This is a genomic window from Pseudomonas lundensis (genome assembly GCF_002269125.1).
Taxonomy (GTDB): Bacteria; Pseudomonadota; Gammaproteobacteria; order Pseudomonadales; family Pseudomonadaceae; genus Aquipseudomonas; species Aquipseudomonas lundensis_A.
Genome location: NZ_NQKI01000015.1, coordinates 1 through 57,671 on the forward strand (window position 1 = coordinate 1; position 57,671 = coordinate 57,671).

The following is a 57,671-nucleotide window of genomic DNA, read 5'->3' on the forward strand; positions in this document are numbered from 1 at the left end:
CCATCTTGGCCTCCTGGCTTTAATGGCGGTGTATTTTACAGAAAATCGTATTTCTTGGGTTTACGTACAGAGCCTAGGCTCTGTACGAAATCAGATGAAACTCATTTGAACCCATCCTGATTACCCGAAGGGTGAAGGTAGCCGTCCGGCCTATCCTTTGATGGCAATGCTGCGGGTTCATCTCATGCAGAACTGATACCGGAGGTCTGGGCCAAGGGCCAAGGCGGGTTGTTGGACGTCGTGCTATCGCCCAACTTCCCTAGCGATCGATGGGTGTATTTGTCCTATGCCCAAAGTAGCGAAGAAGAGGGCAAGGCCGGCACCGTCGTAGGGCGTGGGCGGCTGTCAGACGACCTCACCAAGCTGAGCAATTTTGAAGTCATGTTTACGCAGGCGCCCAAGCTCTCTACCGGCAACCACTTCGGCTCACGCCTGGTGTTTGACCGTGACGGATATTTGTTTATTGCGCTGGGCGAAAACAATCAGCGTCCGACAGCCCAAGACCTCGACAAGCTGCAAGGCAAAGTCGTGCGTATTTATCCGGACGGGCGTGTGCCGGATGACAATCCGTTTGTAGGCCAGGCCAATGTACGCCCGCAGATCTGGTCTTATGGGCATCGCAACCCACAGGGTGCTGCGTTAAACCCTTGGACCGGCACGTTGTGGACCCATGAGCATGGGCCAAAAGGCGGGGACGAAATCAACCTGATCGAACGCGGCAACAATTATGGCTGGCCTATGGCAACCCATGGGATTGACTACTCCTCCAAACCCATTCCGGAAGCGCAGGGCGCGGCGGTCGAAGGCATGAAAGGGCCCAATCATGTCTGGGAGCAATCCCCGGGTATAAGCGGCATGACGTTTTATGACGCCACTCGGTTCACGCCCTGGCAACACAATGTGTTCATTGGGGCATTGGCTGACCAAAACCTGATCCGCCTGCAACTGGACGGGGACAAAGTCGTGCATGAAGAGCGCCTGCTGGGCGAATTGAAGTCGCGGATTCGCGACGTGCAGCAAGGTCCGGACGGTTATCTGTATGTGCTGACCGATGAAAAAGACGGTGTGCTTTATCGCGTGGGTCTGCAGTAGCGTGCAAGCATCCGTGGGCGCCACCCCGTATGGCCGTGGCGCCCCATAAAGAGTTATTCGGCAACGGCCTGCTTGATTTGCTTGGAGGCCGACCAGATGCGATAACGCACTTCAATGTCCTTGGGCACGTACAGCACGATAGGCAGTTTGCTGTTGTAGCGCAGCATGAACCCTTCCCCCACGACCGGTACGAATTCAGCGTGCGTTTTGCCTTCAGGGCAGGCCATCAGCGTTGTCGCCGGGCCGCTGACCTTGTTAAGGCGATACATAGGGTAGCCCCAGCCTTTGAGCGTCTTCTCTTCCAGCTTGCCGCCCAGGCGTTGCTTGTTGCAGTCCACTTGCAGGGCCTTGCCGGCAATGATCTGGACTTTGTAATCGTCTTCATTTTTCTGCGTCGGCAAATGAATGACTTGTCGGCTAAAGCCCTTATCGGCTTTAGGGTAGGGAGCCACGTCTTCCAGTTTGGCGGCGTTGGCAACGCCGCTCAGCGTACTCAACGAAAACAACAGTGCCGCGCTGATGACCAGTGGTTTCATGATGTGTCCTTAAATTCAGTGCAGAAAGAAAGCCTCCGGTTGGATCACGAAAACACCGGAAAGTGCCATAGTTTTGCCATGAGCTAGGTTTTGTTGCAAACCGGGTCATCGTCACGTGCCGTAATAGAGCCTGTGATCATCAAAAACGCAGGCAATTGCGCAGGCCTGGGATAGATCGCTTCTCGCCAGTGTCGAAGTGCCAGTAAACTGCTTTTTTTCCTCCGAATCATTTATTTCCCGAGGTTTTGCATGACACTCAGTCCTCTTGCGGGCAAACCGGCGCCGGCACAGTTGCTGGTCGATATTGCGCGACTGGTGACCGCTTATTACACCGGTCAGCCCGATGCCAGCATTGCGACCCAGCGCGTCGCGTTCGGAACCTCCGGTCATCGCGGCAGCTCGTTTGAGTTAAGCTTCAATGAGTGGCATGTATTGGCCATCAGCCAGGCCATTTGCCTGTACCGTCACGCCAAGGGCATCAATGGCCCACTGTTCGTCGGCATCGACACCCACGCGCTCTCCACCCCGGCCGGGGCGAGCGCTTTGGAAGTCTTCGCTGCCAATGGTGTCGAGACCATGATTGCCGCTGCAGACGAGTACACCCCGACGCCCGCAATTTCCCACGCCATCCTTTGCTATAACCGCGGCCGTACGTCTGGCCTGGCGGATGGTGTGGTGATTACGCCTTCGCATAACCCGCCTGAAAGTGGTGGCTTCAAATACAACCCTCCCAACGGCGGACCGGCAGACACTGACGTCACCAAGTGGATTGAGGCCAAGGCCAACGAATTACTGGCCGCCAGGCTGGCGGGTGTGAAGCGCATCAGTTATGAGCAAGCCCTCAAGGCCAGTACGACGCACCGTCACGACTACCTGAACACTTATGTGGCTGACCTGAAGAACGTCATCGACATGGATACCTTGCGCGGTGCCAATCTGCGTCTGGGAGTCGATCCGCTTGGCGGCGCAGGCGTACGCTACTGGTCAGCAATCGGTGAGCATTACGGCTTGAATCTGGATGTAGTGAACACGTCCGTCGACCCGACGTTCCGCTTTATGTGCGTCGACTGGGACGGGCGGATCCGCATGGACCCGTCCTCGAGCTATGCGATGCAAGGCCTGATCGGCCTGAAAGAGCGTTTTGATGTGGCCTTTGCCTGCGACCCGGATCATGACCGTCATGGCATTGTGACCCCTTCGGGCGGCCTGTTAGCGCCGAACAATTACCTCGCCGTCTCCATCGACTACCTGTTCCGCAATCGTCCGCAATGGCGCGTCGATGCGGCCGTGGGCAAAACCGTGGTCAGCAGCGGGTTGATTGATCGGGTGGCCGCGCGTCTTGGCCGTCGTTTGTACGAAGTGCCAGTGGGCTTCAAGTGGTTTGCCGATGGCCTGTTTGACGGTTCGCTCGGCTTCGGTGGCGAAGAGAGCGCCGGGGCATCGTTCCTGCGGCGCGATGGCAGTGTGTGGTCGACAGACAAGGATGGTTTGATTCCGTCTTTATTGGCCGCAGAGATGACGGCCCGCACCGGTCGCGATCCGTCGCAGTTGTACCAGCAGATGACCGACGACCTGGGACAGCCTTTCTCAACCCGTGTAGATGCCAAGGCGACGCCTGCGCAAAAGGCGCTGCTGGGCAAGCTGTCACCGGATCAGGTCAAGTCGACTACCTTGGCGGGTGAAGCCATCACGCAAATTCTGAGCCATGCCCCCGGCAATCATCAGGCGATTGGCGGCCTGAAGGTCATGACCGAAAACGGATGGTTCGCTGCGCGCCCATCGGGCACCGAAGACATCTACAAGATCTACGCCGAGAGCTTCATCGGCGACGAGCACCTCAACCGGTTGGTTGAAGAAGCTCAAGTGTTGGTCGACGCCGCAATCGCCTGACCCCAGCTGCAAAAACGCCTGATCCCTTTACAGGACCAGGCGTTTTAAAAGGGCGGCTATCAACCCTGGGTGTTGAGTTGCACCCGTTGTTGCATTTGTTCGTTGCACGCTCGGGCTTGCTGCAGCATCGCTTCGAACGGGGCGCTCATGATCGCGTCATGGCTCAGCCAACTGTGTTTTTGCGTCACGGAGTACCGGTAACGGTATTCACCTTTATTGCGCTGGCTGCTCAGCTCCAGATCAAACCAGGGTGAATTGACCTTGCAGGTGTTGATGAGCTTGGCCACCTTGGCACCTGAAAGGGTGATGTCGTAGGTCATCGTTTCCGGATCCCCCATATACAAGTCTGCCAGTTGGCCTGTGCGTCGATAGTTCATCAGGCTGTCCCAGCGCTCGGTCATGAACGCGGGTTTATAGATCAACTGCCCGGCCATGTTCTCCAATGGGCGCAGGTTGGTCAGGCGGGCGTGAACCCTATAATGCTGCGGGACCACAAAACCGGTTTTTTCACGGGTGATGGTGCAATCACTGATCTCTTTGCCAAAGTTGTTACACAGGTTCAGGTCGGTGGCAGAGACCCCTGATTCCGTGTCGGCGTAGCTGAGCTGCATCAACATCATTTGCCCCATCTGCACCTGCGCCGTGGTGCGCGCCTGTCCTTCGTCATTGAAGTGTTCAAACTTTTTCACGTCCATGCTCACAGTAGCCGGGGCTTCGGGGATGTGTTCCTGACGCACCGTGCCTTGATCATCGATGACCAGCGCCCAGCGATCCTGAATGTCCGGCATGCTGCGCCCTGGCATGAACACCGGATTGGTCGGGTCCAGCCACCAGACGTGCCCATCGACTTCAGCACGCACGATGGCGTGGTTGGCGGAGCTGGTGCCGGGCAGCAGCAGGCTGAGCGGCGTTGTGCCCCGGCTGACCCAGGTGGTGTGCGCGTTGATGCCACTGGCTTTTAACATGGCCGTCAGCAACACCGATAAATCCTTGCAGTCGCCGTAGCCACGCACTTCGATCTCGCTCAGGCTGAATGGCACATACCCTCGGTCGGTAGCGCGCCAGTCGCCCATGTAGCGGTATTGATCGTGGATGTACTGCATCACACCGGCTACTTGCTGTGCAGGCGGCAAGCCCTTGAGCCCGGAGACGGTTTTTGCGGCACCGGCAGGCAGGCGCGCAGCGAGAATTTCGTTGTAGCGTTTGGCGAAAGGCCCGAAGTAATCCTGTAACTGGCTAGAGCTGCCGATTTCAACCCGTGGCACCTGGCGGATGTAGCCATTGCCTGCTTCGTTGATGTAATTCACAAAGCGCGGTTTCTTTTGCTCGATCACCAGCGTTTTGTGATCGGCCGAGGGTGTGAAGATGAAATCCTCCATCTGTTCGCTGCGCCAGACAATCGGCTGCTCGGCGGTGAACGTGCCTTTGAACACATCCGTGCGAACCGGGCTGGGGCCGAATGTCATCTGGTAATGGAAGTGCTCCATCAGCGGTTTGGCCGTGGTGTGTTCACGCACGGTGTAGGTGAGCTGGGTGCCGACGCGCAGGTTTGGAAACGCAATGGACGTTTGTTTGGCCCGCAAAAAGCCCTGATCCGGGTTGGGTGCCATACGCGTGTCGATTTGCGATTCAGCCAATGGCTGCGGTGTGCCACCGGGCTGGGTGGAGTGGGCGTCGATGATGTCCAGCCGGTCCGTTTCGGGGAAGCTGAAGTCAATGCGCGATAGCATCTCTCGCCCATTGTTGGTCAGGATGGTGTAACGGTAAGTGGTGGTGCAGTCGCTGCTGGTGTCTTTGTTGAAGTGGCAGGTGCGTTGTGTTTCGCCGGCCAGCGCCGCATCTGACGCTGGTTGCAATGCCGCGAAAGAGGGCAGGCTGACAATCCCCAATGTTGCGCAAATCAACGATTTGCTGAAAGTAAAGCGGTGCATGAGCGCCTCAGGTCATTCCTTTAAAGCAGCACCTGCGACGTTTTAATGATTGTTGATTAGCGGTGTAGGGTTCTGCGCGAGTGGCGGATGATAATCGATCTCAACTGTAATTTCTACATTGTAGGACAATTAATGCAGCGGAGAGGCCCGAGCTAGAGCCTTCTCCAATTATCAGGCGGCAGGAAGCGGCTGGCACACATCGACCCACTGCGCGTTGACCAGCGCTGCCAGGCGCGTGGGGCATAGCTTTACCGCGGTGTGCGTGGCGCCCGCGGCAGGCATGACTTCGGTAAAGCTTTGCAGGGAAATGTCGCAGTAAACGGGCAGGTCAGTCGCCAGCCCGAAAGGGCAGACACCGCCGACTGGATGACTGGTGAGTGCCACCACGGTTTCGGCGTCCAGCATTTTGGCTTTGCTGCCCAAGGCGTCTTTGATCTTTTTGTTATCGATCCGCGCGTCACCTCGAGCTACCAGTAATACGTTGCGCTCGCCAACGCGAAAGGCCAGGGTTTTGGCGATTTGACCGGGTTCGACCCCATGGGCTTCGGCGGCCAGTGCAACCGTCGCCGTGCTGGTGGCCAATTCGATGATGTGCAGGTCGGGGGCGTTGGCGTTAAAGAACGCACGTACAGATTCAAGGCTCATTAGGCTTCGCTCGTGGGGGCAAAAGCCTGAATCTAGTGAAGCCGCAAGCGCACTGTCAATGCGCCTTGCGGCGGTATCGCGTTTAGATGTCCAGGCAGATTTTGCCGAAATGCTGGTTGGTTTCCTGGTATTTGAAGGCTTCAACAATATCGGTCAGCGGGAAGTGACGATCGATGACCGGACGCATGCCGTTGGCATTGATGGCGCGGATCATGTCTTGTTGCTGACTGCGGCTGCCGACCAGCACGCCCTGCAGGCGAACTTGCTTGACCAGTGCAGGTACGAAGTCCATGGCGCCGCTGACGCCGCTCAAAATGCCAATGATCGAGATGTGCCCGGCGACGCGCACGGCAATCATCGATTGCTCAAGGGTCGCGGGGCCACCCACTTCGATGATGTGATCGACGCCACGGCCCCCGGTCAGTGCGCGGGCGGTCTCGCCCCAACGGGTGTCTTTGCGGTAGTTGATGACGTGGTCGGCCCCCAGCGCTTTCAGACGCTCCAGCTTTTCATCGCTGGAGGAGGTGGCAATGACGGTTGCACCGGCCATTTTCGCGAATTGCAGAGCAAAAATTGAAACCCCTCCCGTGCCTTGTACCAGCACGGTGTCGCCGGGTTTGAGCGAGTCATCGGCCATCAGCGCACGCCAGGCTGTCAGGCCCGCGGTGGTCAGGGTCGAGGCTTCAGCGTGGCTGTAACCGGTCGGGGCCAGTGTGAAAGCGGTCGCTTTGGCCGTCACGTGCTCGCGGGCGTAGCCGTCAATGCCATCCCCCGGAACGGTGACAAACCCTTCCACCAACGGAGTGCCATCAATCCACTCGGGGAAGAAAGTGCTGACGACTGAATCCCCGACCTTGAATTCGGTTACGTCCGGGCCTACCGCGATCACTTCTCCCGCACCATCGGCCATCGGGATGCGCTTTTCAGACGGCCCCCACATGCCGCTAACCACAGCGAAATCGTGATAGTTCAGGGAGTTGGCATGCAGTCGCACGGTAATTTCGCCGCCCGCTGGCGCGCGCACTTCGCTGCTGCCGACAACCACGTTGTCATAGCCACCACCGGGTTGGACGAAAATGGTTTTAGTGCTCATGGAAGTTCCTCATATTTTTACATTACGCAAAACGACGAAATGTATAGGTAAAAATTACAACTCGATTTTCAGCCTAGCCGCAAAGTCATCAATCGCCTGCTCGTTGCGCCGGTAATAGGTCCATTTGCCAATGCGCGTGGTCAAGACAAAGCCGGCACGCTGCAAAATGGCCAGATGCGCGGAAGCCGTGGAGGGTGAAAGCCCTGCCTTGTGCTGCAAGTGGGTCACGCAGACACCGATAGCAGGATCTCCGTGATCCTGTGGCGGGAAATGGGTAAGTGGGTCTTTGAGCCACTCCATCATTTGCATGCGAGTGTCATTGCCCAGCGCTTTGAGCTGTTCGAGAATCATGGGCGGCGATATTACGCCTTTTAACGAAATGTTCAACCCGCACGCCTGATATGCCGGGCGCGGCAATGGCGCGCAGGTGGGCCGGATGTTTTGCAATTCAGGGGTCAATCCTGTATTTGTTGCGCCATTGAGCCTTGGCCAAGGCTCACTTGTCTTATGAACCTGCCCCTCAGGAACCATGATGCCTAACCAGTTCCCCGCTGTTCGCCCGCGTCGTTTGCGTCGCTCCCAAACCCTTCGCGACCTGTTCCAGGAAACCGAATTCAGCCTTAATGACCTGGTGTTGCCGATTTTTGTTGAGGAAGAAATCGACGACTTCGTGCCCATTACCAGCATGCCGGGTGTCATGCGCATCCCTGAGTCGAAACTGGCGGGCGAAATCGAGCGGTACGCGCGCGCCGGTATCAAGTCAGTGATGCTGTTTGGCGTGTCGCACCATCTGGACGCCACTGGCAGCGATGCCATGCGTGAAGACGGGCTGGTGTCGCGCATGGTGCGCATCAGCAAAGACGCGGCGCCGGACATGGTGGTCATGAGCGACACCTGCTTCTGCGAATACACCTCCCACGGCCACTGCGGCGTGATGCATGACCATGGCGTGGACAACGACGCGACGTTGATCAATCTCGGCAAGCAAGCCGTGGCAGCTGCGGCTGCGGGCGCTGACTTCATCTCGCCTTCGGCCGCGATGGATGGCCAGGTGCAAGCGATTCGCAGTGCGCTGGATGGCGCGGGGTTTCTGGACACGTCGATCATGGCGTATTCCACCAAGTTCGCCTCGGCCCTGTACGGCCCGTTCCGTGAAGCAGGCGGCAGTGCATTGAAGGGCGACCGCAAGTCATACCAAATGAACCCGATGAACCGCCGCGAAGCGATTCGCGAGTCCTTGCTGGACGAACAGGAGGGCGCGGACGTCTTGATGGTCAAGCCGGCCGGGGCTTATCTGGATATCATTCGCGACATCCGTGAAGCCTCGCGTTTACCGCTGGCGGCATATCAGGTCAGCGGCGAATACGCGATGATCAAGTTTGGCGCACAGGCGGGGGCCATCGATGAGGCCCGTGTGGTGCGTGAAAGCCTGGGCTCGATCAAGCGCGCCGGTGCCGACATGATCCTCACCTACTTTGCGATGGACCTTGCCCTGCAAGGCATTTAAGTCGCCAGCGGCAAACGGCGTACCCGCGCAGTTTGCCGCCATTCACATCTTTCTTGACGTCCGTCAATAACGCTGCGGCGCTTTTTGTCATATTCCTTAGGGTTGATTTTTCCTCGCGTGCGAGCGGAAGTTGGCTATGGTCATTAGATAAAAAAGCCTGAGCGTATCCCGTCACCGTGAGGCGGGAACGACTCTGTGTCCGGCATAGCGCACGGATCTTGAGGAGATTTATGGACGTCGGCAGAAGACAGTTCGTCAAACTTTGTACGGCCGGTGTAGCCACGGCCACAGTTGCATCACTCGGGTTTGCCCCCGGTCTTGCTCAAGCAGATCCCTCCCGCCAATACAAACTGTTACGCGCCAAAGAAACCCGTAACAACTGCACCTATTGCTCGGTGGGTTGCGGGATCTTGATGTACAGCCTGGGTGACGGCGCGAAGAACGTCAAAGCCCGCATCTTCCATATCGAAGGCGACCCGGATCACCCGGTCAGCCGAGGCTCGCTGTGCCCCAAAGGCGCTGGCCTGATTGACTTCATCTACAGCGAACAGCGTCTTAAATACCCGGAATACCGCGCCCCCGGCTCCAACGAGTGGCAACGCATCAGTTGGGACGAAGCCATCACCCGTATCACCCGTTTGATGAAAGACGACCGGGACGCCAACTTTATCGAAAAGAACGCCGACGGCGTGACCGTTAACCGCTGGTTGACCACGGGCATGCTGTGCTCGTCGGCGGCCAGTAACGAAACCGGCTTCCTCGATCAACGTTTCACCCGTGCGCTGGGCATGCTCGGCATCGATTGCCAGGCGCGGCTGTGTCACGCACCTACTGTATCGGCCCTGGCGCCAACGTTGGGCCGCGGTGCGATGACCAACAACTGGGTTGATATCAAAAATGCCAACGTGGTGCTGATCATGGGCGGCAACCCCGCCGAAGCGCACCCGGTGGGTTTCAAATGGGTGGTCGAAGCCAAGATCCGTAATGGCGCCAAAGTCATCGTGGTCGATCCGCGCTTCAACCGCAGTGCTGCGGTGGCGGATCTCTACTCGCCGATCCGCGCTGGGTCTGACATTGCCTTCCTGATGGGCATGATCAACTACCTGATCACCCATGACCGCATTCACCATGAGTATGTGCGGGCCTACACCAACGCGCCGCTGATCGTGCGTGACAGCTATACCTTCGAAGAAGGCCTGTTCAGCGGTTTTGATCCGGCCAAAAAGCAATACGATCGCAGCGAATGGATGTATGAAGTCGACGAAAACGGCTTCGCCCGACGCGACGAAACCTACAGCCATCCGCGCTGTGTGTGGAACCTGCTTAAAGCCCACGTCAGCCGTTACACGCCCGACGTCGTGACTGACATTTGCGGCACGCCTAAAGAAGACTTCCTGGAAATTTGCCGCATCATCGGTGAAACCAGTGTGCCGAATCGCACCACGACCTTCCTCTATGCGCTGGGTTGGACTCACCACTCCAGTGGCGTGCAGATGATTCGCGGTGCCGGAATGATTCAATTGCTGCTCGGCAACATCGGCATGGCTGGCGGCGGCGTTAACGCCTTGCGCGGCCACTCCAATATTCAGGGTTACACCGACATTGGGCTGCTGTCGTTGCGGTTGCCGGGCTACATGAATTTGCCCAGTGACCAGCAAACCGATTTGGCCACTTACCTCAAACAAACCACACCCAAGGCCTTGTTGCCCGAACAGGTCAACTACTACCAAAACACGCCAAAATTTTTCACCAGCATGATGAAAACCTTCTGGGGTGATAACGCTACCACAGCCAACGACTGGGGGTTTGACTGGTTGCCCAAGTGGGATAAAAGTTACGACGTGTTGCGCTATCTGGAGATGATGTACGACGGGCAGGTCAATGGGTACATTGCCCAAGGCTTCAACCCGATTGCGGCCTTCCCGGACAAAAACAAGGCCAGCGCCGCGTTGTCCAAACTCAAGTACCTGGTGATCATTGACCCGCTGGTGACCGAGACCTCCAGCTTCTGGAAGAACTACGGCGACCAGAACGACGTCGATACCGCCAGCATCAAGACCGAAGTGTTCCGTTTGCCATCCTCCTGTTTTGCCGAAGAAAACGGCTCCATCGTCAACTCGGGCCGCTGGCTGCAATGGCATTGGGCAGGTGCAGCGCCGCCGAATGAAGCGTGGCATGACGGCAAAATTTTGGGCCATCTGTTCGTCAAACTTCGCCAGATGTATGAGCAAGAAGGTGGCGCTAACCCCGCGCCGCTGTTGAACATGGCGTGGAATTACCGTGACCCGCTGGACCCCACGCCCGAAGAAGTGGCGCAAGAGGCCAACGGCTTTGCACTGGAAGATCTCAAAGACGCACAGGGCAATGTCACGGTGCGTAAAGGGGAATTGCTCAGCGACTTCTCGCAATTGCGCGATGACGGCACCACCGCCAGTTTCAACTGGATATTTGCCGGCTCCTGGACCCCGCAAGGCAACCAGATGGCACGCCGCGACAACGCCGACCCATCAGGCCTGGGCAGTACGCTGGGCTGGGCCTGGGCGTGGCCGCAAAACCGTCGCATCCTCTACAACCGTGCGTCAGCCGACCCTCAAGGCAAGCCTTGGGACCCGGCGCGCAAAATCATTGAGTGGAACGGCCAGCGCTGGACCGGCATCGATGTGCCGGACTTCCCGGCCACCCTGCCGCCCGGCAGTAAGGCCAGCCCATTCATCATGCTGCCTGAAGGGGTAGGGCGTTTATACGCCATTGATACGTTGGTGGACGGTCCGTTCCCGGAACATTACGAGCCGACGGAATCACCCACAGGGCGCAACCCGCTGCACCCGAGTACGGTTTACAACCCTACGGTGCGTATTTTTCCTTACGACCAGGCGCGACTGGGGACAGCAGCAGAATTTCCGTACGTCGCCACCACGTACTCGATCACGGAACTGTTCCGCCATTGGACCAAACACTCGCGTATCAACGCCGTGTTGCAGCCGGAACAGTTCATTGAGATTGGCGAAAACCTGGCGAATAAGAAAGGCATTGTCCAGGGTGACTGGGTCAAGGTCAGCACCAAGCGCGGCTACATCAAGGCCAAAGCGGTGGTGACCAAACGCATCCGCACCCTGCAAGTGGGCGGGCAGGAGGTCGATACCATCGGCATTCCGTGCCATTGGGGATACGAAGGGGAAACCCGCAAGGGCTACCTGGCCAACACCCTGACCCCAGCCATCGGCGACGCGAATGCGCAGACGCCTGAGTACAAGGCTTTCCTTGTCAACGTGGAAAAGGCGTAAGGGAGAAAGCTCATGTCCATGCAATCCCAAGACATTATCAAGCGCTCTGCGACCAATAGCCTGACGCCCGCCCCACAGGTGCGTGACAGTGAAGTGCACGTGGCCAAACTGATCGACGTCACCATCTGCATCGGCTGCAAGGCCTGCCAGGTGGCGTGCGGTGAGTGGAACGACCTGCGAGATGAGGTTGGTCATAACGTGGGGGTTTATGACAACCCGGCGGACTTGTCGGCCGAAACCTGGACCCTGATGCGTTTCGACGAGGTGGAAGACGAAAACGGCAAGCTTGAATGGCTCATCCGCAAGGACGGCTGCATGCACTGCGCTGACCCAGGCTGCCTCAAAGCGTGTCCGGCGCCGGGGGCGATCGTGCAATATGCCAACGGCATTGTCGATTTTCGCTCGGACCACTGCATCGGGTGTGGCTATTGCATCGCAGGCTGTCCGTTCGATGTGCCGCGCATCAGCAAGAAGGACAACAAAGCCTATAAGTGCACGTTGTGCATTGACCGCGTGAGCGTGGGTCAGGAGCCGGCCTGTGTTAAGACGTGCCCGACCGGGGCCATCAACTTCGGCAGCAAAGCCGACATGAAACACTTGGCCAATGAGCGGGTGGCCGAACTCAACACCCGCGGTTTCGCACATGCCGGGGTGTATGACCCACAAGGCGTGGGCGGCACCCACGTGATGTACGTGTTGCAACATGCCGACAAACCGCAGCTTTACCACAATCTGCCAGCCGACCCTCGGATCAGCAATGTGGTGGAAGGCTGGAAAGGCTGGCTCAAGCCCGTCGCCGCAGTGGCGTTTTTTGCCACCTTGGCAGGCACGCTGTTCCACTACGTTGGCGTAGGACCGTTGACCACCGATGAGTCGGACGACGACATCGACGCTGATAAAAAAGCCCCCACGCCCACGGAACAGGAGAAGCACTCATGAACCCTAAAGACATGATTCTGCGTACCCCGTTTGCCGAGCGCATGTGCCACTGGCTGATGGTCATTTGTTTCATGTTGGTGGCGCTGTCGGGGTTGTCGTGGTTTTTCCCGTCGATGAGCTGGCTTAGCCATGTATTGGGCACTCCGCAGCTGGCGCGGATCCTGCACCCGTTCCTGGGTGTGGTGGTGTTTTTGGCCCTCATGTTCCTGTTCGTGCGATTGGTGAAGTACAACATGCCAGAACCCCAAGACCGCCTGTGGTTCGCCAACGTCAAGGATGTCCTGATGGGCCGTCACACCACGTCGTTGCAGGTGGGTAAATACAATGCAGGGCAAAAGCTGTTGTTCTGGGGAATCATGGGCCTGATCACGCTGTTGTTGATCAGTGGCATTTTGATCTGGCGTCCTTACTTTGCGCCGTTTTTCCCGATTCCAGTGATACGCGTCGGGGCGCTGATGCATTCATTGACCGGTATTTGCCTGATCCTGCTGGTTATTGGCCACGCCTATATGGGGTTTTGGGTCAAAGGCTCGATCGGCGGCATGGTCACCGGTTACGTCTCGCGCAAGTGGGCTAAAACCCACCACGATCGCTGGTTTAAACAGATTGATTCGAAGAAGGACCATCCATGAGCAGCATCAAGCTGACGCCGATTGAAACACCTACCGGTGGAATCGGCCGGATTACGCCCTTGTTGTTGCCCTCGCTCAAACAACGTTATCAGCGGCGCGCCGAACGTTTGCAGGCGCTGGCCATCGACCATCCAATGGCGGACTACCTGAACTTTGTGGCGCGCCTGGTTCAGGCGCAGCAACACGTCCTGGTACAGCATCCATTGCCTGCACAGTGGGTTGATGCGGCCACTGCGCGCATGGGGCAAGGAGGTGCACCGCTGGATTACGTCACACTGCCACGCGACGGCTATTGGCAAGAGGTGTTGTTGGCCATGCTCGATCAACTGCCTCAAGCCACTGATGCAGTTGAGGAGGTGATTGCCGGGTTACGTGATACCCAAGCCGATCAACTGGACCGTCAGGCCAGCGCACTGCTCAGTGGCCATCACAGCGAAGTCGGCAGTGGCAGAGCGCTGTTTATCTGGGCGGCGCTCTCGTTGTATTGGACGCAGCTGGCCGCGCAATTACCGGCAAGCGGGCACGCTGACTATGGTGAGCATCGCCAGTTTTGCCCGGTGTGTAATAGCGAACCATCGACCAGCGTGGTGTTGGGTGGTGCTCAAAATGGGCTTAGGTATTTGCATTGCCGCTTGTGTGAAAGCCGTTGGCACATGGTCAGAGCCAAATGCAGCAATTGCGAGCAGACTGGCAACCTCGACTATTGGTCGCTGGACAGTAAAGAAGCCAGCATCAAGGCTGAAAGCTGTCTGGATTGTCACAGTTACCTGAAGGTCTTGTACCTGGACCGGGATTCAACGCTGGAAACCTTCGCAGATGACCTGGCCTCACTGATGCTCGATGCCAAAATTGAAGAGCAAGGGTTTGCCCGCAGCGGGCTGAACCCATTTTTGTTCCCAGGCTAGGCGATGCCACTGAAGAAAACGGTGCCGGGTCGTGTGCCGGGTCGTGTGCCGGCCAGGCAGCCTGCTCAGCCACGCTGACGGCATATCGGTTGAAACCGCTGGCGGTGTCAATGCGTAAATCAGTGGTTGCGTGCAGTCAACGCCTGAGCCCAATGCGCCGGGTCATTCACCGTGGCCTGGTGCGCTTCAAGCATGCCGGGTATTTCCTGTTTGAGAAATTCGACCCAGGTTTTGACTTTAGCATCCAGAAATCGGCGTGAAGGGTAGAGCGCGTAAATGCTTTTTTCGTGCAGCCGGTAGTGCGGCAACAAGCGCACCAAGCCTTTGCGTTTGTATGAGTCCACGGCAACGTAATCGGGCAGCAAGCACACGCCGAGTCCTGCTTCAGCGGCCTGGGCCATGGCTTCTGCGACATTGACCTGAAACACCTCGCCGGGGCGTACGGATTGCTCACCCTGCTCATCACGGAATACCCAGCTATCCGTAAACATCGGATCGACCAGATGCAGGCAGCGGTGGTTGGCAAGGTCGTCAGGCGTTTGCGGAATACCATAGCGCTCGAGGTAGGAGGGCGCGGCACTGATCACGCTGGAGATAGTGCCCAGCGCTTGGCCTACCAGCTCGGAGTCGGGCAAGTGAGAAGACAGCGTGATGACCACATCATGGCCTTCTTCGAGTAAATCGGGCTGACGCTGTGAAAGGGTCAAATCCACATTGACCTCTGGATACAGTTGCGCATAACGCGCCACCAACGGCGCAAGCAGTTGGATGCCTATGCCGGTGGTTGATTGCACCCGCAAATGACCACGCGGTGTTAAGTGCGCGCCACCGGCTTCAGCATTGGCGTCTTCAACTTCGGCCAATATCAGGCGGCAACGTTCCAGGTAGCGGGTTCCGACTTCGGTCAGCGCCAGACGCCGTGTGCTGCGTTGCAGCAAGCGTGCCTGCAGCGAGGCTTCCAGTTCACTCAACAGACGCGAAGTTTGCGCCGTGGAGTAGCCTAATACCTGAGCAGCGGCCGTGAAGCTGCCGGTTTCGACCACTCGCACGAAAACCCGCATCGCCTGAAAAATATCCATCCTGATTGTTGCTCCACACGTCAGCGTGTTTTTTTGTGGCGCAGATGATTACACAGGCAGGGAAAATATGCCGCTTTGACATCACGGGGCGTTTTATCCGCGTTCCGAACCTGAGGAACGCAGGCAGGCCTCATGGATGTTTACGGCACTAAACGATTGTCCCCAATAGAAAGCGTTTGGATCCATTATTTATATAGGCTGGAAGGGCTGTATTTAGGCGCTGACTCAGAGATCGTCGTAGGAAGTTTCTTAACTTTTTGAAGTAAATTGTCTTTCGGAATGAGAACGGATCTTTGTTTATAAGAAAATTACGAGATATCACTTTGGCATCACTTGATTTTGGCGCGGTATGTGCTTGATTCTAAATGCAGGGATCTTTTTCTAGAATGGTCTGTCTGACGTAGCTTGAGAAAGGCCTAGCCGATAGGTGTTTAAACAGTCAAGCGGTGAACTTGCCAAGAAGTTCTACTCACAAGGTGCATTTTTTGAAAACTATTCAGCATCCGCTAGCAGAAACTTCGACTGACGAAATTGATCTGTTTGCTCTGATTCAATCACTCTGGCAACAAAAGAAACTGATCCTGGGCACCACCTGTGTGGTAGGCGCCCTGGCCTTGGGCTACGCCATGCTTGCTCCGCGTGAGTACCAGGCCAGCACCGTGCTCAGGCCGGCGGCGATCAATGAGTTGGATGCCCTCAACCGTTCGGAGGTCTACAAGCTGCCACCGACCGAAGCCCTGCTCAAAGTTGGTGCAGCGCTGGATTCCTACGAAACGCGCTTCAATTTTTTTGAATCGCATCTGGAACTGTTTGAGCCGTTGCAAAAAAAAGGAGTAACGCTCGAGCAAAGTTTCGAAATTTTTAACCGCGATGCCATCAACCTCATACAACCGGATCCAAAAAAGCAGGATTCGCTCAGCCCTTTCCTCAAATTGGAAATGACGTATCCCGAGAGTGTTGACGGGGTAAAAATTCTTAACGGTTTTGTTGAATACGCGATCAATAATCAGCGTGCCCAAATTGGTGCAGACCTCAAAGTCATCATTAATAACCGACTTAGAGAGCTGGAAGAAAAAATTGATGCTGCTCGCTCCGGTTACAAGTCAGATAAAGAAGGCAAGATTGCGACACTGATTGAAACCGATACGCTTGAGCGCGCAAAACTGAAAGATGAGTTGCAGGCATTGCGCCTGCAGTTAAAAACCGAACGCGAGTCGCGTATTGCACAGCTCTCGGAAGCCATTTCGATTGCACGTTCATTGGGTATTACCCGTCCCACAACACCCTCTGCCATGTCGGACGCCGGTAAAGGCTCAACCCAAGTGATGCGCACGGAAATCACCTCTCAAAGCATTCCGTTGTATTTCATGGGCACTCAAGCCCTTGAAGCCGAGCGCGCCGCGTTGCTTAAACGGACATCGGACGATTTCACCGACAAACGCATCTCAACCATCGGCAAAAAATTGCAGATGCTGGAGGTCAATCGACAGGTTGAACAGCTCGCAAAACGCTCGAATGAAGATTTGTTCCTGAAAAACATCGAGCCGCTGCGAGCTGAAGTTGTACGTCTTGGCAATTTGAATACCGACATGAGCAAGCTGGGAATTGTCAGCATCGATCGTAAGGCACAGACACCGGCCAGTCCGAGCAAGCCCAAAAAGGCGCTGATTGTCGGGCTAGGTCTGATACTGGGTTGTTTGCTGGGGCTGGGCATCGCCACGGTGCGTTTTTTGGTTGTCAGCCGCCGTGTGGCGTCGTAATCGGTTAAAAAAGTACAGCGACAGATTTGATTTGCGCCCAAATCACTTGCCCTGGCACGAGTTTTAACTGATCCCGCGAGTACCGCGTGATGCGTGCCAGCAAGGCGGTACCGCCTGCATCCAGGCGTACCAGCCTGTGAGCCGGGTTGTCAGCAGGCGCCTCGCTGATGACCGTGGCCTGCAAGCAGTTAAGAATACTGCTGTGTTCGCCCGGCTTCAGGTTCAGGCTGATATCCCGGGCCTGAACCTTGATACGCAATGTCTGGCCTACCGCCAGAGGCCCATGAGCAACCCTCAGGCACTGTTCAGTGCCCGGCAGTTGCAGAGTTAGTAATTGGTAGTCAGCATCGTAGTGCGTGACCTGGCCTTCAATCACCACGCCTGCATCATCCCCTTGCGCCAACGGCAGATCGAGTCTGGAGAGTGTTTGAGCCAGCGGCCCGCAGGCCAGTGCTTTGCCTTCGCGGAGCAATACAATGTGGTCAGCCAGTCGTGCGACTTCCTCTTGTGAGTGACTGACATACAGCACCGGGATCTCCAGCTCTGCATGCAAACGCTCCAGATAGGGCAGTATTTCGCGCTTGCGTTGGCTGTCCAGCGCAGCGAGCGGTTCATCCATCAACAACAATTTTGGGCTGGTGAGCAAGGCGCGCGCAATCCCCACCCGCTGGCGCTCGCCCCCTGATAAATGCGCGGGGGCACGTTCAAGCAGGTGGCTGATGCCTAGTAATTGCGCGGCCTGAACCAACTCCACACGGCGCTCGTGGCGCGCAATGCGGCGCAACCCAAACTCAAGGTTGGCGCGTACCGAAAGGTGGGGGAACAGGCTGGCCTCCTGGAAGATATAGCCCAATGAACGCTTATGAACAGGCATGAAGACATTGCGCGCGCTGTCTTGCCACACCTCCCCATTGATTTCGATATACGCCTCGCGAGCACGTTCAAGGCCCGCAATACAACGCAAACAGGTGGTTTTACCTGAGCCCGAATGGCCAAAAAGGGCTGTCACGCCTTTGCCCGGCAGCTGGAGATCTACGTCCAGGGAAAAGCCGCTGTAACTCAGTGTGAGCCGCACATTAAGCTGCGAATGCATGTTCAGCTCCATTGGTTCGGGGGGCTGCGTTTGGAGTACAACGCCAGCAGAACGATAAAGGAAAACACCAGCATGGCCCCGGATAGCCAATGTGCCTGGGCATATTCCAGGGCTTCGACGTGATCGTAGATCTGCACAGAGACCACACGTGTTTTCTCAGGAATGTTGCCACCAATCATCAGCACTACACCGAATTCGCCCACTGTATGGGCAAACCCGAGAATCGCAGCGGTAATAAAACCTGGACGTGCCAGCGGCAGCGTGACGTAGAAAAAGGTGTCCCAGGGATTGGCGCGCAGGGTCGCAGCCACCTCAAGCGGTCGTCGGCCGATTGCCATGAAGGCATTCTGCAAAGGCTGTACAACAAAAGGCAGGGAGTAAATCACGGAGCCGATTACCAGCCCGGCAAAGCTGAAGGTCAAGGTGCCGAGCCCCAGGAACTGGGTGAGCTGCCCCACAACGCCATTGGGGCCCATCGCCAATAGCAGGTAAAAACCGATCACTGTCGGTGGCAACACCAGTGGTAAAGCCACCACTGCGCCCACAGGGCCGCGCCACCTCGACGTGGTGTGGGCCAGCCATAAAGCGAGTGGCGTCCCTATCACCAACAAAATGGCGGTGGTCAGTGACGCCAGTTTCAGGGTCAGCCAAATGGCGGCGAAATCGGCACTGGACAGCGGCATTTAGCGTTGATAACCAAAGGATTGGATGATGGCCCCCGCTTTGGGGCCTTTCAGGTAGTCCACCAATGCCTGTGCAGCGGCATTGTGATCACCCTTTTTAAGGATCACGGCGTCCTGTTTGATGGGGGCGTGCATCGTGCCAGGCACGATCCACGCTGAACCGCTGGTGATATTGCCATCTTTGTAGATTTGAGACAGCGCGACAAAACCGAGTTCGGCATTCCCTGTCGAAACGAATTGATAAGCCTGTGTGATGTTTTGCCCTTCGACAATTTTTTCTTTGACCTTGTCCGTCAGGCCGAGCTTGGCCAGCACGTGTGTGGCCGCCAGACCATAAGGTGCAGCCTTGGGGTTGGCGATGGAAAGATGAGTGTAATGGTTGGCCAATAAGGCTTTGTCAGTGCCGTCAATCAACGCCTTATCCGCTGACCACAATGCCAGCGTGCCAACGGCATAGGTGAAACGGCTACCCGGCACGACGTCACCTTCTTTTTCGAGTTTCTCGGGCGTCGTGTCATCGGCCGCCAGAAACACTTCAAACGGGGCGCCATGCTTGATTTGGGTATAGAACTGGCCTGTCGCACCGTAGGCTGCGATCAATCTATGGCCTGTATCTTTTTCAAAATCCTTGGCAATGGCTTGAATCGGGGCTGTGAAATTGGCGGCAACGGCGACTTGAACGTCACCAGCCTGCACGTTCATGGCCAAGCCAGCGCCGAAAAACGCGACGATTACCAAGGGGACAAAACGCACTGCATGCGCGGTCATCGGGAAACTCCATGTAATGGCGAGGGTCGCCCGGGGTAACGCGCAGCATCGGGCAACGAGAAGATAATCGCTATAGCAAAAAGTTTATAGCGCTTTGTTCTCAAATGGCCATCATGGTCGCCTGCGTAGGGGCACTTCAGCCTGCCTTGCGCAGGGTGATATTGACGCGCTGGTCGCCCAGCAATGAATGGGTGCCGGGCTTGATGGGCAAGATCGCATGGTAGCGCAAGCGATCGACGCCCCCCCAGACCACGACATCACCATGAAACAGCGAGATGCGCTGCACAGGATCGCTGCGTTCAAAGCCGCCAAACTGGAAAACTGCCGGCAACCCGAGGGAGATCGAAACAATCGGCGCTGTGAACGCACGTTCGTTCTTGTCTTGATGCAATGACATTTTGGCGCCGGGCGCATAAGCGTTGATCAGGCAGGCATCGGGCACAAACTCCTCAAAGCCTGCGGTAGCCGCAGCGGTTTCAGCGAGGTTCAGCAACACAGGGGGGATCGCAGGCCAAGGTTTGCCGCTCAAGGGGTCAACCGGGCTGTAACGGTAGCCTAGAGCGCTGGTCGTCCACCCCAGCGCGCCACAACTGCTCAGGCGCGCTGACATGGTAAAACCGCCGGGTGTTTGCATAGAGCGAAACGGCGATTCATTCAGTACGCGCTCAAGTGCCGTCAACAATGCCTCGACCCAGGGCAGGGCAAATCCACGCAAGACAAACGCTTGCGTACTGAATTGTTCAATCCGGGCGGGTTGTTGCAGGTCGCTTTCGTCAAACAGGTCGAAAGACATGACGGATTAGAGCGCCTTGCTCACTTTAATGTCGGCGATGATTTCTTCTTTGCCGTGAATCTTCTCAAGCGCTGCGCGGGCTTCTTCCACGGTTGCGGACTCGAGCTGCGCGAATTCAAAACGGCGCTCGCCGTTGAGCGTGTACTTGATGACGTATTTAGTGGTTGTCACGGGAGTTCCTGTCGCTAAGAGACGGTGTCAGGTTTAACGGAGCTTGGAGCTGGACCGGCGAACGATTTTGATCGAGTGCTTCAAGGTCGGCTTGCGGGTCACGCTGATGGCGCGGCTGCTGACTGTGTCGATGGTGATATTCCAGAAGCCGGTGCTCGGCGCGGTGATCCTGGCCGGAAACTTGTCAAATGCCCCACCATGGTAGGAGTGGCGGCCGCCATTTTTGAAGCTGCGAAAGTGCGCATCGCTCATCAGGCGAATGTTGCAGGGATGGGAGCACTCGATGACGACAATGTCATCTTCGTTGAGGTGCTCACGCTGGTGAATGAATTTCATGGGGGCTCCGATGGGCGCTTTTGCTAAAAAAACAGGACGATAGCATGTGCTTTAGTCCAAGTTGGAGGCTAAACCAGCTTATTATGCTGCCGTGCAGATGAATCTGACGTTTGGCAAATTAAAATTGCTACTTTTTGAGTATTAATTCCCTGCTGGCAGGGAGAAATTTTAAAGATCCATGGTCGTAGGATCTTTATCGGAGGATTTGTATGAAGTGGGGCGTATTGGTGGCAGTGTTGGCTTTGGGCGGCTGTGCATCCGTAACGGACATTGAGCAGACATTGCCGACGATGAGTGTGATTTCGGGCAAGAAGCCCAATGCCTACGCTCAGTGCCTGGTGCAACAATTGTCACGCACGCGCAAAGCCCCGCAAATTGAGCCGCACAAGGATGGTTTGCGGGTGATTGTTCCGCAAAAGCTTACCTCGGGGCCCACAGCGGTGATTGATATCGAAGAGCGTTCGGCGGGAAGCAGCATCAAGGTTTACGAAAGCATGTCTAACGTGCCGATTCGGCCAGGGGATATTCGCGCGGCAGCCACGCACTGCATCTCAGGCGAATAACGCTTCCGTTCATTCTTCCTGCGGCAAACACAAAACCTGACACTTGCTTCTTGCAACTGTCAGGTTTTTTTCTTACGCCTGCCGGATAGTGAGGACTACGCATTGCAGGCAAATGGCCATTAGCTTACTATTTGTGTGCTTATAAGGGTTAAGCCTAAGCATATAACAATAATGGAGCGGGCCATGGTGCCACTTAAGCGAACACTGGCCGGTGGTTTAGTGCTGCTTGCTATCAGCAGCGTTCAGGCCGCGGAGCCTCGCAACATCTTCCTGCAAGGTGGCAGTCAGCCTGGGGCCACAGCCTGTATGGCGTGTCATGGCATGGATGGCATGGGCGTCGCCCCGGCAGGATTTCCGCGATTGGCAGGTCTTTCTGCCGATTACCTCAGCAAACAGCTGCGTGACTTTAGAGAGGGCTCGCGGGTAAGTCCCGTGATGCAGCCGTTGGCCAGTGCATTGACGTCGGATGAGATCCGTTCAGTGACCACAGCCTTAGCCGCCATGCCTGCGCCAACAGCGCCTGCTGTAAGTCGCAGCCAGGTGGTCAAAAGTGTGGGGCAGTCACTGGCCCTTCGCGGCGCCTGGGAGCGCAACATTCCTGAATGCGTGAGCTGCCATGGGCCTGGCGGTGCAGGGGTTGGCAGCGCCTTTCCGCCACTGGCCAATCAACCCGCCCTTTACCTTGCCGGACAGCTTAATGCCTGGCGTGAAGGCTTGCGCCGCAACGACCCGAGCGACCTGATGGGGCATATTGCCAAAGCCATGACAGCAGAAGAAGTGAAGGCGGTCGCTGAGTATTTCGCCACCCTGGCACCTCAGGAGGCTGCGCAATGAAACGTCTGTTGCCTGTGTATGCGTTTTGTGTGCTGGTTGCACCGATGGCGGGTGCAGCCACCATTGCCATGGAAGATCAGTCGCAGCTTAAAATCCCGCCTGCGGCAAAGCACCCGAATTCCTATTTTCGTCCGCCGCAGCAAAGCGAACTTCCCGACAATGCCTATGGAAAGATGGTCATGGACGGGTACGCACTGTTTGTGGACACCAAACGTCAGGCGCCCCAATTCGTCGGCAATGGCCTCAATTGCACCAATTGCCATCTGGATCAGGGAAAACTGGCGAACTCCGCGCCGCTGTGGGGGGCTTACCCGATGTACCCTGCGTATCGCAAGAAAAATGACAAGGTCAATACGTTTGCCGAACGCCTGCAGGGCTGTTTTCAGTTCAGTATGAATGGCGGCACGCCACCGGCCGCAGACAGTCGTGAAATCACAGCCTTATCGGTGTATGCCTATTGGTTGTCGACAAAAGCGCCCGTTGGGGTCGAGCTGCCCGGGCGCGGCTATCCGCAGGTGCCTGAACCCGCTGGCGGCTTCGACTTGGTGCGTGGCGCAGCTGTTTATCAGGCGCACTGTGCGCTCTGTCATGGCAATGAGGGGCAAGGCCAGAAGGTTGGAACCGATTACGTGATGCCACCTTTGTGGGGTAAAGACTCCTACAACTGGGGGGCGGGCATGCATCGCATCAATACGGCGGCGTCGTTCATCAAGCACAATATGCCCTTGGGTAAACCCGGCAGTTTGAGCGACGAGCAAGCCTGGGATGTGGCGGCGTATGTCAATACGCACGAGCGACCACAAGACCCGCGTTTGGTGGAGGGGTCGATTGAAAAAACACGCGTGAAGTTTCACGCCAATGACGGGGTCAATGCGTATGGGCAAACCGTTAATGGCGTTTTGATCGGGCAAGGTATCCCGTAAACTGTGCCCCTTGAACCTCACTGCCGTTAAAAACGTGTAGAGCCACGGCAGTTTTTCAGGAGAACGCGATGAAACGAGCGCTTGTCCGGCAGCGTCATGCCGAAGGCAGCATTACAGCTACCCATGCCATTCCCAACCCGGCCGCGACCGATGAGTGGATTGTTTTTTTCAAGAAGAGTGCAGGGCGCAGTTTCTTTTTGGTGGATGACAACGACGAAGTTGAATCTTTCGAAGGCCTGGATACGTTAGTGGAAACGCTGCGTTCACTGGGTATCAAGTTCGTCGAAGTGCACCTCTGAGGCTGGAGCTATTTGCACATCACGATAATCGTACGGCTGGTGAAATTTCCGACATCAACACCCATGGTCTTTTCGCTTTCCTTGACGGCCGAAGAGCCATCTGTGCCAACAATCGTGTACCCCGTGCCAGCACATGAAGCGTCCGCCTTTTCATAGCACTTGCCCCATGACATGGCCTCACCGGAGCAGTCGATGCTCAGTCCCTGCTGGCCGTCAGGCAAGTAGGTGTTGGATGCTGTTGCGCAGCCTCCGAGGGTCAACAGTACGCCTATCAGAATCTTTTTCATTGAGTGCCAGTTTTCGCAAAGAAGGTCAGGAGGATTTATTACGCTTGCGCACCGGTGAAGGGGGGAGGTCCTGAAGCACAGCGGCCACTTCGATGGCGGCCGCCTCTGTCACAAAAGCGCCTGCAACCTGCTCTTCGGTGTTGCCTAGGATCCACCACTCACCTGGCTGGATTTCTTTAATCAGATACCCGTTAACTTTTTTTACATCCGACATGGCAATTAGATCCTCTGCTTGGAAAAGCACGTATGGTACCGCCAAACCGGGGCTTGCGCTGTCAAGGATGTTTAAGTGCCACTAGTCTCAAGCAGACCCTGGCGTTATTTCAGAGGTTCCGTAAATGACGCTGGCACATGAAAAAAAAGTTAAAAAGGAACTAAGTGGCACATATTTTCTCTATGTTGGTATCAGGATGCTATCGGGGGCATTGTAAGGTTGCTGCCGCCTGATTAGACTGCGCCAAATCCGTACGCACAGCCCTTTTAAGGACTCATATGATCAAGAAATGCTTGTTCCCAGCAGCCGGCTACGGCACTCGCTTTTTGCCAGCGACCAAAGCCATGCCTAAAGAAATGCTGCCGGTGGTGAACAAGCCACTGATCCAGTACGGTGTTGAAGAGGCACTCGATGCAGGCCTGAACGAAATCTCTATCGTGACCGGCCGTGGTAAGCGCGCACTTGAAGACCACTTCGACATCAGTTACGAGCTGGAAAACCAGATCAAGGGCACTGATAAAGAGAAATACCTGGTAGGTATCCGTCGCCTGCTGAGCGAATGCTCGTTCTCTTACACCCGTCAGACCGAAATGAAAGGCCTGGGTCACGCTATTCTGACTGGCCGTCCACTGATCGGCGACGAGCCTTTTGCTGTCGTGCTGGCGGATGACCTCTGCGTCAACCTTGAAGGCGATGGCGTTTTGACCCAAATGGTCAAACTGTACAACCAGTACCGCTGCACCATCATCGCCATTCAGGAAGTTGATCCGCAGGAAACCAACAAGTACGGCGTAATCGCCGGTGACCTGATTGGTGATGACCTGTACCGCGTGCGCAACATGGTTGAGAAGCCAGCGCCTGAAGACGCGCCTTCCAACCTGGCGATCATCGGTCGTTACATCCTGACCCCTGACATCTTTGATCTGATCAAGCAAACCGAACCGGGTAAAGGTGGCGAAATCCAGATTACCGACGCGCTGATGAAGCAGGCGCAAAACGGCTGCGTGATCGCGTACAAGTTTAAGGGCAAGCGTTTCGACTGCGGTGGTGCTGAAGGCTACATCGAAGCTACCAACTTCTGCTTCGAGAACTTCTACAAAACCGGCAAAGCTTACTAAGTAACACGAGCTTGCTGACTGCTTCAAGGGAAAGCCACCTACGGGTGGCTTTCTCGTTTTCCGATTTCAGTCACCCTCGGCGCTGGTCAATCGTGCCGTAGGGATTATGCTGATGGACTGCTCAGGAGATAGTGATGTCCTACGAATTTGATTTGTTTGTGATTGGAGCCGGGTCCGGCGGTGTACGGGCTGCCCGTTTTTCAGCAGGCTTTGGTGCAAAAGTGGCCGTGGCTGAAAGCCGCTACTTGGGCGGAACGTGCGTCAATGTGGGGTGCGTACCCAAAAAGCTGTTGGTCTACGGCGCCCACTTTGCTGAAGAGTTCGAGCAAGCGTCAGGCTTTGGCTGGACGCTGGGCACGTCCAGCTTCGATTGGTCAACGCTGATTGCCAACAAGGACCGTGAGATTAATCGTCTCAACGGTATCTACCGCAACTTGCTGGTAAACAGTGGTGTCACGCTGCTTGAAGGGCACGCCAGATTGACCGGGCCAAACGAGGTGGAGGTCAATGGTCAACGCCATACTGCAAAACATATCCTCATCGCCACAGGTGGCTGGCCACAGATTCCGGACATTCCGGGTCGTGAGCATGCCATCAGCTCCAATGAAGCGTTCTTCCTGAAGGAGCTTCCAAAGCGTGTACTGGTCGTGGGCGGAGGCTACATTGCCGTCGAGTTTGCCGGGATTTTCCAGGGCTTGGGCGCCGAGACCTCGCTGCTGTATCGCGGTGAGATGTTCCTGCGGGGGTTTGATGGCTCTGTACGCAAGCATTTGCATGAAGAGCTGCTTAAGCGTGGCATGGACGTACAGTTCAACGCCGATATTGCGCGAATTGACAAGCAGCCAGATGGCAGTCTGAGCGCCACGCTCAAGGACGGGCGTGTGCTTGAAGCCGATTGCGTGTTCTATGCGACGGGGCGCCGGCCGATGCTCGACAACCTTGGCCTTGAAGCGACGGGCGTCACGCTGGACAAGCGCGGTTTTGTTCAAGTCAACGACCTGTACCAAACCAACGAACCTTCGATCCTGGCCATCGGCGACGTCATCGGCCGCGTGCAGCTGACACCAGTAGCGCTCGCAGAAGGCATGGCAGTGGCGCGTCGTCTGTTCAAGCCCGAGCAATACCGGCCAGTGGATTACAACATGATTCCAACAGCCGTCTTCAGCCTGCCCAATATCGGGACGGTGGGCTTGAGCGAGGAACAGGCCCTCGAAGAAGGTCGCACGGTGCAGGTCTTCGAAAGCAGTTTCCGGCCGATGAAGCTGACGTTGACTGAATGCCAGGAACGCACGTTCATGAAGCTGGTGGTTGATGCTGAAACGGACAAAGTACTGGGCTGTCACATGGTCGGTCCTGAAGCTGGAGAAATTGTGCAAGGTTTGGCGATTGCCATGAAGGCCGGGGCGACCAAGCAACACTTTGACGAAACCATTGGTGTGCACCCCACTGCCGCAGAAGAATTCGTCACCATGCGCACGCCCGTTAAGCGCTGACTGATTGTGGGTGCGGAGACTGCCGCAGGCGACGCCATACGCCTGCGGCAGTCGCTCTGCATCCATCACGCTGTATGCGCTGTATATATCAACCACCCGCATGCGCGTGCGTTCATCAATCATCCCGTCTGGAAATGTTGATTTATCAATCACAGACGGATGAAGGCCATGAAACCGATACCGACTCGAGTACGGCGGCAATTTGATGAGCGTGCAGATGCTGTACTGCCAGGTTTAAGCCCTGATTTTCTGAGTGCCGATGATGCCGCGCGTTATGTCCATGCATTAATCGATCACACGCACGCTAAAGAGTGTGGAGGGCTAATCCTCAAAGCAGAGGATGGCAAGTATGTGGCGACCTTGCCGTTCTTTACGGAGACCGACGAATACAACCCTTATCGCTTGCTTCCTGTCGATGAGACCGGAAAGCTAAGTCATCCCCCCGGCTTTATCTGCTATGCCCTTTATCATTCGCATACCAATGACTATGAGCCCAGCCCCGCGAAGAATGACCTGCGTGAAATAGCGGCCCTTTATACGCGAGACAGTTTTTTTACGCCCAACGATGTGTTTCGCAATACGGATATAGCCACATTCATCAGCGTGCATTATTTGTCAGGCTTGAATGGCTCGTTAATTAAATATCAGTCCAAAGGGGCTGAGCAGGATGAGGCGCTTGAAGATGTAATGGTCGAGGCCATGTTTAAGGCAACGCTGTTTGAGGTTCTCACCGAGCAGATCCGGGGCGCCGCTACGCTAGGAAAGTTGTCGGTCATACAGTCCAGTGAGGTGTGGCGCGGAAAGGTCGGCAGGGTTGGCGCGGACTTTGAGGTGTATACGCCTTCGAGTTATCTGGATCTTGCTCCCAGAATCGTTGAGCATCCGGCATTCGGAGCGGTCAACCCAACCCTCGAAGAGGCCATTAAGGATGCAAAGTCACGCAGTCACCAATCAAGTGAGCGTCACTATGGGGTAGTTTTGCAACATTTAACGCGGCAAGAATTTATTGCTTCCGAGCCCGTTTTGGGTGAGGTGGACTTTTCGCTTAGCAGAGTGTTTGGAGCGGGTGCTGAGGGGGGCGTCCAGTTGCCTGACGGCTATGAGGTTCATGGCTTCTACTGCGCCAGTTCTCTTTATCACTCGCCCAAGCGCTTGCCGCCACGTGATCGCGGGTTGTTTAAACACTTTATTGACCCTGAGTTTTTATTGGCAGGTATCAAGGCGGCATGTTCGCGCACTGAACGGCCGGTCCCTCTTTATATCAACGCCCGTGAGGGGGCGGTATTAAGGGTTATGCCGGATAACAACAGTGTTAGGCGCCTGTCCGAGTTGATTGATGAGTCAGGTGCGGCGTCACCCCGGTATACACGTAATAACGTGTTGGCGGGGACGGTAGCGATGCGCGACTACATTTGCACGGTTGCTGCCACTGTTCAGCTAAGTGTTATTGATGCCACTGATATGTGGGGCGCAGTTGGACGAGTAGACGCACACTGGCAGCCCTACAAGCACGTCACCGAGCGCCACTGGAGTCCTGCTTTCAGGGATGCTGACGCTGTTGCCCTGCATGTGCACCAGCACATTAAGCGAGAGAGTGATCGCGTGTTTGGCGGGCTCATCTGTCAGCGCGCAGATGGTTTATTTACGGCCACCGAGCCTGTCGCGTCGTACAGCGAAACATTCGATCCCATGAGTGTTTATCCTGCTGAATCGCCTGCGCTAATGCCTGAAGGCTACCGGGTGGTTGCGGTTTACCACAGTCACCGGGTGCAGCCTTTACAGTTATGGCGCTCGGCTGAAGAAGAGCAGTTGTATCGCAACATGCTTGAACCTCATGAGCTGCGGGCTGCCATTGATGAGCGTCAGTGGGCGCAATACCGATACTTTTTTGGGCACGATGGTGCGCTCATCAAGTACACGCCGAGCGGTTCCGAGCGTGAAGGTCGGCTGATGGAGAGAATTACGCCCAGGGCGGATCAGCTTGAATGTGTTCGAAAAAATGCACTTCAGATGAAGTTGCGCGCCAATGCGCTAAAGCCCAGTGAATACATCAGCCTGGTTGCACGATCGGGTTCATTGCAGGTGCTGGTTGGCAGCCCTGCGTGGGGGGAGGTGGGGACGGTGACGTCTACCTGGAAGGTCACCGTACCTCGAGCTGATCCGGCTGCGGAAAAGAAGCCGGCCAGTCCGGGTCTTTAAATCGCCTGGGTCAGGCGCTCAGCCTTCGGCAAACAGGACTGAGCGTCTGGCAGCAGGCTACTGCTTCTACTGCGTCATTCGCCGGGCGGCGTGACGGGTAAAGGCGCTTCGTGTTCTCTCAGTGCCTTAAAGGTTTCAAGTGCTGCCTCAGCCTTCATCGCGCGCATGGTGAGGCCTGTGACAGCCTGTTGAGCTTCGGTCTGTACATGCTTAAGCGTTTCGCCCTCATGGATTGCCACCCGCAACCGTTCTTGGAGCAAGGTGCGCTCCCCCTCCAACTGGCTCACCTGATTGCTCAAGTGTTGGTTGTGTTGCGCCAGCTTTTTCTGCTGCTCATTGACCTGATGGATTTCCTTGGCCAGCGCACGGTTTTCACTGAGCACCCGTTCGTTATCGCGGTGCAGTTGTGTGATTTCATCCTGCCGCACAAGGGCGCTTTGCTGCGCCTGTCGCAGCTCCATCTGCACCTGTTGCAACTGACCCTCATGGCGCCGCTGATCTTGCTCGCGCTGCTCTTTGGCAGCGCTGCGGTAATGCTCCAGCGCATCGCGCGCATGGAGGTGTTTTTCTTCCAGCGAACGTATTTGCTCGTCACGGTCTTTGAGGCGCAGTTCAAAATCGCTGCACGCCTGATTTAGAGCCGCATTACGCGTCTGCTCGGTCTGCAGCATGGAGCGCGTGGACTCGAGGTGAGCGGTTTCCTGGTTCAAAGCTGTCGCCTGAATATCCAGCTCCTGTTTCAGCGCAGACAGCGTCAGTTGAGCTTCAGACAATTGGGTCTGCAGCTGCGTTTTCAGCTGTTCGTAATGTGCCTGGGCGCGATCAATCGGTTCTTGTGCTTGCTCTTGCAGCCGATGGGCGAGGCGGGAGACCAAGTCTGCCAGCTCATCGCCAAGCGCTTCATGGGAAACACCTCGACGGCTGTCACTGTCGTCCAGCTCCTTCAAATATCGGTGAATAGTGGTTTTTGAGCCGGTATTCCCCATCTCGATCCGCACCGCATCAATGCTTGGGTGTTCACCACGGGCCAGGATTGCCGCGCGTGCAATTTGCACCACTGCTTTGTTTACGCCGCCGCGAGCCATGGGTATCTCCTACGATTATGTACTGTGGTATGTATCATGTAATTACATACTATATTGAATTGAATCTTCTGTCATATTTTATGAATTATCAGGCGGGATATACTGGTATTATCCCGCGTCAACGGCTGTTTTGTGATTTTCAGGCCTGTTTCCAGTACGCAAATGTGAGAGATGCCCCAATGAGCGATCTTGATCGCTATCTGAACGCGGCTACCCGCGATAACACCCGACGCAGTTACCGCGCCGCCATTGAGCACTTTGAAGTGACATGGGGCGGTTTTTTGCCTGCCACCAGTGACAGCGTGATCCGTTACTTGGTGGCGCACGCAGGCCAGCTCTCGATCAACACCTTGAAATTGCGTCTGTCGGCCATAGCTCAATGGCACAACAGCCAAGGCTTTGCCGACCCCACAAAGGCGCCGGTGGTGCGCAAAGTGTTCAAAGGCATCCGTGCGTTACACCCGGCGCAAGAAAAGCAGGCAGAACCGTTGCAATTGCAGCATCTGGAGAAAGTGATTGATTGGCTCGAAAGTGAGGCCCAAGCGGCTCAAGCCAATGCCGATAAGCCAGGATGGCTGCGTGCGCGTCGCGACACGGCGCTGATTCTGCTGGGGTTTTGGCGGGGCTTTCGCAGTGACGAGCTTTGCCGTTTGCAGATTGAGCACGTGCAAGCACTCGCAGGTTCGGGCATCACCCTGTATCTGCCGCGCAGTAAAGGTGACCGAGACAACCTCGGTAAAACCTTCCAGACCCCGGCATTGCTTCGCCTGTGCCCGGTGCGCGCTTACATCGAGTGGCTCAATGCTTCAGCGCTGGTCCGCGGCCCGGTATTCAGAGGGATCGATCGCTGGGGCAATCTGGGTGAGGAGGGCTTGCACGCCAACAGTGTTATTCCCTTGTTGCGTCAAGCGCTGGAGCGAGCTGGCATTCCCGCCGAACAGTACACAAGCCATTCGTTGCGACGTGGTTTTGCAACATGGGCGCATCAAAGTGGCTGGGACCTTAAGTCCCTGATGAATTACGTCGGCTGGAAGGACGTTAAGTCAGCGATGCGCTATGTTGAAGCGTCCCCGTTTACCGGGATGAGCATTGCGGCAGAAAAACGTATCGGGCCTTGATCGGGATCAAGATGCGGGTTGGCGGGCTGGCAGAAAGTGATATTCGGGTTTCTTCTATTAATAGGGCAACCTGATAGCCAAAACCAATCACCAGCATCAGCTTTCCCAATGAGCCAGATACAACATGTGTTGTTAGGATTCACCCCATCAACTTTTCAACCCTGACGGAGAGTCAACGATGCCTATCATCAATAGCCAAGTAAAACCGTTCAAAGCCACCGCTTACAAAAACGGCAGCTTCGTAGAAGTGTCGGACGCCGACCTGAAAGGCAAATGGTCCGTTGTGTTCTTCTACCCGGCTGACTTCACATTCGTATGCCCAACCGAGCTGGAAGACCTGGCTGACAACTACGAAGAGTTCAAAAAACTCGGCGTGGAAATCTACAGCGTGTCCACTGACACTCACTTCGCTCACGCTGCATGGCACAACACTTCGCCAGCCATTGGCAAAATCCAGTACACCATGATCGGCGACCCGACGCTGACTATCTCTCGCAACTTCGACGTTCTGATCGAAGAAGCGGGCCTGGCGGATCGCGGCACGTTCGTGATCAACCCTGAAGGTCAGATCAAAATCGTTGAGCTGAACGATGGCGGCGTTGGCCGTGATGCTTCCGAACTGCTGCGCAAAATCAAGGCTGCCCAGTACGTCGCTGCCCACCCGGGTGAAGTGTGCCCGGCCAAGTGGAAAGAAGGTGAGTCCACCCTCGCGCCATCGCTCGACCTGGTCGGCAAGATCTAAGCCTGTGAGCCAGCCAAGGGCGGTGATCCGCACCTGAGTTGTTAGCAGCATCGCCCTCAAAACGCCCGGGCGAGATTCGCTCGGGCGTTTTTTTTACACAGTCTTAAACCGTTAAGGAGATCGCCCGTATGTTGGACGCCAATTTAAAAGCTCAGTTGAAGTCATACCTGGAGCGGGTCACCCAGCCGATCGAGATAGTTGCATCCCTCGACGACGGTGCGAAATCCCGTGAAATGCATGACTTGTTGAAAGAAATCGCCAGCCTTTCCAGCCAGATCACCTTGCTGGACAACGGTACCGATGCGCGCAAACCATCGTTCTCGTTGAATCGCCCGGGCGGTGATATCAGTCTGCGTTTTGCAGGCATCCCCATGGGCCACGAATTTACATCGCTGGTACTGGCCTTGCTGCAAGTAGGCGGCCACCCATCGAAAGCCAGTCCCGAAGTGATTGAACAAATTCGCTCGCTCACAGGCGAGTTCAACTTCGAGACGTACTTCTCCCTGTCCTGCCAAAACTGCCCGGACGTGGTTCAGGCGCTGAACCTGATGGCCGTGCTCAACCCCAATATTCGCCACGTGGCGATTGACGGCGCTCTGTTTCAGGACGAGGTCAATGATCGCCAGGTGATGGCGGTTCCCAGCGTTTACCTGAACGGCGTCAACTTTGGTCAGGGCCGCATGGGTCTTGAAGAGATTCTCGGCAAGCTGGACATCGGCGCCATTGAGCGTCAGGCCGAGAAAATCAGCGCTAAAGATGCATTTGATGTGCTGGTGATTGGCGGCGGCCCGGCCGGCGCAGCAGCGGCTATTTATGCTGCCCGTAAAGGCATTCGCACCGGCGTGGCAGCAGAGCGTTTCGGCGGTCAGGTGCTGGACACCATGGCCATCGAAAACTTCATCTCGGTTCAAGAAACCGAAGGGCCGAAGCTGGCCACGGCACTTGAAGAACACGTCAAGCAATACGACGTGGACATCATGAACCTGCAACGCGCAGACCAATTGATTCCGGGTAAGGGCGGCGAGCTGCACGAAGTCAAATTTGCCAGTGGGGCGTCATTGAAAGCCAAAACGCTGATTCTGGCGACCGGTGCGCGCTGGCGTGAAATGAACGTGCCCGGCGAGCAGGAATACCGCAGCCGTGGCGTTGCATACTGCCCGCACTGCGACGGGCCGCTGTTCAAGGGCAAGCGCGTGGCCGTCATTGGTGGCGGTAACTCAGGGGTTGAGGCAGCCATTGACTTGGCCGGCATCGTTGCTCACGTCACCTTGCTTGAGTTCGACACCAAGCTGCGGGCCGATGCCGTCTTGCAGCGCAAACTCAACAGTTTGCCAAATGTCACTGTCATCACCCAGGCACAAACCACGGAAGTGACTGGCGACGGTCAGAAAGTGAATGGCTTGCGTTACAAAGATCGTCAATCCGGTGACGTGCACACTGTCGAGCTGGAAGGGATTTTTGTCCAGATCGGTTTGTTGCCTAACACTGATTGGCTCAAAGGGACTGTCGAGTTGACACCACGTGGCGAAATTGTGGTGGATGCGCGGGGTGAAACGTCGATCCCCGGTATTTTTGCAGCCGGTGACGTTACTACAGTGCCGTACAAACAAATCGTGATTGCGGTAGGCGAGGGCGCCAAGGCGTCGCTGAGTGCCTTCGATCATTTGATCCGCACGTCTGCTCCTGATTAATGGTCCGGACAGAAAAAAACCCATGAGCAATCATGGGTTTTTTTTGCGCTGCTTATTACAGCGGGGTGGGCTGAATGATCTCGACCCAGTAGCCGTCGGGGTCTTTGATGAAGGCCAGGGACTTCATGCGGCCATCGCTCAGACGCTTCTGAAAGTCGACATTCAGTGCCTCAAAACGCTCGCAGGCCGCGACAATATCAGGCACGGAAATGCAGATATGGCCAAAGCCGCGCGGATCGGTATTGCCATTGTGGTAAACAACGCTGTCGTCGGTTTCCGAGCCGTGGTTGTGGGTCAGTTCCAGAATGCCCGGGATAGACTTCATCCATTCGGTGCGTGCGGCGTCATCCGCCGGGATCTGCGCTTTGTCGACCAGCGCCAGGAAGTACAGGCTGAACGCGGCTTCAGGGAAGTCGCGCTTTTCCACCAATGAGAAACCCAGGATGCGGGTGTAAAAATCCAGGGATTTCTCGATGTTCTTGACGCGCAGCATCGTGTGGTTGAACACGAAATTTTGGGTAGCGCTATCCGGTGTGGCAGTAACGCCGGGAATGCTGTTCAGTGTTTGCAGGCTCATGAACCCTCCGAAGATGATGCTTGGATGATTGGTCGCTACGGTAAGCGTGATGAAGGGAATGATACGGAATGTGACGCCATGCGCCAAACCCGATTCGGCTCATGGGACGGATGGCGATGTTGATGTAGAGCGGGCGCTCGATAAATCCGAGGCAAAAAGAAGCCCGCCGAAGCGGGCATGGGGCGCTAGTCCTTTAGCAGCCTTCATCCTGAAACTATGGGTGTGAAAAATTTGTGAATATCGATGCGCTTGCGACTATCGGACCCGTAACCCGGCTGAATGGTCCTCGCACTATCGGCGCCGGTGGACATGGGTGAGCCTTCAATGTGCTGTAAAGAGGGCGCTATAAATTACTTGCCCAAAAAAGCCCTGATAAACAGGGCTTTTACAGGAAGGGTCAGCTGCGAACCCAACGCTCGACGGTTGATGCGCCGTACTTTTCCTTCCACGCTTTAAGCCCGCGATGGTTACCGCCTTTGGTTTCAATAAGTTCACCGGTATGTGGGTTGTGATAAACCTTCACAACACGGGCTTTGCGCTGTTTAGGGGCTGCTGAAGGCTTGGATGTCACGGGGTGAGGATCAAGAATCGCGATGATGTCACGCAGATTCTTATTGTAAGATTTCATCAACCCTTGAAGTTTTTGTTCGAATTCAATCTCCTTTTTTAATCCGGCATCATTTTTCAAGGCTTCCAACTGCGCCATTTGTTCTTGTAGCGCCTTTTCAGCGGCGCGAAACTCGGCAAGTCTGCTCAAAGTCATTACTCCGATCGTGGGTTCGGTCTGTACCTGACCGATGTGATGAAAGATGGACGGGCAACATAAGGTAGACAGAACAGTACTTCAGCGGTTCATTGCAAATGACTGCTCAGTAACATAAGGAATTGGGCGACCTGAATCCGGTCAAAAAAATTGTAGTAGTTAATTTACAAACTGCCACACAACAGATGATCGGCTCTATAACACCTGATTAAAGCGTTTGGCTTCGTTTACATCTATGCGGTCGGGCGCTCGTGCAAAGACACGATAAACTGCTCTGCAGGTAAAGGGCGTGCGAACAAGTACCCCTGCAAAAACGCCACGCCACGGGCTGCCAGATAGTCGCTTTGTTCCTCGGTCTCAATCCCTTCCGCGACAACCCCCAGCCCCAGTTTTGCGCTGAGCTCAATAATGGCATCAAGAATATGAATGGACAGGGCATCCGCGCCGATCATGGCGACGAAACTTTGATCAATTTTTAAATAATCCACATTGAATTCATGCAGGTAGCCCAGGCTTGAGTGCCCTGTGCCGAAGTCATCAATGGCTATCATCACCCCCAGCTCATGCAATTGGGCAAATAAGCGGTGGGTCACCTCACTCGGGACAATCAATTCACGCTCTGTTAACTCCAATACGAGTTTTATATGCCCGGGTGCAAAAGCCTTAAGAAAAGACCGGCAGTCTTCAACCAGTTCAAGGTCTTGACAGTGCCGGGCCGTGATATTGAACCCAATATGAAAACCGGTCTCCAGACGATTGGCCTGTGGCGCCAACAACTTTGCGGTTTGCTGCATTAACGACCGCGTCATGGGCACAATAAGCCCGGAGTGCTCTGCAAAAGGAATGAACAAATCAGGCCCGACCAGACCTTCGCGTGGATGTTGCCAGCGCATCAATACTTCAGCGCCCGCCCACTGCCGGTCAGCGGCGCGCACAATAGGCTGGAAAAAGGGAATGAATTCTCCTGCCTCCAACCCCCGCTGGAGTTCATGGCTGGGAGATGACGCGCGCTTTTGTAACCAGCGAACAGTGGCCGCCGACACCACGCCCAAAAAGATCAGTAATGCGAGTAAACCGGGGTATTCCACCACAGCAAAACGCCACACTTCACCGTCGCTGAAACCCACCACGACACGGTAGGGGTATTCAGACGATGGCAAGCTAACTTGCGCCACAGGGTATTGCGGTACAGGCGTAGTGCGAACGACGCCATAACGGTCAATCCAGGCATCGCCCACTTGTATCAATAAAAGGGTTTTATGATTGATAAGGCCCAATACATTGACCAAGTGAAAACCATACAGGCTGACCAGAACGCCTTGAGCGTTTTTTTGTTTGCGCAGGATCAGCAGGGGTTCGTTCGGGGTGACCGGATTGCCTGCCATTAACCACAACCGCCCGGCGGCATAATTTTCCGGGTTGACGGTTTCCTTGAAGTTGCCGAACAGCGAGGAGCAGTACAGTTGGTTATCCCATACCAGGTTGACCGAGCGAACAAAGGGGCGGCGAGTAACTTGATCGCGTAGCGCAAGTTCGACCTGGGGGCAGGCCTGACCGGATAAAGGCAGCACCACCTCCGAGGCCAGCGCTGCATTGTCGAGCATTTGATCGAATTGCCTGACCGCCTCGGTCGAGGTCTGTTGAGCGACCAGTTTCAAAGAACGATCAGCCTGCCAGACAATGATGCACAACCCCAGCACCACAGGCAGTAATCCACTGAGCACAACCAACGCGTAACGCTCTGTCCATTTGCGGGTCATTTTCAGCGTTAAAGGCATTCAGGTTCCTGCGCACACAAGGGCTATCGATAGAAAGAGGGTAGGCGGTAATAGGAAAAGGTTAGCATTGGTACGCCACAAATTCACGGGTGGCCGGGACAAACCTGATTACGCCATGTAGAATCCGCTTACGCATACAAGAATAATGACTTCTGCAAGCAGAAGCCCCGCCCGCAAGAGATGGGTCGACATGAAGATATTCGGGTTCCAACTGATTCACGGAGATTTCCTTGCGCGCAGTGTACGTGGCATTTCCTGCGCGCCGCCTCAACGCTTCGGCATTCTTAGCAAATAACCTTACGTTAATTCTAAAAATGACAAAGATGAGGCGCCAAAATGGCTGATCTATACGAAAACCCAATGGGTCTGATGGGCTTTGAATTCATCGAGTTCGCATCCCCAACACCGAATACCCTTGAACCCATTTTCGAAATCATGGGTTTTACCAAAGTCGCCACCCACCGCTCCAAGGCTGTGCACCTGTACCGCCAGGGCGACATTAACCTGATCCTCAACAATGAGCCTCACAGCGTAGCCTCCTACTTTGCTGCCGAGCACGGCCCGTCCGTTTGCGGCATGGCATTTCGCGTGCGCAATGCGCAGCAGGCTTATGCCCGGGCACTTGAACTGGGCGCGCAACCGATTGAAATCCCGACCGGTCCAATGGAACTGAACCTCCCTGCGATCAAAGGCATCGGTGGTGCACCGCTGTACCTGATTGACCGTTATGGCGAAGGCAGTTCGATCTATGACATCGACTTTGTTTTCATTGAAGGCGTGGACCGTCATCCCGTGGGGGCAGGCCTGAAAATCATCGACCACCTGACCCACAACGTGTACCGCGGGCGTATGGCTTACTGGGCCAATTTCTACGAAAAGCTCTTTAACTTCCGTGAAATTCGTTACTTCGACATTAAGGGTGAGTACACCGGCCTGACGTCCAAGGCCATGACAGCCCCGGATGGCATGATCCGCATCCCGCTCAATGAAGAGTCGTCCAAGGGTGCCGGGCAGATCGAAGAGTTCCTGATGCAGTTCAACGGCGAAGGCATTCAGCACGTGGCTTTCCTCAGTGACGACCTGGTCAAGACTTGGGACGCGCTGAAGAAAATCGGCATGCGCTTCATGACAGCTCCACCGGACACCTATTACGAAATGCTTGAAGGCCGCTTGCCAAATCATGGCGAGTCGGTAGAGGCCCTGCAATCACGCGGGATCTTGCTCGATGGTTCGTCCGATAAGGGCGACAAGCGCTTGCTGCTGCAGATCTTCTCCGAAACCCTGATGGGCCCGGTGTTCTTCGAGTTTATTCAGCGCAAGGGGGACGACGGTTTTGGGGAAGGTAACTTCAAGGCCCTGTTTGAATCCATCGAGCGTGATCAGGTGCGTCGCGGTGTATTGACCGCAGACTGATTCTGGCGCACAAAAAAACGCCCGCCCTGTCATAGGGGCGGGCGTTTTTTTATGGGCTTAAAACAAGCCTGCGGCAATGTTGATGGAGAAACCCAATACAGCCGTGTTGAACAAGAAACCCAACAAGGAGTGGCCCAATACAGCTTTACGCATCTCGCGGGTGGCAATTGAAACGTCAGCGGTTTGTACCGCTACGCTCAACGTGAAAGAGAAGTACAGGAAGTCCCAGTAGTCCGGGTCCAGCTCACCTTCAGGAAAACGCAGCGCAGGTTCAAGGCCATCATTGTTGTAAAAGAGTCGGGCGTAGTGAAGGCTGAAGATAACCCCGATCATCAACCACGAACCGACGATGGTCATACCCGTGAAGGCGTAGTGCATCATCTGGTCGGTGTTGCTCAGTTTGCTATTACCGGAGAGCTCAAGGGTGATCGCTGCCAGGCTGGCGATTGCAGCCACGCAGACAGTGAACAACACCATGCTGGCATTTTCGTCTTCAACTTCCGCCGTGCGTTTGACGTCGCAGGCTTTGGAGCGAACCACCAGCCAGAACGTCAACGCCAGGTACAGCCAGACACCGGCATTCCAGCCCAGCAGAAACTGGGTGGTCAGGGTCGCGGCGGGTGCGAAAATCCCGACCGCAACCCCCAGAACAGTGGCAGCGGTCAGGCGAGGGTGAGTGCGTGCAAGGTGCGGCATAAACAGTCCCTGTAACGTGGTAGTGCTGAACCTTAGCACGCGCCGACGATGCTTAATGCGCTCGCGGTTTTCTGCTCACTCGTTTCATCACCACAACAAAAAAGACCGGCACGAAAACCACGGCCAGCGTGGCCACGATCATGCCGCCGATAACGCCCGTACCAATTGCTTGCTGACTCGCGGAGCTCGCGCCGGTGGCAATGGCCAACGGCACGACGCCGAGAATGAAAGCCAGTGAAGTCATTACGATCGGACGCAGACGCAAGCGCGCCGCCTGCACAGTGGCATCCACCAGATCATGACCCTCGTCATATAAGGTCTTGGCGAACTCGATGATCAGGATCGCGTTCTTGGCCGACAGGCCAATGATCGTGATCAAGCCCACCTTAAAGAACACGTCATTGGGCATTCCTCGCAACGTCACTGCCAGCACTGCGCCCAATACGCCCAAAGGCACCACCAACAACACAGCAGTGGGGATCGACCAACTCTCGTACAAGGCTGCCAGGCACAAGAACACCACCAGCAACGACAGGCCCAGCAGAATCGGCGCCTGTGCTCCGGAGATTTTTTCTTCCAGCGACAGGCCGGTCCATTCCATGCCCATGCCAGCGGGCAGCTGTGCAACCAGACGCTGGATCTCGATCATCGCTTCGCCAGTGCTGTGGCCGACGGCCGCTTCGCCGGAAATGCTGATGGCCGGGTAACCGTTGTAACGCGTCAACTGCGATGCCCCCTGAATCCAGCGCGCTTCGACAAAGGCCGACAACGGCACCATCTTGTCGAGGTTGTTGCGCACATTGATCTTGAGCAGGTCTTCAACCTGACTGCGCTGATCGCCCTCGGCCTGTACCACCACGCGCTGCATGCGGCCCTGATTCGGGAAGTCATTGACGTAAGCCGATCCCACGGCCGTAGAGAGCACGTTTCCGATGTCGGCAAAGGAAATGCCCAATGCATTCGCGCGCTTACGGTCAACCTCCAGTTGCACCTGCGGGCTCTCAGCCAGTGCGCTTTCACGCACATTGGTCAGCACCGGGCTTTTCTCGGCTAACGCCAGCAACTCGCTGCGTGCTTGCATCAGCACGTCATACCCGACGCCACCACGGTCTTGCAGACGGAACTCAAAACCGCTCGAGGTCCCCAGCCCGCTCACGGGTGGCGGCAGAATGGCAAATGCCACGGCATCCTTGAGGTCGCTGAACGCCGCATTGGCGCGGTCGGCGATGGCCGAAGCTGAGTCTTTTACGCCGCGCTCGGACCAATCCTTCATGGTCGTGAACGCCAGCGCGGCATTCTGGCCGTTACCGGAGAAGCTGAAGCCCAGAATCATCGTGGTGTTACCCACCCCCGGCTCAGTGGCGTTGTGCGCTTCGATCTGTTCAGCCACCTTGATCGTGCGCACCTGGCTGGCCCCCGGCGGCAACTGGATGTCGGTAATGGTGTAGCCCTGATCCTCAACCGGCAAAAACGAGGAGGGCAGACGGGCAAAACACAGCACCAACATCACCAGCAGTGCGCCGTAGACCAGCAAATAGCGCCCGCTGCGCTTGATCACATGCACCACCCAGTGCTCGTAGCCTTGGGACAGCCGCTCAAACCGCGCGTTGAACCAGCCAAAGAAACCGCCCTTGGCATGATGCTCGCCTTTGGCAATGGGCTTGAGCAGGGTGGCGCACAACGCCGGGGTCAGCGACAGGGCCAAAAAAGCCGAGAACAGGATTGAGGTGGCCATCGACAGCGAGAATTGCTGGTAAATCACCCCCACCGAGCCCGGCATGAACGCCATCGGGATAAACACGGCCACCAATACCAGGGTGATACCGATGATAGCGCCGCTGATCTGGGTCATGGCCTTGCGTGTGGCTTCGCGTGGGGACAGCCCCTCGGTCACCATAATCCGCTCGACGTTTTCCACCACCACAATGGCGTCATCCACCAGAATCCCGATCGCCAGCACCATACCGAACATCGTCAGTACGTTGATCGAGAAGCCAAGCACCAGCATCATGGCAAACGTGCCCATCAGCGCGACCGGTACCACCAGTGTCGGGATCAGGGTGTAACGGATGTTCTGTAAAAACAGGAACATCACGGCAAACACCAGCACCATCGCCTCGACCAGGGTGTACATCACTTTGGTAATCGAGACTTTGACGAACGGCGATGTGTCGTACGGGATGGTGTACTCAACACCCGCAGGGAAGTACCGGCTCAACTCGTCCATCTTGGCGCGAATCAGGGTCGCAGTGCTCAAGGCGTTGGCTTCGGGCGCCAACTGCACGCTGAAGGCTGTGGCAGTCTTGCCATTGAGGCGTGTGCCGTACTGGTATTCCTGACTACCAATTTCGACCCGCGCCACGTCGCGCACGCGCACCGTGGAGCCGTCCGGATTGGCGCGCAGCACAATGTCGCCAAACTCTTCAGGGGTCGAGAGCTGGCCTTTAACCAGCACCGTAGCCGTGATTTCCTGCGTCGGGCGTCCCGGCAAATCACCGATGCTGCCCGCCGAAACCTGAGCGTTCTGATTGGCAATTGCCTGATTGACGTCAGCAGGGGTCAAGTGAAAGCCGATCAGCTTTTGCGGATCGATCCAGATGCGCATGGCCCGTTCGGCGCCATAGAGTTGGGCCTTGCCCACGCCTTCTATACGCTTGATTTCGTTCATGACGTTGCGGGCGAGGTAGTCACTGAGCGCGACCTCGTCCAGCGGGCTGTTATTAGCCGTGAGCGTTACCAGCATTAAAAAGCCGGACGAGACTTTCTCGACTTGTAACCCCTGTTGCATGACCGCCTGTGGCAAACGTGACTCGACGGCCTTGAGGCGGTTTTGCACATCGACCTGCGCCATTTCCGGATCGATGCCCGGCTTGAACGTGGCGGTAATGGTGGCGCTGCCCAGGCTGCTCTGAGACTCAAAATACATCAGGCCATCCGTGCCGTTGAGCTCTTGCTCAATCAGGCTGACCACACTTTCGTCCAGCGTCTGGGCCGAAGCGCCGGGGTAGACCGCATAGACCTCAACCTTGGGCGGTGCGACGTTTGGGTATTTGGCGACCGGCAATTGCGGAATGGCCAAAGCCCCCGCCAGCACAATGAACAACGCGACGACCCACGCAAAGATGGGCCGATCGATAAAGAACTGCGGCATGCTCACCGATCCGTGGAGTGTACGAGGGGAAGAGCGGGGTCATCGATCTGCACCTGTTCGCCCGGGCGGGCATGTTGCAGGCCTTCGATGACAATGCGGTCGCCAGCTTTCAGGCCGGCATTGACGATCCAGCGATCCTGTTGGGCATTGCCCAGCTGCACCGGCTGCTGCTTGATGCGATTGTCCGCTTCAACCAACAACACCTGAGCCACCCCGGCGCTGTCACGCAAAATAGCGCGCTGCGGCACGCTGATGCCTTGCTTGTTAAAAGCCTGTTCCAGACGCACGCGCACAAAACTGCCGGGTAGCAGGTCGTTATCCGGGTTGGGAAACTCGCTGCGCAGAATCACCTGGCCCGTACTCGGGTCTACGTTAACGTCGGTGAACAGCAGTTTGCCGGGCAACGGATACAGGCTGCCGTTATCACGGACAAGGGTGACGCGGGCCTGCTCGTTGCCGACCTTTTGCAATTCGCCAGCGCGGAAGGATTCGCGCAGGTTGTCCAGATCGCGGGTGGACTGGGTCAGGTCTACGTGCACAGGATTGAGTTGTTGAATCCGTGCCAACGGCGTGACTTCGCCCTGACCGACCAACGCGCCTTCAGTGACCAGTGCGCGGCCGATGCGTCCGGAAATCGGCGCGGTGACCGTGGCATAACCCAGGTTCAAGCGGGCACGCTGCACCGCGGCCTTATTGCCTGCGACATCGGCGTGTGCCTGCTGCGCTTGGGCGCGGGCGTTGTCGTATTCCTGACCGCTGATGGCGTTGCTTTCGATCAGCGCAGCGTAACGCTCACTCTGCAACCTGGCTTGCAAAGCCTGCGCTTCGGATTTGCGCAGGGCGGCCAGCGCACTGTCCAGATCGGCCTTGAAAGGCGCAGGATCAATCAGGAACAACACGTCCCCCTGTTTGACCTCGCTGCCTTCTTCGTACACCCGCTTGAGCACCACGCCAGCCACGCGGGCGCGCACTTCGGCCACGCGCGGGGCAACGATGCGTCCGCTCAATTCGTTATTGATCGACAGCGGCGCGGTGGCGATGACTTCGGTTCGCACCTTGACCAGGGGCGTTTTTTCTTCAGCGTCGGGGTTCTTGCCACACCCCGCGAGGGCCAGTGCCAGCGCTGAAAGGCAGAGCGGGGCAAAGAGCTTTTTCAATGAGCGAGCCTTCTTATAAATGCAGGATAGTTCTGTAAGTGCTTGCGCATGCTAAGGGCAGCACGCAAGAGGCGTTGTGAAGCTGTGTAGGCGGTGTGTGAAAAAGTGTGAAGGTAATGCTCCTATCCGTGTGAGGTTGTATATCCTTTGGCTTTCCCCGAGTTGTAAGCATTTATTATGCCCACTATTTTGCTGGTCGAAGATGACGCCGCGCTCTCGGAGCTGATTGCCAGTTACCTGGAGCGCAATGGCTACGAGGTCAGCGTGATTGCCCGTGGCGACCTGGTGCGTGACCGGGCTAAAAGCAACCCGCCGGACTTGGTGATTCTTGACCTGATGTTGCCGGGCCTTGATGGCCTGCAAGTGTGCCGCTTGTTGCGTGCTGACTCGGCCAGCCTGCCGATCCTGATGTTGACGGCCCGCGACGATAGTCATGATCAGGTGCTGGGGCTAGAGATGGGCGCCGACGATTATGTGACAAAACCTTGCGAGCCGCGGGTATTACTGGCGCGCGTGAGGACGTTACTGCGCCGCAGCAGCCTGATCGAGCCGCAGGTGGCCAATGACCGGATCGTGATCGGCAACTTGTGCATTGACCTGTCAGAACGCAACGTCACGTGGCGCGGGCAAGACATTGAGCTGTCCAGCGGTGAATACAACCTGTTGGTGGTCCTGGCCCGGCATGCCGGTGAAGTGCTCAGCCGCGATCAAATCCTCCAGCGTTTACGTGGCATTGAATTCAACGGCACAGACCGCTCGGTGGACGTGGCCATTTCCAAGTTGCGGCGCAAATTCGATGACTGCGCGGGGGAAGCGCGCAAGATCAAAACCGTGTGGGGCAAAGGCTACCTCTTCAGCCGTTCCGAGTGGGAATGCTGAAACCATGTTCAAGGTCCTGCTAAGGCTATATCTGGTGACCATGGTCACATTCGGGGCAGCCATCTACCTGGTACCCGAGTTGATCGTTACGGTCTTTCATGATCGGTTCATGAATTACAACATCGACATGTCCCGCGGCATGCAAACCCTGCTGGTCAAACAATTTCATCAATTACCCGCCGAACAATGGCCCGCGCTGGCCCGGGAGCTGGACAGCCAGTTCTCGCCGTTGCGGGTCAATCTGCTGTCAGTCAATGACCCGAAATTCGATGCCGATGAACAGCGCCAGTTACAGCAAGGGCAGGGCGTGTTGCGCATTGGCGAATGGGGCTGGCGCACGCTGGTGGTGTCACCGCTGGACAAGCAACAGGCTATTGAATTGGTGATGCCCCCCGATCCCTTCGACATGAACGTCCTGTACTGGAGCATTAACGTACTGATCGGCGCGGCATTGCTCGGGTGTTTATTGCTGTGGCTGCGTCCTCACTGGCGCGACCTGGAGCGTCTCAAGCGCACAGCGGCGTTGATTGGTCAGGGGCAATTGAGCGAGCGCACGCAGATCTCGCCACGGTCGAACGTTCACGGGCTGGCCAGTGCGTTTGACACCATGGCCCAAGACATCGAAAGCCTGCTCAACCAGCAACGCGACCTGCTCAATGCGGTCTCCCACGAACTGCGCACACCCCTGACGCGGCTGGATTTCGGTTTGGCGCTGGTGTTATGCGACGACTTGCCGCCAGCCAGCCGCGAGCGGTTGCAGGTGTTGGTCGGGCATATCCGCGAACTGGATGAATTGGTGCTGGAGTTGCTGTCTTTTAGCCGCTTGCAAAACCCGGCGCTGGTGCCGGAGCGCGTGGAGGTGTCACTGGATGAATTTGTCGACAGTATTCTGGGCAGTTTCGACGAAGAGCTGGAAACCCCCGACATCGTGCTGGACGTGCTGCTGCACGGCTCGCAGGAGCGCTTTGCGCTGGACCCGAGACTCACCGCGCGCGCGTTACAAAACTTGCTGCGTAACGCCATGCGCTACTGCGATCGGCGCATTCAGGTGGGGGTGAATGTCACTGCACACGGCTGTGAATTGTGGGTCGACGATGACGGCATCGGCATCCCGGAAGCGGACCGCGAACGCGTGTTTGAACCTTTCTATCGCCTGGACCGCAGCCGCGACCGCGCCACCGGGGGCTTTGGTCTGGGCTTGGCGATCAGCCGGCGCGCCCTCGAAGCCCAAGGTGGAACGCTCAATATTGAGCCTTCCCCCCTGGGCGGAGCGCGTTTCCGGTTGTGGCTACCGGTTTAGCTCAGATAGCGGCGTTGCCGGCTCACATGTTTGAGACCTTCGAGTACCAGCACACCCACCGCCAGCCAGATCGGGCCATAGGTCAGCCATTGACCTTCCTCCAGGCTGTCGCCCAATAGCAGGGCGACGGCCACCAACAACACAGGCTCGACATAGCTGAGCAATCCGAACAGGCTGAACGGCAGCAAGCGGCTTGCCAAGATGTAAGCGAAACCTGCAGCGGCACTGATGATGCCCATCATCGGCACCAGTACGTAGAGCGTTGAGCGTTGCGCCTGAAGGTCGACATGCTCGCCTGCCAACACAAACCACAGCGCCACGGGCACCATCAGCAGCATGTCCAGCCATAAGCCGCCGAGGTTATCGATACCGATTTTTTTGCGCAGTACAAAGTACATCGGGTAACCCAAGGCGACCACCAACGTGGTCCAGGAGAAACCACCCGTGCGGTACAGTTCATTGGCCACACCCAGCACAGCGAGCGCCGTCGCGATCTTTTGCAGATGCGACAGGTGCTCACCATAGACGATGCGCCCCGTGAGAATCATCGTCAGTGGCAGCAGGAAGTAACCCAATGAAACATCGAGCCCATGACCGTTCAAAGGCCCCCACATAAACATCCACAGTTGTACCGCCACCAGAAAACTGGTCAACATGACGCAGGGGATCAATGCAGGCCGGGCGCGCAAGCGCTGAAAGATGAGCGCAACCCACTTCCATTCGCCGTAAAGGCAGAGAAAGAGTGTCATGAAGGGCAGCGATATTAGGATTCGCCAACCGAAAATTTCTTGACCGTCCAGCGGTCGCAGAAGGGATGTGAAGTAGTACAGGACGCCAAATAAACAGGAAGCCAGAATCGATAAAACAATACCTTTGGACACAACAACCTCAATGGATCTACAGCGTTACTCGTATGAGTGGGCACATAGCTTGAGGCTGTGGAACACCATTGGCAAATATGTTTTAAACCAATCAGTTGGCTTAAAAAGCTAGTCCGGAAGGTGATACGTGAAACGAGCAAGCAAATACTGGGCCAAAACCGTTTAAAACGTTCGTTCGCACGCGCTGAAAAAAAATGATAAACGGTAGTCCTTGCAGCGGCTTCATCTACCTCGAGGGTGGCAATGGGCTGTGAAACCAGCCCATTGCATTGCCTTTACACGGATTTTTGCTGACGCAACAAATGCTTGAACCCTTCAAACATCAACACCAGCACCGCCAGCCAGATCGGTAAATAGGTCAGCCATTGCCCGGCGCTAATACTTTCACCCAGCAACAACGCCACGCACACCAGCAGCACCGGCTCAACGTAACTGAGCAGACCGAACAGGCTGAAGGCAAGCATGCGGCTGGCCATGATGTAACTGATCAAGGCCAGAGCGCTGATGAGGCCCAGTACCGGGATCAGCGTGTACAGTGCCGCACGTTGGCTGGCCACATCGAAGCCGTGTTCGCCTGTTTGCACAAACAAGAACGCCGCGGGCATGAGCAGCAGCATGTCGATCCACAGGCCGCCCAGATTGTCGGTCCCGACCCGTTTGCGCAGCACAAAATACAGCGGGTAACCGATGGCCACTACGAGGGTGGTCCAGGAAAAACCGCCGACCCGGTACACCTCGTTGGCGACCCCGAGTATCGCCAGCGCGGCAGCAATTTTTTGCAGATGGGAAAGGTGTTCGCCATACACCACGCGGCCCGTGAGAATCATGGTCAGGGGCAACAAAAAGTACCCCAGTGACACGTCCAGGCTGTGGCCGTTGAGGGGCGCCCACAGAAACAGCCACAGTTGCAGGCCCACCAGCGCACTGGAGGCAAACAGGGCAATCCACAGCCGGGGGGTTTGCTGCAGGCGGGAGAAGATCGTCGGCACCAGCCGCCAATCCCCCGAAAAACACATGAACAGGGTCATGCAGGGCAAGGTGAGGAGCATCCGCCAGCCGAAAATTTCGGCGCCACTCAAAGGGTAGAGCAGGGATGTGTAGTAATACATGACACCGAACAGGCTCGATGCCAGAACCGATAAAACAATACCTTTAGACACAACAGCCTCGTTGAAACGCGCATTTTGATTATTAGAGACGCGTAGCTTGAGGCTCCAAAGGCTGTAGGGCAAATCTTGCTGAGCCGATTGCCTGCGCAGAGGCCCGCAAAACGCCCCCTGCGCAGCAAAACCGATGGCGTCAGGCGTGACGCATGCCGCGGGTCATGCGCAAGGCCAGCACACTGCCGCCCACAATCACCGCCGCCAACAGGTACAGCGCAGCATCGGTCGAGCCGGTGGCGTCTTTGACAAAACCCACCAGATACGGGCTCAGGAACCCCGCCATTTGACCCATGGAGTTGATCAAGGCCAGGCCGCCAGCGGCCGCGCCTGCACTGAGCATGGCAGTGGGCACCGGCCAAAACATGGGCAAGCCGGTCAGGGCGCCCATGGTCGCGATTGTCAGCCCCAAGATGGCGATGGCCGGTTGCGTGGCGAAGTTGACAGCAATCACCAAGCCCAGCGCCCCCATCAACATTGGCACGACCAAATGCCAGCGACGCTCTTTGCGCACGTCAGCCGAGCGCCCCACCAGCAACATGAACACAGCAGCCAGCAAGTAAGGAATCGCACTCAACCAGCCAATCACCAGCGTGTCGCTGAACCCCAGGTTTTTGATGATCGACGGCAGCCAAAAGTTGATCGCATACACGCCACTCTGGATGCAGAAATAGATCAGGCCAAACGCCCAGATGGCCGGGTTTTTAAACACGGCAAGCAGCGAATCAGAAGTGGTGGCGGGTTTGTTGACGGTGTCCAGGCGGTGGTCAGCGTCGAGCACGGCGCGCTCGTGAGCCGTTAGCCACTTGGCATTGGCAAAACTGTCGCTGAGCAGGAAGATCGCCAGCGCACCCAACACAACGGTGGGAATACCTTGCAGCAGGAACATCCACTGCCATCCGGCAAGTCCGCCCTGGCCTGCGGCGAAATGGCTAAGAATCCAGCCCGAGAAGGGACCGCCGATCAAGCCGGAGACCGGGATTGCAGACATGAACAGCGCCATGATGCGGCCACGACGGAACGTGGGGAACCATTGTGAGAGGTAGAGCACAACGCCTGGGAAGAAACCCGCTTCGGCGGCGCCGGTGAACAGGCGCAGGGTATAGAACTGGGTCGGGGTGGTGACGAACATCAGGCAGGTGGACAGCACGCCCCAGGTGATCATCATCACGGCGATCCAGCGCCGAGGCCCGAATCGGGTCAATGCCAGGTTGCTGGGAACCCCGCACAAGACGTAGCCAATGAAGAAAATCCCGGCACCCAAGCCGTAGACCGTTTCGCTGAATTTCAGCGCATCAAGCATCTGTAATTTGGCAAAGCCAACGTTTACCCGGTCGAGGTAATTGAACAGGTAGCAGATAAAAATGAAGGGGATCAAACGCAGGGTGATGCGCTTGTAGATGGCGTTTTTATCGTCATCGCCGGTCAGCGAAGCGGGGGCGCTCTGTGACATCTCATGTCTCTCTTTATTATGTTTTTTCGCGATCCGAGGTTAACGTTGGTCGCTGCGTGAGTCTCGGTCACCCAAACGTTGCTGTCTTTGTGCTGCTGCACAGTGTTTTTCTGCTGAGGCTGTGCGCACGAACAAATGTTTCCAAGGATTGTTACCCTATGTTCGAACTCGATCATGATTTGGCGCAGGACATCGTGGATCGCGCGATGGCCATCTTGCCGTACAACGTTAATGTGATGGACAGCCAGGGGTTGATCCTCGGCAGCGGCGAGCCCGAGCGTATCAATACCCGCCATGAAGGCGCGCAATTGGTGCTGGCCAACGGACGGGTAGTGGAAATCGATGCGCAAACCGCCAAATGCCTGAAAGGCGTGCAGCCGGGAATCAATTTGCCATTGCTGCTCGATCAGCGCCTGATCGGCGTGCTGGGGCTGACCGGTGAACCTGAATTGCTGCGCACCTACGCCGAACTGGTGCGCATGACGGCCGAAATGCTGGTGGGCCAACGCCATCAACAGGCCGAACAGCAATGGCGTCGTCAACGTTGCGACGACCTGGTGGCCATATTGTTGAGTGAAAGCGGCGACTCACCGCGCCTGATCGACGAAGCCCAACAACTGGGGCTCAAGCCGCAGCTATCGCGCATTCCTTATTTGTTTGAACTGGGCAAGGGCCAGAGTGCCGAGGCCCTGAGCGTGTGGCTGCAATCACGCTACCCGGACAGTTGGTGCGTGTGCCCGGCCGATGCCTCGCTGCTGTGGTGCCGCCCGTCAACCACCACACTGGACGACACGCGGCTACTGGAACGGCTCGACGGCCACGGCTGGAACGTGTTGCGCATCGCCGCAGGCGGGCAGGCGGATGCACTCAAAGGACTGCGCCGTTGTTATCGACGCGTGGGGGATTTGCTGGCCTATGGCCGTGATGTGTTGCCGGACACGCGTTTACTGAGTCTTGACCGCTACCGCTTGCCGGTGATGCTGTGGCGGCATCGCAATGACGATGCGCTGGAAGAACTGCTCAATCCACTGCACAAAGTGGTCGCCAAGGACAGCAATGGCCAACTGATCGCAACCTTGCGCAGTTGGTGCGAGCATGACGGCCAAAGTCAGGCGTGCGCCGATGCGCTGGGCATCCATCGCAATAGCCTGCGGTACCGGATGGAACGGATTGCCGAGCTGAGCGGGGTTGACCCCCTGAGCCTGAACGGGATGCTGGCGTTATACCTTGGGGTCCAACTGCTGCCCCACACGCCCCTTGTACAGGCACGGCCAACCGCCTGAACTGCAGGCCAAAAAAAGCCCCGCGACCGAATGAACGCGGGGCTAAACGGTTGGATGCGACCAACCAAAGGAGCCGTTAAATCAGGTACACATCAGTGCGCGCTGGCCACCGTTTCAACGTGCCAGCCGCCGCCCAGCGCTTTGTAGATCGCCACCACGCCGCGATACAACTCAACCTCGGCCTGTGCCTGACTGTCTTCTGCTGCGAGCCGTTCACGCTGGGCATCGAGTAACACCAGGAAGTCCACCGTGCCTTCGCGATAGCGAATCGCCGCCAGATCGGCTGCGGTGCGGCTCGACTCACTCTGACGTATCAGCGACACCAGGCGTTGCTGACGTTTGCCGTAATCACTGAACGCGTTTTGCGACTCTTCAAGCGCCAACAACACCTGTTGTTCGTAACGGGCCAGTGCGCCATCGGCTTCGGCATCCGCGCCACGTAAACGTGCTCGCACACTGCCCAAATCAAAGGCAGGCCAAGTAATGCTCGGGCCCAGAGCCCAGGCATTGGCGGCTGCTGAGCCGATCTGCGAGCCTCGCCCAGCGGTAAACCCAAGGAACCCGCTGAGGCTGACCCGCGGGAACAGATCTGCCTTGGCCACGCCGATCCGTGCGGTTGCGGCCGCCAGTTTGCGTTCCGCACTGAGGATGTCCGGGCGTCGCTGTAGCAGGTCGCCGGGGTTGCCAATGTTCAGGGCCTTGGCAATCGCGGGCAGTTTGGCCGGGCTCAAATCGACGCTCAGTTGCTCCGGACGCTCGCCCAACAAGGTGGCAATCCGATTGCGTTCACGTACCTGCTGCGCCTGCAACTGCGGCACACTGGCTTCAACGGCCGCCAGACGTGCGTCAGCGCGCATGACGTCCAGCTCATCACCGACACCCGCATCACGCAGACTTTCAGTGATGGCTTTGGATTCCTGCTGGTTTTTCAGGTTGGCCAGCGCAATGTGCTCACGCAGTTGCGCGCCGCGCAGTTCGCCGTAGGCGTCCACCAATTCCGCAATCAGGGTCACTTGCAACTGATACAAATCCGCTGCGGCGGCCTGTTCGTCCGCATCGCTGGCTTCCAGTTGACGCTGGATACGGCCAAACAGGTCGAGTTCCCACGCCATGTCCAGCCCAAGATCGTACCGCTCACTGTTGACGCGCTTTTCGGTCTGCCCCGGAATCTGCCCTTTGCCCAGCTCGCTGCTGGCGCGGCTGGTGATAGTTGGCATGGCGTCGTTGCTGACGTCATCGCGGATCGCCCGGGCAGCCCGCAGCCGGGCAAACGCCACGCGCAGCTCACGGTTGCCTGCCAGCGACCGCGTCACCAACCGGTTGAGGGTCGGGTCGTCGAACTGTTGCCACCAGATTGCTTCGAAATGGGCACGGTCAAAACCTTTGAGGTTATCGGCGCTGATCTGAGCCGGCTCGGTCTTCGGCGTTTGATAGTCCGGGCCGACGGCGCACGCGCTCAACGCGAGTACCAACAGACTCGGCAAGAATACGTTCACGTTCATGGTTGCGACTCCAACGTCATGTGCCTGGCGGCTTTGCGCGCTTGACTGCGCTCCACGTAGCGACGGATCAGGACGTAGAACACCGGGGTCAGCAGCAAACCAAAGAAGGTCACGCCCAGCATCCCGGAAAACACCGCGACGCCCATGGCATGGCGCATTTCCGCCCCTGCGCCGCTCGACAGCACCAAAGGCACCACGCCCATGATGAACGCGAACGAGGTCATCAGAATCGGCCGCAAACGCAGACGGCAGGCTTCCAGCACCGCAGCCAGCGGGTCGAGGCCTTCTTCCTGTTTATCCTTGGCAAACTCGACAATCAGAATCGCGTTCTTGCACGCCAGTCCCACCAATACGATCAAGCCGATCTGGGTGAAAATGTTGTTGTCACCCCCCGACAGAATCACCCCGGTAATCGCGGACAGCAGGGTCATCGGCACGATCAGGATCACCGCCAGCGGCAGGCTCCAGCTCTCGTATTGCGCGGCCAGCACCAGAAACGCCAGCAGCACGCAGAGCGGGAACACAAACAGTGCGGTATTGCCTGACAGAATTTGCTGATATGTCAGTTCGGTCCACTCATAGGTCATGCCATTGGGCAATTCTTCTTTGAGCAGTTTTTCAATCGCAGCCTCGGCTTGACCCGAGCTGTAGCCCGGCGCTGCTGCGCCGTTGATCTCGGCCGTGACAAAGCCGTTGTAGTGCATGACCCGGTCGGGGCCGGCGGTGTCGCTGACCTTGATAAAGGTCGCCAGCGGGATCATTTCGCCCTTGTTATTGCGCACTTTCAGTTGGCCGATCTGCTCAGGTTCCAGGCGGAACTGCTGTTCAGCCTGCACGTTGACCTGATAGGTACGGCCGAAGCGGTTGAAATCGTTGGCATACAGCGAACCCAGATAGACCTGCAGCGTGTCAAAAATGTCACTGATGGCCACACCGTGCGTCTTGGCTTTTTCGCGGTCGATCGCAGCATCCACTTGCGGCACGTTGACTTGATAACTGGTGAACAACCCCGCCAGCTCCGGCACGTTGTGGCTCTTGGTAATGATGTTCTGCACTTCTTTGTACAGTTCGTCGTAACCCAGGTTGCCGCGGTCTTCGACTTGCAGGCGGAAACCGCCAATGGTGCCCAGCCCTTGTACTGGCGGCGGCGGGAAGATCGCGATGTAGGCATCCTGAATGTCTGCAAATTGCGCATTCAAGGCTGCGGCAATAGCTGCTGCCGACTGGCTCGGGTCCTTACGCTCGTCAAAAGGTTTGAGCGGGGTGAACACGATGCCGCTGTTGGGGCTGTTGGTGAACCCGTTGATCGACAGGCCCGGGAATGCCACTGAGTTCGCCACGCCCGGTTGCTTGAGAGCAATTTCGGACATGCGTTTGATCACCGCTTCGGTACGATCCAGGCTCGCGGCATCCGGCAGTTGCGCGAAAGCCACCAGGTACTGTTTATCTTGCGGGGGGACGAAACCGGTGGGTGTATGCGCAAAACCAACCCAGGTCAGCACCATCAAACCTGCATACAGCAACATCGCGATACCGCTGCCACGGATGATCCGGCGGACCGCCCCCACATAGCCATTACTGGCTTTGACGAAGAAACGGTTGAACGGGCCAAACAGCCAGCCCCCGAACAGGCGATCCAGCAAGCGGGTAAAACGGTCTTTGGGCGCGTGATGGCCTTTGAGCAACACGGCGGCCAGCGCCGGAGACAGTGTCAGCGAGTTGAACGCCGAGATCACCGTGGAAATGGCAATGGTCAAGGCGAATTGCTTATAGAACTGTCCGGTCAGGCCGGAGATGAACGCAGCCGGTACAAACACGGCGCACAGCACCAGCGCCGTGGCAATGATCGGCCCGGTCACTTCGCGCATGGCGCGCTTGGTAGCATCGACCGGATTAAGCCCCAGCTCGATGTTTCGCTCGACGTTTTCCACCACCACGATGGCATCATCGACCACAATCCCGATGGCCAACACCAGCCCGAACAGCGACAAGGCGTTAAGTGAGAACCCGAACATGTGCATCACGGCAAATGTACCGATCAACGACACAGGCACGGCCACCAGCGGGATGATAGAGGCTCGCCACGTTTGCAGGAACAGGATAACCACCAGCACCACAAGGATCAGGGCTTCGAACAAGGTGTGAACCACCGCCTCGATAGAACCGCGAACGAAAATGGTCGGGTCGTAGACGATGTCGAAGTCCATGCCTTCAGGGAAACTCTGCTTGAGCTCGGCCATCTTCGCCCGCACGTCGTTCGAGATATCAATGGCATTGGAGCCCGGCCGCTGGAAGATCGGCAGCGCCACCGCGGGCTGGTTGTTGAGCAGCGAACGCAACGCATATTGACTGGAGCCCAGCTCAACCCGCGCAATGTCTTTCAGGCGTGTGATCTGGCCATCATCGCCGGCGCGAATGATGATGTTCTGGAACTCTTCTTCAGTCACCAAGCGTCCCTGAGTGTTGACTGAAAGCTGGAAACTGGTGGCATTCGGGGCAGGGGGCGCGCCAAGCGCACCGGCTGCGACCTGACGGTTCTGCTCGCGAATGGCATTCACCACATCGGTTGCAGTCAGGTTGCGTGACGCGGTTTTGTTCGGGTCCAGCCACACGCGCAACGAGTAGTCGCCCATGCCGAACATTTGTACATCGCCAATGCCGTTCAGGCGCGCCAGCTCATCCTTGATGTTAAGGATGGCGTAGTTGGACAGGTACAGCATGTCGTAGCGCTGATCCGGCGAGGTCAAGTGCACCACCATCGTCAGGTCGGGCGATGCTTTGTCGACCGTAATACCGATGCGGGTTACTTCTTCGGGCAATTTGGGCTGGGTGCGGGTCACGCGGTTTTGCACCTGCACCTGTGCGTTGTCCAGGTCAGTGCCCAGGGCGAAAGTGATCGTCAGTGTGATCTTGCCGTCGGCCGTGGACTGTGAAGACATGTACAACATGTTTTCAACGCCCGTGATGGCTTGTTCCAGCGGCGCGGCCACGGTTTCACCGATCACTTTGGGGTTGGCACCGGGAAAGTTGGCGCGCACCACGACGGTGGGTGGCACCACTTCCGGGTATTCACTGATCGGTAACTGGAACAGCGAAATGCCGCCCGCAATCAGGATTAGCAGGGAAAGCACAGCGGCGAAAATCGGCCGCTGAATGAAAAATTGAGAAAAATTCATCGGAGTTATCGTCCCTTAACCACGAGGAGTCGCGACGCCAGCCAGCTTCGGCGCGCTGTTGGCGGGCTTGACCTGTGGCAGGTTGCTGGCTTCCAGGGCTTGTCGTTGGAGCGCCAGTGCAGCGAGGGTTTGTTCGGTCGCCATCGGGATCACTTCAGGGGTGACCGGCGAGCCAGGACGCACCCGCTGCAAGCCTTTGACGATGATGGTGTCGTCCTTGTGCAAACCATTACGCACAATGCGCAACCCTTCGATCTTCGGCCCCAGCTCAACGGCGCGGTAGATCGACTTGTTGTCGCCATCGAGGACCAGCACGAACTTTTTGCCCAGGTCGGTGCCGACGGCTTCGTCGTTGATCAGCACAGCCGAATACGTCCCGCTGCCTACCAGTTTGAGGCGTGCATACAGGCCCGGGGTGAAGCTGCCGTCGGCGTTATCGAACACCGCGCGGCCACGGATGGTGCCGGTTTTGGGGTTGACCTGGTTATCGACGAAGTTCATTTGCCCCAGGTGCGGGTTGCCGTCTTCATTGGACAGGCCCAGGTACACCGGTGTGGTCTGGCCACGTTGGCCTTCACGGGCCAGTTGGGTGTACTTGAGAAACACACGTTCATCGGCATCAAAGTAGGCATACACCTTGTCGGTTGAAACCACGCTGGTCAGCGGTGTGACATCCGCCGTCACGATGTTGCCCGCTGTAATTTCCGCGCGGCTCACACGCCCGCTTATCGGGGAGGTGACGCGGGTAAAACTCAGGTTCAGCTTGGCCAGATCCAGCTCGGCCTGAACGGCCGCGACGGCGGCGCGGGCTTGCTGCGAAGCGGTGCTGCGCGAGTCGGCCAGCTCGGCCGAAATGGCATTGCTCTGGCGCAGGCGCTCGCCGCGCTGGGCTTCGTTTTCGCTGCGGGTGGCATTGGCGCGGGCTTGTTGGACCTGTGCCTCAAGGCGGCGTACTTGCGCCTGAAACGGGCGCGGGTCGATCTGGAACAACAGGTCGCCTTTCTTCACCAACGCACCTTCGGTGAAAGCGACCTGATCAATCTGCCCGGACACGCGAGGGCGAATTTCCACCGTTTCCGGCGCTTCCAGCCGACCGGTGAACTCGTCCCATTCATTCACAGGCTGCTCAAGCACTTTGGCCACACTGACTTTTGCAGCAGGCGCCGGAGCAGTCGCTTGTGGAGTTTTGCCGCATGCACTCATCACCACGATGGCCAAAGCGGCCAGTGGGAAGCGCAAATGTTTAAGTGACTGTTCCATGAGGGGGAGTCCGCCAATCTGTTGAGATGGGGCGGATAATGCTGGCGCGGGTGCTGGCGCACGAATCGAACCCAGCGAAGGTCATTATCATCCGGAATGATATAAACCCGAGCCAAGCCCTCTAGCCTGTGCTTTTCGTTAGGGGACTATCAATCACAAAGACTTGCGGGTCGGATGGCGCCCGATAATCAGGTGCGCACAAGGCCAGACCGTGTTCCAGATGAAGCGGACTAATGGGTTTGTAGGTGTTCGGCAGGATGGCGGTAGAACCGGAATTGCGCAGCGGCTTGATTTTTTTGCGGAACAAAAAAACAAAGGGCCTGCATGAAGAATCTCATGCAAGCCCTTGATATGTTTGGTGCCCGAAGCCGGAATCGAACCGGCACGTCCTTTCGAACGGGGGATTTTAAGTCCCATGCGTCTACCAATTTCGCCATTCGGGCGGTAGCGCTATGTAGCGATCAAACCGGCTGGTTTTACTGAATCTCAGCCCCCCAGCCTGTGTGACAGGTGGACGAATATATAGAGGCTTATGCGATGACGCAAGTTTGAGAGGGCACATTTTTTATCGAGGGGCTTAATAAAACCCTCGAAAAATCAGAAGCCTATGGCCTCGGGGAGTTTACTCGAAGGGGGTTATCCAAATCGTTGGAAGAAAGTATCAGGCTTATATGTAAGTTTTTTGGGAGGGCTAGGCTAGGGTGTGTGTAGGTCCGAGACAGAAGTGGGTGAAATGAATTCAAGTGTCCTCTACGCGCTCATTGCGGCAGCCCTGTTCGGCGCCAGTACGCCGCTGGCCAAGCTGCTGGGGGCCGACGTGTCGCCCGTGCTGCTGGCAGGGTTGCTGTATTTGGGGAGCGGGGCGGGCCTGTTGTTGGTGCGCTGCATGCGGGATCGCGGGTGGAAGCGTTCCGGTCTGAGCGCAGGTGAATGGCCATGGTTGGCGGGTGCAATTGCCTTTGGGGGCGTATTGGGCCCTGTGGCGCTCATGTTCGGGTTGACGCTGACCTCCGGAGCCACGGCCTCGCTCATGCTGAACCTGGAGCCCGTACTGACCGCGCTGCTGGCGTGGGTGGTGTTTAAGGAAAACGCTGATCGCCGGATTGTTGCGGGAATGCTGGCCATCATCGCGGGGGGTGTGGTGCTGTCCTTGCCGTCAGGGCAGGGTGCAAACGACACGGGTTCGTGGCTGGGGCCGCTTGCAGTGGCGTTTGCCTGTTTGTGCTGGGCCGTGGACAACAACCTTACGCGTAAAGTGTCGGCGTCTGATGCGCTCTACATTGCCGGGGCAAAGGGGTTGTGTGCCGGGTTGGTGAACTGCGCAATTGCTACATCGCTGGGTGCCCAATGGCCCTCGGCGCAGGTGCTGTCTCCGACGTTATTGATTGGTTTTTTGGGTTATGGCGTGAGTCTGGTGCTGTTCGTACTGGCCTTGCGCGGTCTGGGGGCGGCGCGAACGGGGGCGTATTTTTCCACGGCACCTTTTTTGGGGGCTGTGATTTCAATCGTGATACTGGGCGAATCGGTCTCGTGGCTGTT

Annotated in this window: 49 protein-coding genes, 1 tRNA gene and 1 pseudogene (1 of these 51 running past the window's edge); 23 read left to right on the forward strand and 28 right to left on the reverse strand. The window is 56.7% G+C overall.

Annotated elements, in window-relative coordinates:
- Positions 1-195: 195 nt before the first annotated feature.
- A pseudogene (locus CJF39_RS11285) lies at positions 196-1,092 on the forward strand (PQQ-dependent sugar dehydrogenase); the annotation flags it as partial.
- A gap of 53 nt (positions 1,093-1,145) precedes the next feature.
- On the opposite strand, the gene eco reads toward CJF39_RS11285, so the two are convergent.
- Positions 1,146-1,628: a serine protease inhibitor ecotin gene (gene eco / locus CJF39_RS11290; RefSeq protein WP_094993502.1), complete on the reverse strand. Its 483-nt coding sequence runs from the start codon at positions 1,626-1,628 to the stop codon at positions 1,146-1,148.
- Between the two features lie 249 nt (positions 1,629-1,877).
- Here eco and pgm point away from each other — a divergent pair, with 249 nt between their 5' ends.
- Positions 1,878-3,518 (forward strand): phosphoglucomutase (alpha-D-glucose-1,6-bisphosphate-dependent), encoded by a 1,641-nt coding sequence (gene pgm, locus CJF39_RS11295; RefSeq protein WP_094993503.1) that lies wholly within the window; start codon positions 1,878-1,880, stop codon positions 3,516-3,518.
- A 59-nt stretch (positions 3,519-3,577) separates the two neighbouring features.
- Here the strand turns inward: pgm and CJF39_RS11300 are convergent, their stop codons facing one another.
- The 4 genes from CJF39_RS11300 to CJF39_RS11315 all read right to left on the reverse strand — a co-directional run bounded on the left by CJF39_RS11300 (position 3,578) and on the right by CJF39_RS11315 (position 7,538).
- Positions 3,578-5,449: a DUF3857 domain-containing transglutaminase family protein gene (locus tag CJF39_RS11300; protein WP_094993504.1), complete on the reverse strand. Its 1,872-nt coding sequence runs from the start codon at positions 5,447-5,449 to the stop codon at positions 3,578-3,580.
- A 171-nt stretch (positions 5,450-5,620) separates the two neighbouring features.
- On the reverse strand, positions 5,621-6,094 hold the full coding sequence (locus tag CJF39_RS11305) for a YbaK/EbsC family protein (protein WP_094993505.1): 474 nt from the start codon (positions 6,092-6,094) through the stop codon (positions 5,621-5,623).
- Between the two features lie 82 nt (positions 6,095-6,176).
- The gene (locus CJF39_RS11310) at positions 6,177-7,187 is read right to left on the reverse strand and encodes a zinc-dependent alcohol dehydrogenase family protein (RefSeq protein WP_094993506.1); all 1,011 of its coding nucleotides are present in this window, start codon (positions 7,185-7,187) and stop codon (positions 6,177-6,179) included.
- A 54-nt stretch (positions 7,188-7,241) separates the two neighbouring features.
- Positions 7,242-7,538 carry an ArsR/SmtB family transcription factor gene (locus tag CJF39_RS11315; RefSeq protein ID WP_047274754.1) on the reverse strand — a complete coding sequence of 99 codons (297 nt, stop codon included), beginning with the start codon at positions 7,536-7,538 and terminating at the stop codon, positions 7,242-7,244.
- A gap of 181 nt (positions 7,539-7,719) precedes the next feature.
- Between CJF39_RS11315 and hemB the strand changes: the two genes are divergently transcribed.
- The 5 genes from hemB (at position 7,720) to fdhE (ending at position 14,454) form a co-directional block, all read left to right on the forward strand.
- Positions 7,720-8,694 carry a porphobilinogen synthase gene (gene hemB, locus CJF39_RS11320; protein ID WP_094993507.1) on the forward strand — a complete coding sequence of 325 codons (975 nt, stop codon included), beginning with the start codon at positions 7,720-7,722 and terminating at the stop codon, positions 8,692-8,694.
- 230 nt (positions 8,695-8,924) lie between these two features.
- Positions 8,925-11,978 (forward strand): formate dehydrogenase-N subunit alpha, encoded by a 3,054-nt coding sequence (fdnG, locus tag CJF39_RS11325; RefSeq protein WP_094993508.1) that lies wholly within the window; start codon positions 8,925-8,927, stop codon positions 11,976-11,978.
- 18 nt (positions 11,979-11,996) lie between these two features.
- Positions 11,997-12,917 carry a formate dehydrogenase subunit beta gene (fdxH, locus tag CJF39_RS11330; RefSeq protein ID WP_275942194.1) on the forward strand — a complete coding sequence of 307 codons (921 nt, stop codon included), beginning with the start codon at positions 11,997-11,999 and terminating at the stop codon, positions 12,915-12,917.
- Positions 12,914-13,549, forward strand: coding sequence for a formate dehydrogenase subunit gamma (locus tag CJF39_RS11335; RefSeq protein WP_094993510.1), 636 nt, complete (start codon positions 12,914-12,916; stop codon positions 13,547-13,549). The genes fdxH and CJF39_RS11335 overlap by 4 nt, the downstream gene beginning before the upstream one ends.
- Positions 13,546-14,454, forward strand: a complete 909-nt coding sequence (fdhE, locus tag CJF39_RS11340; protein ID WP_094993511.1) for a formate dehydrogenase accessory protein FdhE — start codon at positions 13,546-13,548, stop codon at positions 14,452-14,454. The genes CJF39_RS11335 and fdhE overlap by 4 nt, the downstream gene beginning before the upstream one ends.
- A 119-nt stretch (positions 14,455-14,573) precedes the next feature.
- Here fdhE and CJF39_RS11345 read toward each other — a convergent pair whose 3' ends face one another.
- A complete protein-coding gene (locus CJF39_RS11345; RefSeq protein ID WP_094993512.1) occupies positions 14,574-15,533 on the reverse strand; it encodes a LysR family transcriptional regulator in 960 nt (319 codons plus the stop codon).
- A gap of 485 nt (positions 15,534-16,018) precedes the next feature.
- On the opposite strand from CJF39_RS11345, the gene CJF39_RS11350 reads away from it, so the two are divergent.
- Positions 16,019-17,293, forward strand: a complete 1,275-nt coding sequence (locus tag CJF39_RS11350) for a Wzz/FepE/Etk N-terminal domain-containing protein (RefSeq protein ID WP_249275350.1) — start codon at positions 16,019-16,021, stop codon at positions 17,291-17,293.
- A gap of 4 nt (positions 17,294-17,297) precedes the next feature.
- Here the strand turns inward: CJF39_RS11350 and modC are convergent, their stop codons facing one another.
- The 6 genes from modC to CJF39_RS11380 all read right to left on the reverse strand — a co-directional run bounded on the left by modC (position 17,298) and on the right by CJF39_RS11380 (position 21,137).
- Positions 17,298-18,386, reverse strand: coding sequence for a molybdenum ABC transporter ATP-binding protein (modC, locus tag CJF39_RS11355; protein ID WP_094993513.1), 1,089 nt, complete (start codon positions 18,384-18,386; stop codon positions 17,298-17,300).
- A gap of 2 nt (positions 18,387-18,388) precedes the next feature.
- Entirely contained in the window at positions 18,389-19,069 is a 681-nt protein-coding gene (gene modB / locus CJF39_RS11360; protein WP_094993514.1) for a molybdate ABC transporter permease subunit, read from the reverse strand.
- A complete protein-coding gene (gene modA / locus CJF39_RS11365) occupies positions 19,070-19,837 on the reverse strand; it encodes a molybdate ABC transporter substrate-binding protein (protein WP_094993515.1) in 768 nt (255 codons plus the stop codon).
- Positions 19,838-19,973: 136 nt separating this feature from the next.
- Positions 19,974-20,630, reverse strand: a complete 657-nt coding sequence (gene alkB, locus CJF39_RS11370; protein WP_094993516.1) for a DNA oxidative demethylase AlkB — start codon at positions 20,628-20,630, stop codon at positions 19,974-19,976.
- A 6-nt stretch (positions 20,631-20,636) separates the two neighbouring features.
- Positions 20,637-20,801 (reverse strand): hypothetical protein, encoded by a 165-nt coding sequence (locus CJF39_RS23035; protein ID WP_094993517.1) that lies wholly within the window; start codon positions 20,799-20,801, stop codon positions 20,637-20,639.
- 33 nt (positions 20,802-20,834) lie between these two features.
- The gene (locus tag CJF39_RS11380; RefSeq protein ID WP_047274675.1) at positions 20,835-21,137 is read right to left on the reverse strand and encodes a DUF1883 domain-containing protein; all 303 of its coding nucleotides are present in this window, start codon (positions 21,135-21,137) and stop codon (positions 20,835-20,837) included.
- Positions 21,138-21,346: 209 nt separating this feature from the next.
- Here CJF39_RS11380 and CJF39_RS11385 point away from each other — a divergent pair, with 209 nt between their 5' ends.
- The 4 genes from CJF39_RS11385 to CJF39_RS11400 all read left to right on the forward strand — a co-directional run bounded on the left by CJF39_RS11385 (position 21,347) and on the right by CJF39_RS11400 (position 23,756).
- Positions 21,347-21,700 (forward strand): hypothetical protein, encoded by a 354-nt coding sequence (locus CJF39_RS11385; protein WP_094993518.1) that lies wholly within the window; start codon positions 21,347-21,349, stop codon positions 21,698-21,700.
- Positions 21,701-21,883: 183 nt separating this feature from the next.
- Complete coding sequence (locus CJF39_RS11390) at positions 21,884-22,534, forward strand: c-type cytochrome (protein ID WP_094993519.1); 651 nt, start codon at positions 21,884-21,886, stop codon at positions 22,532-22,534.
- The gene (locus tag CJF39_RS11395) at positions 22,531-23,457 is read left to right on the forward strand and encodes a c-type cytochrome (protein WP_094993520.1); all 927 of its coding nucleotides are present in this window, start codon (positions 22,531-22,533) and stop codon (positions 23,455-23,457) included. The genes CJF39_RS11390 and CJF39_RS11395 overlap by 4 nt, the downstream gene beginning before the upstream one ends.
- A gap of 68 nt (positions 23,458-23,525) precedes the next feature.
- The gene (locus CJF39_RS11400; protein WP_094993521.1) at positions 23,526-23,756 is read left to right on the forward strand and encodes a hypothetical protein; all 231 of its coding nucleotides are present in this window, start codon (positions 23,526-23,528) and stop codon (positions 23,754-23,756) included.
- Positions 23,757-23,764: 8 nt separating this feature from the next.
- Here CJF39_RS11400 and CJF39_RS11405 read toward each other — a convergent pair whose 3' ends face one another.
- Entirely contained in the window at positions 23,765-24,043 is a 279-nt protein-coding gene (locus CJF39_RS11405; protein WP_094993522.1) for a hypothetical protein, read from the reverse strand.
- Between the two features lie 25 nt (positions 24,044-24,068).
- On the reverse strand, positions 24,069-24,257 hold the full coding sequence (locus tag CJF39_RS11410) for a hypothetical protein (protein WP_094993523.1): 189 nt from the start codon (positions 24,255-24,257) through the stop codon (positions 24,069-24,071).
- 278 nt (positions 24,258-24,535) lie between these two features.
- On the opposite strand from CJF39_RS11410, the gene galU reads away from it, so the two are divergent.
- The 3 genes from galU (at position 24,536) to CJF39_RS11425 (ending at position 29,067) form a co-directional block, all read left to right on the forward strand.
- A complete protein-coding gene (gene galU / locus CJF39_RS11415; protein WP_047274668.1) occupies positions 24,536-25,375 on the forward strand; it encodes a UTP--glucose-1-phosphate uridylyltransferase GalU in 840 nt (279 codons plus the stop codon).
- A gap of 134 nt (positions 25,376-25,509) precedes the next feature.
- On the forward strand, positions 25,510-26,868 hold the full coding sequence (gorA, locus tag CJF39_RS11420) for a glutathione-disulfide reductase (protein ID WP_094993524.1): 1,359 nt from the start codon (positions 25,510-25,512) through the stop codon (positions 26,866-26,868).
- A 168-nt stretch (positions 26,869-27,036) separates the two neighbouring features.
- Complete coding sequence (locus tag CJF39_RS11425; protein WP_170942673.1) at positions 27,037-29,067, forward strand: DUF4329 domain-containing protein; 2,031 nt, start codon at positions 27,037-27,039, stop codon at positions 29,065-29,067.
- A 74-nt stretch (positions 29,068-29,141) separates the two neighbouring features.
- Here the strand turns inward: CJF39_RS11425 and CJF39_RS11430 are convergent, their stop codons facing one another.
- Positions 29,142-30,152 (reverse strand): DNA-binding protein, encoded by a 1,011-nt coding sequence (locus tag CJF39_RS11430; protein ID WP_094993526.1) that lies wholly within the window; start codon positions 30,150-30,152, stop codon positions 29,142-29,144.
- A 179-nt stretch (positions 30,153-30,331) separates the two neighbouring features.
- Here CJF39_RS11430 and CJF39_RS11435 point away from each other — a divergent pair, with 179 nt between their 5' ends.
- From CJF39_RS11435 to ahpF, 3 genes are all read left to right on the forward strand, one after another.
- Complete coding sequence (locus tag CJF39_RS11435) at positions 30,332-31,270, forward strand: site-specific integrase (protein ID WP_094993527.1); 939 nt, start codon at positions 30,332-30,334, stop codon at positions 31,268-31,270.
- 178 nt (positions 31,271-31,448) lie between these two features.
- Positions 31,449-32,012, forward strand: coding sequence for an alkyl hydroperoxide reductase subunit C (gene ahpC, locus CJF39_RS11440; protein WP_016780891.1), 564 nt, complete (start codon positions 31,449-31,451; stop codon positions 32,010-32,012).
- A 128-nt stretch (positions 32,013-32,140) separates the two neighbouring features.
- Positions 32,141-33,703: an alkyl hydroperoxide reductase subunit F gene (ahpF, locus tag CJF39_RS11445; protein ID WP_094993528.1), complete on the forward strand. Its 1,563-nt coding sequence runs from the start codon at positions 32,141-32,143 to the stop codon at positions 33,701-33,703.
- A 55-nt stretch (positions 33,704-33,758) separates the two neighbouring features.
- Here ahpF and gloA read toward each other — a convergent pair whose 3' ends face one another.
- From gloA to CJF39_RS11460, 3 genes are all read right to left on the reverse strand, one after another.
- Positions 33,759-34,280: a lactoylglutathione lyase gene (gene gloA / locus CJF39_RS11450; protein WP_094993529.1), complete on the reverse strand. Its 522-nt coding sequence runs from the start codon at positions 34,278-34,280 to the stop codon at positions 33,759-33,761.
- Between the two features lie 397 nt (positions 34,281-34,677).
- Positions 34,678-35,037: a histone-like nucleoid-structuring protein, MvaT/MvaU family gene (locus CJF39_RS11455; protein WP_094993579.1), complete on the reverse strand. Its 360-nt coding sequence runs from the start codon at positions 35,035-35,037 to the stop codon at positions 34,678-34,680.
- Between the two features lie 239 nt (positions 35,038-35,276).
- Positions 35,277-36,821, reverse strand: coding sequence for an EAL domain-containing protein (locus CJF39_RS11460; protein ID WP_094993530.1), 1,545 nt, complete (start codon positions 36,819-36,821; stop codon positions 35,277-35,279).
- 336 nt (positions 36,822-37,157) lie between these two features.
- Between CJF39_RS11460 and hppD the strand changes: the two genes are divergently transcribed.
- Positions 37,158-38,234 carry a 4-hydroxyphenylpyruvate dioxygenase gene (gene hppD, locus CJF39_RS11465; protein WP_094993531.1) on the forward strand — a complete coding sequence of 359 codons (1,077 nt, stop codon included), beginning with the start codon at positions 37,158-37,160 and terminating at the stop codon, positions 38,232-38,234.
- Between the two features lie 57 nt (positions 38,235-38,291).
- On the opposite strand, the gene CJF39_RS11470 is transcribed toward hppD, so the two are convergent.
- From CJF39_RS11470 to CJF39_RS11480, 3 genes are read right to left on the reverse strand one after another with little or no spacing between them, the layout of a single operon-like run.
- Positions 38,292-38,930: a DUF1345 domain-containing protein gene (locus CJF39_RS11470; protein WP_094993532.1), complete on the reverse strand. Its 639-nt coding sequence runs from the start codon at positions 38,928-38,930 to the stop codon at positions 38,292-38,294.
- Between the two features lie 52 nt (positions 38,931-38,982).
- Positions 38,983-42,081 carry an efflux RND transporter permease subunit gene (locus CJF39_RS11475; protein WP_094993533.1) on the reverse strand — a complete coding sequence of 1,033 codons (3,099 nt, stop codon included), beginning with the start codon at positions 42,079-42,081 and terminating at the stop codon, positions 38,983-38,985.
- A 2-nt stretch (positions 42,082-42,083) separates the two neighbouring features.
- A complete protein-coding gene (locus CJF39_RS11480; RefSeq protein ID WP_094993534.1) occupies positions 42,084-43,238 on the reverse strand; it encodes an efflux RND transporter periplasmic adaptor subunit in 1,155 nt (384 codons plus the stop codon).
- Between the two features lie 177 nt (positions 43,239-43,415).
- On the opposite strand from CJF39_RS11480, the gene CJF39_RS11485 reads away from it, so the two are divergent.
- Together CJF39_RS11485 and CJF39_RS11490 are read left to right on the forward strand one after the other, a co-directional pair.
- On the forward strand, positions 43,416-44,117 hold the full coding sequence (locus CJF39_RS11485; RefSeq protein ID WP_094993535.1) for a response regulator transcription factor: 702 nt from the start codon (positions 43,416-43,418) through the stop codon (positions 44,115-44,117).
- A 4-nt stretch (positions 44,118-44,121) separates the two neighbouring features.
- Positions 44,122-45,417: an ATP-binding protein gene (locus tag CJF39_RS11490; RefSeq protein WP_094993536.1), complete on the forward strand. Its 1,296-nt coding sequence runs from the start codon at positions 44,122-44,124 to the stop codon at positions 45,415-45,417.
- On the opposite strand, the gene rarD (CJF39_RS11495) is transcribed toward CJF39_RS11490, so the two are convergent.
- The 3 genes from rarD (CJF39_RS11495) to CJF39_RS11505 all read right to left on the reverse strand — a co-directional run bounded on the left by rarD (CJF39_RS11495) (position 45,414) and on the right by CJF39_RS11505 (position 48,911).
- Entirely contained in the window at positions 45,414-46,298 is an 885-nt protein-coding gene (gene rarD / locus CJF39_RS11495) for an EamA family transporter RarD (protein ID WP_094993537.1), read from the reverse strand. The genes CJF39_RS11490 and rarD (CJF39_RS11495) overlap by 4 nt on opposite strands.
- Before the next feature lie 275 nt (positions 46,299-46,573).
- Complete coding sequence (gene rarD / locus CJF39_RS11500) at positions 46,574-47,458, reverse strand: EamA family transporter RarD (RefSeq protein ID WP_094993538.1); 885 nt, start codon at positions 47,456-47,458, stop codon at positions 46,574-46,576.
- 139 nt (positions 47,459-47,597) lie between these two features.
- On the reverse strand, positions 47,598-48,911 hold the full coding sequence (locus CJF39_RS11505) for an MFS transporter (protein WP_094993539.1): 1,314 nt from the start codon (positions 48,909-48,911) through the stop codon (positions 47,598-47,600).
- A gap of 158 nt (positions 48,912-49,069) precedes the next feature.
- Here CJF39_RS11505 and CJF39_RS11510 point away from each other — a divergent pair, with 158 nt between their 5' ends.
- Entirely contained in the window at positions 49,070-50,194 is a 1,125-nt protein-coding gene (locus CJF39_RS11510; RefSeq protein ID WP_094993540.1) for a sugar diacid recognition domain-containing protein, read from the forward strand.
- A gap of 92 nt (positions 50,195-50,286) precedes the next feature.
- Here CJF39_RS11510 and CJF39_RS11515 read toward each other — a convergent pair whose 3' ends face one another.
- The 4 genes from CJF39_RS11515 to CJF39_RS11530 form a co-directional block, all read right to left on the reverse strand.
- The gene (locus CJF39_RS11515; protein WP_094993541.1) at positions 50,287-51,696 is read right to left on the reverse strand and encodes an efflux transporter outer membrane subunit; all 1,410 of its coding nucleotides are present in this window, start codon (positions 51,694-51,696) and stop codon (positions 50,287-50,289) included.
- Entirely contained in the window at positions 51,693-54,872 is a 3,180-nt protein-coding gene (locus tag CJF39_RS11520; protein ID WP_094993542.1) for an efflux RND transporter permease subunit, read from the reverse strand. The genes CJF39_RS11515 and CJF39_RS11520 overlap by 4 nt, the downstream gene beginning before the upstream one ends.
- A gap of 15 nt (positions 54,873-54,887) precedes the next feature.
- A complete protein-coding gene (gene mexE, locus CJF39_RS11525; RefSeq protein ID WP_094993543.1) occupies positions 54,888-56,132 on the reverse strand; it encodes a multidrug efflux RND transporter periplasmic adaptor subunit MexE in 1,245 nt (414 codons plus the stop codon).
- 356 nt (positions 56,133-56,488) lie between these two features.
- Positions 56,489-56,575: transfer RNA gene (locus tag CJF39_RS11530), tRNA-Leu, on the reverse strand.
- Between the two features lie 290 nt (positions 56,576-56,865).
- Between CJF39_RS11530 and CJF39_RS11535 the strand changes: the two genes are divergently transcribed.
- A protein-coding gene (locus tag CJF39_RS11535) for a DMT family transporter (RefSeq protein WP_094993544.1) crosses the window boundary here: on the forward strand, positions 56,866-57,671 show its 5' portion. It continues 241 nt past the right edge of the window; the window shows 806 of its 1,047 coding nt (coding positions 1-806); its start codon is at positions 56,866-56,868; its stop codon lies off the right edge, out of view.

Coding starts and splice junctions, on each gene's coding strand:
- eco (WP_094993502.1), bottom strand. CDS start 1,628: ATGAAACCACTGGTCATCAGCGCGGCACTGTTGTTTTCGTTGAGTACG.
- pgm (WP_094993503.1), top strand. CDS start 1,878: ATGACACTCAGTCCTCTTGCGGGCAAACCGGCGCCGGCACAGTTGCTG.
- CJF39_RS11300 (WP_094993504.1), bottom strand. CDS start 5,449: ATGCACCGCTTTACTTTCAGCAAATCGTTGATTTGCGCAACATTGGGG.
- CJF39_RS11305 (WP_094993505.1), bottom strand. CDS start 6,094: ATGAGCCTTGAATCTGTACGTGCGTTCTTTAACGCCAACGCCCCCGAC.
- CJF39_RS11310 (WP_094993506.1), bottom strand. CDS start 7,187: ATGAGCACTAAAACCATTTTCGTCCAACCCGGTGGTGGCTATGACAAC.
- CJF39_RS11315 (WP_047274754.1), bottom strand. CDS start 7,538: ATGATTCTCGAACAGCTCAAAGCGCTGGGCAATGACACTCGCATGCAA.
- hemB (WP_094993507.1), top strand. CDS start 7,720: ATGCCTAACCAGTTCCCCGCTGTTCGCCCGCGTCGTTTGCGTCGCTCC.
- fdnG (WP_094993508.1), top strand. CDS start 8,925: ATGGACGTCGGCAGAAGACAGTTCGTCAAACTTTGTACGGCCGGTGTA.
- fdxH (WP_275942194.1), top strand. CDS start 11,997: ATGCAATCCCAAGACATTATCAAGCGCTCTGCGACCAATAGCCTGACG.
- CJF39_RS11335 (WP_094993510.1), top strand. CDS start 12,914: ATGAACCCTAAAGACATGATTCTGCGTACCCCGTTTGCCGAGCGCATG.
- fdhE (WP_094993511.1), top strand. CDS start 13,546: ATGAGCAGCATCAAGCTGACGCCGATTGAAACACCTACCGGTGGAATC.
- CJF39_RS11345 (WP_094993512.1), bottom strand. CDS start 15,533: ATGGATATTTTTCAGGCGATGCGGGTTTTCGTGCGAGTGGTCGAAACC.
- modC (WP_094993513.1), bottom strand. CDS start 18,386: ATGCATTCGCAGCTTAATGTGCGGCTCACACTGAGTTACAGCGGCTTT.
- modB (WP_094993514.1), bottom strand. CDS start 19,069: ATGCCGCTGTCCAGTGCCGATTTCGCCGCCATTTGGCTGACCCTGAAA.
- modA (WP_094993515.1), bottom strand. CDS start 19,837: ATGACCGCGCATGCAGTGCGTTTTGTCCCCTTGGTAATCGTCGCGTTT.
- alkB (WP_094993516.1), bottom strand. CDS start 20,630: ATGTCTTTCGACCTGTTTGACGAAAGCGACCTGCAACAACCCGCCCGG.
- CJF39_RS11380 (WP_047274675.1), bottom strand. CDS start 21,137: ATGAAATTCATTCACCAGCGTGAGCACCTCAACGAAGATGACATTGTC.
- CJF39_RS11385 (WP_094993518.1), top strand. CDS start 21,347: ATGAAGTGGGGCGTATTGGTGGCAGTGTTGGCTTTGGGCGGCTGTGCA.
- CJF39_RS11390 (WP_094993519.1), top strand. CDS start 21,884: ATGGTGCCACTTAAGCGAACACTGGCCGGTGGTTTAGTGCTGCTTGCT.
- CJF39_RS11395 (WP_094993520.1), top strand. CDS start 22,531: ATGAAACGTCTGTTGCCTGTGTATGCGTTTTGTGTGCTGGTTGCACCG.
- CJF39_RS11400 (WP_094993521.1), top strand. CDS start 23,526: ATGAAACGAGCGCTTGTCCGGCAGCGTCATGCCGAAGGCAGCATTACA.
- CJF39_RS11405 (WP_094993522.1), bottom strand. CDS start 24,043: ATGAAAAAGATTCTGATAGGCGTACTGTTGACCCTCGGAGGCTGCGCA.
- CJF39_RS11410 (WP_094993523.1), bottom strand. CDS start 24,257: ATGTCGGATGTAAAAAAAGTTAACGGGTATCTGATTAAAGAAATCCAG.
- galU (WP_047274668.1), top strand. CDS start 24,536: ATGATCAAGAAATGCTTGTTCCCAGCAGCCGGCTACGGCACTCGCTTT.
- gorA (WP_094993524.1), top strand. CDS start 25,510: ATGTCCTACGAATTTGATTTGTTTGTGATTGGAGCCGGGTCCGGCGGT.
- CJF39_RS11425 (WP_170942673.1), top strand. CDS start 27,037: ATGAAACCGATACCGACTCGAGTACGGCGGCAATTTGATGAGCGTGCA.
- CJF39_RS11430 (WP_094993526.1), bottom strand. CDS start 30,152: ATGGCTCGCGGCGGCGTAAACAAAGCAGTGGTGCAAATTGCACGCGCG.
- CJF39_RS11435 (WP_094993527.1), top strand. CDS start 30,332: ATGAGCGATCTTGATCGCTATCTGAACGCGGCTACCCGCGATAACACC.
- ahpC (WP_016780891.1), top strand. CDS start 31,449: ATGCCTATCATCAATAGCCAAGTAAAACCGTTCAAAGCCACCGCTTAC.
- ahpF (WP_094993528.1), top strand. CDS start 32,141: ATGTTGGACGCCAATTTAAAAGCTCAGTTGAAGTCATACCTGGAGCGG.
- gloA (WP_094993529.1), bottom strand. CDS start 34,280: ATGAGCCTGCAAACACTGAACAGCATTCCCGGCGTTACTGCCACACCG.
- CJF39_RS11460 (WP_094993530.1), bottom strand. CDS start 36,821: ATGCCTTTAACGCTGAAAATGACCCGCAAATGGACAGAGCGTTACGCG.
- hppD (WP_094993531.1), top strand. CDS start 37,158: ATGGCTGATCTATACGAAAACCCAATGGGTCTGATGGGCTTTGAATTC.
- CJF39_RS11470 (WP_094993532.1), bottom strand. CDS start 38,930: ATGCCGCACCTTGCACGCACTCACCCTCGCCTGACCGCTGCCACTGTT.
- CJF39_RS11475 (WP_094993533.1), bottom strand. CDS start 42,081: ATGCCGCAGTTCTTTATCGATCGGCCCATCTTTGCGTGGGTCGTCGCG.
- CJF39_RS11485 (WP_094993535.1), top strand. CDS start 43,416: ATGCCCACTATTTTGCTGGTCGAAGATGACGCCGCGCTCTCGGAGCTG.
- CJF39_RS11490 (WP_094993536.1), top strand. CDS start 44,122: ATGTTCAAGGTCCTGCTAAGGCTATATCTGGTGACCATGGTCACATTC.
- CJF39_RS11505 (WP_094993539.1), bottom strand. CDS start 48,911: ATGTCACAGAGCGCCCCCGCTTCGCTGACCGGCGATGACGATAAAAAC.
- CJF39_RS11510 (WP_094993540.1), top strand. CDS start 49,070: ATGTTCGAACTCGATCATGATTTGGCGCAGGACATCGTGGATCGCGCG.
- CJF39_RS11515 (WP_094993541.1), bottom strand. CDS start 51,696: ATGAACGTGAACGTATTCTTGCCGAGTCTGTTGGTACTCGCGTTGAGC.
- CJF39_RS11520 (WP_094993542.1), bottom strand. CDS start 54,872: ATGAATTTTTCTCAATTTTTCATTCAGCGGCCGATTTTCGCCGCTGTG.
- mexE (WP_094993543.1), bottom strand. CDS start 56,132: ATGGAACAGTCACTTAAACATTTGCGCTTCCCACTGGCCGCTTTGGCC.